The organism is Methylobrevis pamukkalensis, assembly GCF_001720135.1.
Taxonomy (GTDB): domain Bacteria; phylum Pseudomonadota; class Alphaproteobacteria; order Rhizobiales; family Pleomorphomonadaceae; genus Methylobrevis; species Methylobrevis pamukkalensis.
The window spans coordinates 1-57,671 of the sequence record NZ_MCRJ01000005.1; the positions used below are offsets into that span (position 1 = coordinate 1).

The 57,671-nt window shown below is 69.0% G+C and carries 42 protein-coding genes and 6 pseudogenes; 28 read left to right on the plus strand and 20 right to left on the minus strand.

What is annotated here, in order from left to right; translation table 11 throughout:
• Positions 1-62: 62 nt before the first annotated feature.
• Both A6302_RS01745 and A6302_RS01750 read right to left on the minus strand, forming a co-directional pair.
• Positions 63-944, minus strand: coding sequence for a methylated-DNA--[protein]-cysteine S-methyltransferase (locus A6302_RS01745; RefSeq protein WP_069305631.1), 882 nt, complete (start codon positions 942-944; stop codon positions 63-65).
• 218 nt (positions 945-1,162) lie between these two features.
• Positions 1,163-1,663 carry a DUF2244 domain-containing protein gene (locus A6302_RS01750; RefSeq protein ID WP_069305600.1) on the minus strand — a complete coding sequence of 167 codons (501 nt, stop codon included), beginning with the start codon at positions 1,661-1,663 and terminating at the stop codon, positions 1,163-1,165.
• A gap of 22 nt (positions 1,664-1,685) precedes the next feature.
• Between A6302_RS01750 and nth the strand changes: the two genes are divergently transcribed.
• The 3 genes from nth (at position 1,686) to mutS (ending at position 8,298) form a co-directional block, all read left to right on the plus strand.
• A complete protein-coding gene (gene nth / locus A6302_RS01755; RefSeq protein WP_069305601.1) occupies positions 1,686-2,426 on the plus strand; it encodes an endonuclease III in 741 nt (246 codons plus the stop codon).
• A 142-nt stretch (positions 2,427-2,568) separates the two neighbouring features.
• Positions 2,569-5,376 (plus strand): bifunctional diguanylate cyclase/phosphodiesterase, encoded by a 2,808-nt coding sequence (locus tag A6302_RS01760; protein WP_069305602.1) that lies wholly within the window; start codon positions 2,569-2,571, stop codon positions 5,374-5,376.
• Positions 5,377-5,520: 144 nt separating this feature from the next.
• Positions 5,521-8,298, plus strand: coding sequence for a DNA mismatch repair protein MutS (mutS, locus tag A6302_RS01765; protein WP_425349101.1), 2,778 nt, complete (start codon positions 5,521-5,523; stop codon positions 8,296-8,298).
• A gap of 95 nt (positions 8,299-8,393) precedes the next feature.
• On the opposite strand, the gene A6302_RS01770 is transcribed toward mutS, so the two are convergent.
• Positions 8,394-8,789 carry a DUF1236 domain-containing protein gene (locus A6302_RS01770; RefSeq protein WP_069305603.1) on the minus strand — a complete coding sequence of 132 codons (396 nt, stop codon included), beginning with the start codon at positions 8,787-8,789 and terminating at the stop codon, positions 8,394-8,396.
• A gap of 404 nt (positions 8,790-9,193) precedes the next feature.
• On the opposite strand from A6302_RS01770, the gene A6302_RS01775 reads away from it, so the two are divergent.
• The 7 genes and pseudogenes from A6302_RS01775 to A6302_RS01800 all read left to right on the plus strand — a co-directional run bounded on the left by A6302_RS01775 (position 9,194) and on the right by A6302_RS01800 (position 17,176).
• Entirely contained in the window at positions 9,194-11,989 is a 2,796-nt protein-coding gene (locus A6302_RS01775; RefSeq protein WP_069305604.1) for a [protein-PII] uridylyltransferase, read from the plus strand.
• 280 nt (positions 11,990-12,269) lie between these two features.
• On the plus strand, positions 12,270-13,601 hold the full coding sequence (gene murJ, locus A6302_RS01780) for a murein biosynthesis integral membrane protein MurJ (protein ID WP_342586189.1): 1,332 nt from the start codon (positions 12,270-12,272) through the stop codon (positions 13,599-13,601).
• Positions 13,601-13,858, plus strand: a complete 258-nt coding sequence (locus A6302_RS26415) for a hypothetical protein (protein ID WP_342586190.1) — start codon at positions 13,601-13,603, stop codon at positions 13,856-13,858. Before murJ ends, A6302_RS26415 begins: the two co-directional genes overlap by 1 nt.
• A 62-nt stretch (positions 13,859-13,920) precedes the next feature.
• Positions 13,921-14,969 (plus strand): annotated as a pseudogene (gene trpS / locus A6302_RS01785) (tryptophan--tRNA ligase).
• 70 nt (positions 14,970-15,039) lie between these two features.
• A complete protein-coding gene (locus A6302_RS01790; protein WP_069305633.1) occupies positions 15,040-15,534 on the plus strand; it encodes a universal stress protein in 495 nt (164 codons plus the stop codon).
• Positions 15,535-15,734: 200 nt separating this feature from the next.
• Positions 15,735-16,292 carry a NifU family protein gene (locus tag A6302_RS01795; RefSeq protein WP_069305605.1) on the plus strand — a complete coding sequence of 186 codons (558 nt, stop codon included), beginning with the start codon at positions 15,735-15,737 and terminating at the stop codon, positions 16,290-16,292.
• Positions 16,293-16,561: 269 nt separating this feature from the next.
• Entirely contained in the window at positions 16,562-17,176 is a 615-nt protein-coding gene (locus tag A6302_RS01800; RefSeq protein ID WP_069305606.1) for a malonic semialdehyde reductase, read from the plus strand.
• A 289-nt stretch (positions 17,177-17,465) separates the two neighbouring features.
• Here the strand turns inward: A6302_RS01800 and A6302_RS01805 are convergent, their stop codons facing one another.
• Both A6302_RS01805 and A6302_RS01810 read right to left on the minus strand, forming a co-directional pair.
• Complete coding sequence (locus A6302_RS01805) at positions 17,466-18,059, minus strand: formyltransferase family protein (protein WP_069305607.1); 594 nt, start codon at positions 18,057-18,059, stop codon at positions 17,466-17,468.
• A 168-nt stretch (positions 18,060-18,227) separates the two neighbouring features.
• Positions 18,228-18,584, minus strand: a complete 357-nt coding sequence (locus tag A6302_RS01810; RefSeq protein ID WP_245293860.1) for a winged helix-turn-helix domain-containing protein — start codon at positions 18,582-18,584, stop codon at positions 18,228-18,230.
• Between the two features lie 296 nt (positions 18,585-18,880).
• Here A6302_RS01810 and adh point away from each other — a divergent pair.
• The 3 genes and pseudogenes from adh to A6302_RS01825 all read left to right on the plus strand — a co-directional run bounded on the left by adh (position 18,881) and on the right by A6302_RS01825 (position 21,842).
• Positions 18,881-20,333, plus strand: a pseudogene (gene adh, locus A6302_RS01815) (aldehyde dehydrogenase).
• Positions 20,334-20,580: 247 nt separating this feature from the next.
• On the plus strand, positions 20,581-20,958 hold the full coding sequence (locus tag A6302_RS01820) for a DUF779 domain-containing protein (protein WP_069305608.1): 378 nt from the start codon (positions 20,581-20,583) through the stop codon (positions 20,956-20,958).
• 182 nt (positions 20,959-21,140) lie between these two features.
• Positions 21,141-21,842 (plus strand): response regulator transcription factor, encoded by a 702-nt coding sequence (locus A6302_RS01825; RefSeq protein ID WP_069305609.1) that lies wholly within the window; start codon positions 21,141-21,143, stop codon positions 21,840-21,842.
• 37 nt (positions 21,843-21,879) lie between these two features.
• On the opposite strand, the gene A6302_RS01830 is transcribed toward A6302_RS01825, so the two are convergent.
• Positions 21,880-22,533, minus strand: coding sequence for a glutathione S-transferase (locus tag A6302_RS01830; protein WP_069305610.1), 654 nt, complete (start codon positions 22,531-22,533; stop codon positions 21,880-21,882).
• Between the two features lie 112 nt (positions 22,534-22,645).
• Here A6302_RS01830 and A6302_RS01835 point away from each other — a divergent pair, with 112 nt between their 5' ends.
• Positions 22,646-23,860 (plus strand): polyhydroxyalkanoate depolymerase, encoded by a 1,215-nt coding sequence (locus A6302_RS01835; protein WP_069305611.1) that lies wholly within the window; start codon positions 22,646-22,648, stop codon positions 23,858-23,860.
• Between the two features lie 229 nt (positions 23,861-24,089).
• Here the strand turns inward: A6302_RS01835 and A6302_RS25965 are convergent, their stop codons facing one another.
• The 3 genes from A6302_RS25965 to A6302_RS01845 are packed head-to-tail and all read right to left on the minus strand — an operon-like array spanning position 24,090 to position 26,668.
• The gene (locus A6302_RS25965; RefSeq protein WP_425349102.1) at positions 24,090-24,440 is read right to left on the minus strand and encodes a response regulator; all 351 of its coding nucleotides are present in this window, start codon (positions 24,438-24,440) and stop codon (positions 24,090-24,092) included.
• A complete protein-coding gene (locus A6302_RS01840; RefSeq protein WP_425349103.1) occupies positions 24,440-25,498 on the minus strand; it encodes a sensor histidine kinase in 1,059 nt (352 codons plus the stop codon). Before A6302_RS01840 ends, A6302_RS25965 begins: the two co-directional genes overlap by 1 nt.
• Positions 25,499-25,501: 3 nt before the next feature.
• On the minus strand, positions 25,502-26,668 hold the full coding sequence (locus A6302_RS01845) for an FIST N-terminal domain-containing protein (protein WP_069305612.1): 1,167 nt from the start codon (positions 26,666-26,668) through the stop codon (positions 25,502-25,504).
• Between the two features lie 306 nt (positions 26,669-26,974).
• Here A6302_RS01845 and A6302_RS01850 point away from each other — a divergent pair, with 306 nt between their 5' ends.
• The 6 genes and pseudogenes from A6302_RS01850 (at position 26,975) to eutC (ending at position 34,408) form a co-directional block, all read left to right on the plus strand.
• Positions 26,975-27,679, plus strand: coding sequence for an SRPBCC family protein (locus tag A6302_RS01850; RefSeq protein ID WP_069305613.1), 705 nt, complete (start codon positions 26,975-26,977; stop codon positions 27,677-27,679).
• 160 nt (positions 27,680-27,839) lie between these two features.
• Positions 27,840-28,328, plus strand: coding sequence for a (2Fe-2S)-binding protein (locus A6302_RS01855; RefSeq protein ID WP_069305614.1), 489 nt, complete (start codon positions 27,840-27,842; stop codon positions 28,326-28,328).
• A 39-nt stretch (positions 28,329-28,367) separates the two neighbouring features.
• Positions 28,368-30,721 (plus strand): annotated as a pseudogene (locus A6302_RS01860) (xanthine dehydrogenase family protein molybdopterin-binding subunit).
• Positions 30,722-30,942: 221 nt separating this feature from the next.
• Positions 30,943-31,746, plus strand: coding sequence for an FAD binding domain-containing protein (locus A6302_RS01865; protein ID WP_069305615.1), 804 nt, complete (start codon positions 30,943-30,945; stop codon positions 31,744-31,746).
• 432 nt (positions 31,747-32,178) lie between these two features.
• Entirely contained in the window at positions 32,179-33,567 is a 1,389-nt protein-coding gene (locus A6302_RS01870) for an ethanolamine ammonia-lyase subunit EutB (RefSeq protein WP_069305616.1), read from the plus strand.
• Positions 33,564-34,408 (plus strand): annotated as a pseudogene (eutC, locus tag A6302_RS01875) (ethanolamine ammonia-lyase subunit EutC). Before A6302_RS01870 ends, eutC begins: the two are co-directional and overlap by 4 nt.
• 14 nt (positions 34,409-34,422) lie before the next feature.
• Here eutC and A6302_RS01880 read toward each other — a convergent pair.
• The 5 genes from A6302_RS01880 to A6302_RS01895 all read right to left on the minus strand — a co-directional run bounded on the left by A6302_RS01880 (position 34,423) and on the right by A6302_RS01895 (position 37,692).
• A complete protein-coding gene (locus tag A6302_RS01880; protein ID WP_069305617.1) occupies positions 34,423-34,827 on the minus strand; it encodes a host attachment family protein in 405 nt (134 codons plus the stop codon).
• A gap of 120 nt (positions 34,828-34,947) precedes the next feature.
• Complete coding sequence (locus A6302_RS22595; RefSeq protein ID WP_169833471.1) at positions 34,948-35,100, minus strand: hypothetical protein; 153 nt, start codon at positions 35,098-35,100, stop codon at positions 34,948-34,950.
• Entirely contained in the window at positions 35,067-36,290 is a 1,224-nt protein-coding gene (locus A6302_RS23910; protein ID WP_280938801.1) for a methyl-accepting chemotaxis protein, read from the minus strand. The genes A6302_RS22595 and A6302_RS23910 overlap by 34 nt, the downstream gene beginning before the upstream one ends.
• Positions 36,206-36,658 (minus strand): hypothetical protein, encoded by a 453-nt coding sequence (locus A6302_RS25085; RefSeq protein WP_069305619.1) that lies wholly within the window; start codon positions 36,656-36,658, stop codon positions 36,206-36,208. The genes A6302_RS23910 and A6302_RS25085 overlap by 85 nt, the downstream gene beginning before the upstream one ends.
• A gap of 278 nt (positions 36,659-36,936) precedes the next feature.
• Positions 36,937-37,692, minus strand: coding sequence for an SDR family NAD(P)-dependent oxidoreductase (locus tag A6302_RS01895; protein ID WP_069305620.1), 756 nt, complete (start codon positions 37,690-37,692; stop codon positions 36,937-36,939).
• Positions 37,693-37,921: 229 nt separating this feature from the next.
• Between A6302_RS01895 and A6302_RS01900 the strand changes: the two genes are divergently transcribed.
• On the plus strand, positions 37,922-39,058 hold the full coding sequence (locus A6302_RS01900) for a mechanosensitive ion channel family protein (RefSeq protein ID WP_069305621.1): 1,137 nt from the start codon (positions 37,922-37,924) through the stop codon (positions 39,056-39,058).
• 46 nt (positions 39,059-39,104) lie between these two features.
• Here the strand turns inward: A6302_RS01900 and A6302_RS01905 are convergent, their stop codons facing one another.
• The 4 genes and pseudogenes from A6302_RS01905 to A6302_RS01920 all read right to left on the minus strand — a co-directional run bounded on the left by A6302_RS01905 (position 39,105) and on the right by A6302_RS01920 (position 47,647).
• On the minus strand, positions 39,105-41,294 hold the full coding sequence (locus A6302_RS01905) for a PBP1A family penicillin-binding protein (protein ID WP_069305622.1): 2,190 nt from the start codon (positions 41,292-41,294) through the stop codon (positions 39,105-39,107).
• Positions 41,295-41,457: 163 nt separating this feature from the next.
• On the minus strand, positions 41,458-43,125 hold the full coding sequence (locus A6302_RS01910; protein ID WP_069305623.1) for a methyl-accepting chemotaxis protein: 1,668 nt from the start codon (positions 43,123-43,125) through the stop codon (positions 41,458-41,460).
• 214 nt (positions 43,126-43,339) lie between these two features.
• A complete protein-coding gene (locus A6302_RS01915) occupies positions 43,340-44,257 on the minus strand; it encodes a response regulator transcription factor (protein WP_069305624.1) in 918 nt (305 codons plus the stop codon).
• Positions 44,250-47,647, minus strand: a pseudogene (locus tag A6302_RS01920) (hybrid sensor histidine kinase/response regulator). The gene A6302_RS01915 and the pseudogene A6302_RS01920 overlap by 8 nt, the downstream one beginning before the upstream one ends.
• Positions 47,648-47,801: 154 nt before the next feature.
• Between A6302_RS01920 and A6302_RS01925 the strand changes: the two are divergent.
• On the plus strand, positions 47,802-48,032 hold the full coding sequence (locus tag A6302_RS01925; RefSeq protein ID WP_069305625.1) for a hypothetical protein: 231 nt from the start codon (positions 47,802-47,804) through the stop codon (positions 48,030-48,032).
• Positions 48,033-48,169: 137 nt separating this feature from the next.
• Here the strand turns inward: A6302_RS01925 and A6302_RS01930 are convergent, their stop codons facing one another.
• Positions 48,170-49,171, minus strand: a complete 1,002-nt coding sequence (locus A6302_RS01930) for a GlxA family transcriptional regulator (RefSeq protein ID WP_069305626.1) — start codon at positions 49,169-49,171, stop codon at positions 48,170-48,172.
• A 121-nt stretch (positions 49,172-49,292) separates the two neighbouring features.
• On the opposite strand from A6302_RS01930, the pseudogene A6302_RS01935 reads away from it, so the two are divergent.
• Positions 49,293-50,121: pseudogene (locus A6302_RS01935) on the plus strand (alpha/beta fold hydrolase).
• A gap of 30 nt (positions 50,122-50,151) precedes the next feature.
• Here A6302_RS01935 and A6302_RS01940 read toward each other — a convergent pair.
• A complete protein-coding gene (locus A6302_RS01940) occupies positions 50,152-51,114 on the minus strand; it encodes a sensor histidine kinase (RefSeq protein WP_069305635.1) in 963 nt (320 codons plus the stop codon).
• Positions 51,115-51,432: 318 nt separating this feature from the next.
• On the opposite strand from A6302_RS01940, the gene urtA reads away from it, so the two are divergent.
• The 5 genes from urtA (at position 51,433) to urtE (ending at position 57,390) form a co-directional block, all read left to right on the plus strand.
• Positions 51,433-52,689: an urea ABC transporter substrate-binding protein gene (gene urtA / locus A6302_RS01945; RefSeq protein WP_141703365.1), complete on the plus strand. Its 1,257-nt coding sequence runs from the start codon at positions 51,433-51,435 to the stop codon at positions 52,687-52,689.
• Between the two features lie 403 nt (positions 52,690-53,092).
• On the plus strand, positions 53,093-54,724 hold the full coding sequence (gene urtB, locus A6302_RS01950; protein WP_210183242.1) for an urea ABC transporter permease subunit UrtB: 1,632 nt from the start codon (positions 53,093-53,095) through the stop codon (positions 54,722-54,724).
• The gene (gene urtC, locus A6302_RS01955; RefSeq protein ID WP_069305628.1) at positions 54,721-55,875 is read left to right on the plus strand and encodes an urea ABC transporter permease subunit UrtC; all 1,155 of its coding nucleotides are present in this window, start codon (positions 54,721-54,723) and stop codon (positions 55,873-55,875) included. Before urtB ends, urtC begins: the two co-directional genes overlap by 4 nt.
• A gap of 6 nt (positions 55,876-55,881) precedes the next feature.
• Positions 55,882-56,634 (plus strand): urea ABC transporter ATP-binding protein UrtD, encoded by a 753-nt coding sequence (gene urtD, locus A6302_RS01960; RefSeq protein ID WP_069305629.1) that lies wholly within the window; start codon positions 55,882-55,884, stop codon positions 56,632-56,634.
• A gap of 60 nt (positions 56,635-56,694) precedes the next feature.
• Positions 56,695-57,390 carry an urea ABC transporter ATP-binding subunit UrtE gene (gene urtE, locus A6302_RS01965; protein ID WP_069305630.1) on the plus strand — a complete coding sequence of 232 codons (696 nt, stop codon included), beginning with the start codon at positions 56,695-56,697 and terminating at the stop codon, positions 57,388-57,390.
• The last annotated feature ends 281 nt before the right edge of the window (positions 57,391-57,671 follow it).

Consider the following 57,671-nt stretch of genomic DNA (forward strand, 5'->3'; position numbering starts at 1 on the left):
GAGGGACAGGGAGAGGGGGAACCTTGCGGCAGGCCGCAGCCTCGCGAAACTTCCCCCCCCCCTCACTTCGCCTTGTCGCCATCCGTCACGCCGGTCTCCCAGCCGAGGATCGCGCGCTTGCGCGTCAGGCCCCAGTGGTAGCCGCAGAGATCACCCGTGCGGCCGAGCACGCGGTGGCAGGGCACGACGAAGGACAGCGGATTTCGGCCGACCGCCGAGCCCACGGCCCGGGCCGCCGCCGGCTTGCCGATGTGGCGGGCGATGTCGGAATAGGTGGTCGCCTTGCCGAGCGGAATGCGCAGCAGCGTCTCCCACACCCGCACCTCGAAGTCGGTGCCGATGAACACCACCCGCAGCGGCCGGTCCTTCGCCCAGGCATGGGGATCGAAGATGCGCGCCACATAGGGCGCGGTCAGCACCGGATCTTCCACATAGGCCGCCGCCGGCCAGCGCTGCCGCATGTCGGCGAGCGCGGCCGCCTCCTCGCCCGCGTCGGCGAAGGCAAGGCCGGCGAGGCCCCGCTCGGTCGCCATCAGCAGCACCGAGCCGAAGGGCGACGGGTGGAAACCGTAGGAGATCGTGACGCCGGCGCCGCGCGCCTTGTAGGCCCCCGGCGACATCGCCTCGTGGGTGACGAACAGGTCGTGCAGCCGGCCGGGGCCGGAAAGACCCACCTCCAGCGCGGTGTCGAGGATGCTGGCCGACTGGTCGAGCAGGCGCCGGGCGTGGTCGAGGGTCAGCGCCTGCAGGAACGCCTTGGGGCTGAGCCCGGCCCATCGGGTGAACACCTTGTGGAGATGGGCCGCCGGCGCGCCGACCGCCGCGGCGATCGTCTCCAGCTCGGGCTGGCCCTGCCAGTTCTCGTTCAGCCAGCGGATCGTGTCGCGCACCAGCCGGTAGTCGTCGGCGGCAATCAGCAGCTCGCGGGGCGTTCCGGCATTCATCAGGAGGCCGCTCGTCTTGGGCAGGATCAGGTCGGGTGCACCGGCAGAAGCGCCCACGGGGCGCAGCAGGTCGGGCTCGATGCGAAGGGGCAGGGCAGCGGCGTCCATGGGGCTCTCCTCTCGGTCTGGCGAGGATAGCCGCGGCAGGCGAAACCGCCACCCGATTTCCGATGCGGTGCGTTTGGGACCTTCCTCTGTTGTGGAGCGGCTTGAAAAGGTCAGCGACGCACGGTCCCGAGTGCCCGTCCGAACGCCTCCGCAAAGCTCTCGCGGTCGTCGGGGTTGAGGAAGGCGCCGATCTCGAGGCCTTGGCCGTGGGAGATCACATCGAGCCGCTTCAGACCCTCGTCCTCCAGCCGCAGCATGTCGAGCCGCACCCAGTAGGGATTGAAGCGATAGACCTGTTCGTCGCCGCGGCGGCCGACGCGGCGGATGAGGAGTTCGGTCGGCGACAGGCGGATTTCCTCATACTGGCGGGCGTCGGCAAAATTGCGCCGGAAGGCGAACCAGAGGATGGCCACGTCGAGGCCGAAGAAGCCCGCGATCGGCCAGGCGCCCTTCACCACCGAGAACAGGCCGAGCGCGAAGCTGACCGCGCCCACGGCCGCCATCAGCGCCAGAAACCCCTGCGGGCTCAGCGAGCGGTGCGGCGTCAGCCGGGCCGCGAAAAAGATGTCGACAGGATCGGACGCCGCGCCGCCGGGACTGGGTGTTTCCATGGCACTTGAGTATAGAGGGGGGATGAGCGACGAAAAGCGCCCGCCAGGTAAAAAATCGCCCCCCGCCAAGGCCGCCATCGCCCGCAAACCGGCGCGCGCCCGCCGGGCGAAGGGGCCCGTCTACAGCCCGGCCGAGGTGGCGGCGATCTTCGAGCGGTTCCGGCAGGCCGATCCCGAGCCGAAGGGCGAGCTGGAACACGTCAACGCCTTCACCCTGCTGGTGGCCGTGGTGCTCTCCGCGCAGGCGACGGACGCGGGCGTCAACAAGGCGACGCGGGCGCTGTTTGCCGCGGCCGACACGCCGGAGAAGATGGTCGCGCTCGGCGAGGACGCCGTCCGCGAGCATATCAAGACCATCGGGCTCTTCCGCAACAAGGCGAAGAATGTCATCGCCCTCTCCGAGATGCTGGTCCGCGAGCACGGCGGCGAGGTGCCGCGCGCACGCGATGCGCTGGAGGCGCTGCCCGGCGTCGGCCGCAAGACCGCCAACGTCGTGCTCAACATCGCTTTCGGCGAGCCGACCTTCGCGGTCGACACCCACATCTTCCGGATCGGCAACCGGCTCGTCCTTGCGCCCGGCAAGACACCGCTGGAGGTGGAAACCGCCTTCCTGCGGATCATTCCGGCCGGCTACCTCCAGCATGCCCATCACTGGCTGATCCTGCACGGGCGCTATGTCTGCAAGGCGCGCCGGCCCGAATGCGAGCACTGTCTGATCGCCGACCTGTGCAAGAGCCCGGAGAAGACTGTTCCCGCCGGCTGAAACGACGCGCCCGGGGCGAGGCGTCTGGCGTCGGCACACGCCAAGGATGAAGTGCGTGCGTATCTGATCACATTGAAGTTACTGCAACTTCTTCGCAAGAAATCGTGGCTACGGTCCGGGCTCGCCTCCGGGGAAAGCTGCGATGTTGCGTGTCCTGTCCTGCCTTGTGATCAACCACGATCTCCGGCTTGTCATCCTTGCAGGCCTTGTCTGCTTCATCAGCAGCTTTGCCGCCGTCAGCTTTCTCAACCGCGCGATGCGCGCCACCGGCGGCGCCAAGGCGCTGTGGATCGCGAGCGGCGGCGTCTGCGGCGGCTTCGGAATCTGGGCGACGCATTTCATCGCCATGCTGGCCTATCGCCCGGGCTTCGATCTCGGCTTCGAGCTCAATCTCACGGTCCTGTCGCTCGCCGCCGCGATCCTGATGGTCTCGGTCGGCCTCGGCGCGGCCGCGATGGTGCGCGACGGACAGGTGGCGATCCTCGGCGGCGCCATCGCCGGCCTCGGCATCGCGCTCATGCATTTCCTCGGCATGCGCGCGGTGATGATCCCCGCCGACATCACCTGGCAGACCGATCTGGTCGTCGCCTCCATCGTGCTCGGCATGCTGCTGGACGGCGCGGCCTTCTACGTGGTCAGCCGCCGCGAGCGGATGCGCGAGACGCTTCTGGGCGCCGGCCTGCTGACCCTCGGCATCGTCTGCCTGCATTTCACGGCGATGGGCGCGGTGGTCGTCCATCCCGACCCGACCCGGGCGACCATGGAGCTCGGCATCTCGTCGTCGATGCTGGCGCTGGTGATCGCCGCCGCCGCGCTGCTGATCCTCGTCTTCTGCCTCGGCGTGGCGATCGTCGGCCGGCGGGCCCAGGACCGGGCCGACGAGAAGGACCTCAACTTTCGCCTGCTGGTGGAGGGCATGACCGACTACGCGCTCTATCTCCTGGACGAGACGGGCCATATCACCAACTGGAACGCCGGCGCCGAGCGCACCAAGGGCTATCGTCCGGAGGAGGCGATCGGCCGGCATTTCGGCATGTTCTACACCGAGGCGGACCGGCAGGCCGGACTGCCGCAGCGCGCGCTGCAAACGGCCCTTGCGGAGGGCAAGTTCGAGTCCGAGGGCATCCGGGTTCGCAAGGACGGCAGCACCTTCTGGGCGCATGTGGTGATCGACCCGATCCGGCGCCCCGACGGCAGCCTGCTCGGCTTTGCCAAGATCACCCGCGACATCTCCCGCAAGAAGGCCGATGCCGACGCGGTCGCCGAGGCGCGCCGCAATCTCGACGTCGCCCTTGGCAACATGTCCCAGGGGCTTTGCCTGTTCGATGCCGATGAGCGGCTGGTGCTGTGGAACCCGCGTTTCGAGGAGGTGTTCGGCCTGCCTGCCGACGCGGTCGAACGCGGCCTGACGATGGCCGACCTGGTCATGCGGGTCGGCGCGGTCCTTCCCGGCCAGCCCGATACGCCGGAGGCTGCCCTCGAGGCCTACGAGCGGCACCGCCGGGTCATCCGCGCCGGTGGCGGCGCCATGATCGAGACCCTGCCCGATGGCAGCATCCTGTCGATCGTTCACACCGTGCATTCGGGCGGCGGCTTCGTCTCCACCTTCGAGGACATCACCGAGCGCAGCCGCAGCGAGGCGCGCATCGTGCACATGGCCCGTCACGACGGCCTGACCGGCCTGCCCAACCGCGACCATTTCAACGAACGGCTCGACGACGAGCTGGAGGCAGCGGCCCGGCTCGGCCTGCGTGTTGCCGTGGTCGGCATCGATCTCAACGACTTCAAGGAAATCAACGACCAGCGCGGTCACGCCACCGGCGACGAGGTGCTGAAGATCGTCGCGGCGCGTCTGGCGGGCGATCTGCAGGAGGGCGAGTTCGTGGCCCGTTTCGGCGGCGACGAATTCGTCGCGCTCAAGCGCTTTTCCCACGACGAGGACCTGCACGGCTTCCTCGCCCGACTGGAGGTCTCGCTCTGCACCCGGATCGAGATCGACGGCTTCGAGATCGTCTCGGGGGCAAGCGCCGGCGTCGCCGTCTATCCCGAGGATGCCGTCGGCCGCGATCAGCTCGTCAACAACGCCGACCTTGCGATGTACCGCGCCAAGGCCACCATCGGCCGCTTCGTCTGCTTCTACGAGGCCCGCATGGACGAGGCCGCGCGTCATCGCCGCGCCCTCGCCCGCGATCTGTGGAAGGCCATCGAACTCGGCCAGTTCGGCCTGTTCTACCAGATCCAGAAGTCGGTCGGGACCGGCGAGACCACCGGCTACGAGGTGCTTCTGCGCTGGCGCCATCCCGAACGCGGGATGGTGTCGCCGGCCGAGTTCATTCCGATCGCCGAGGAATGCGGCGCGATCGTTCCGCTCGGCGAATGGGTGCTGCGCGAGGCGTGCCGGCAGGCCGCGTCCTGGGCGCAGCCCTGGCGCATCGCGGTCAACCTGTCGCCGGTGCAGCTCGGCCATGCCGATCTCGTCGCCGTCGTGCACGGCATCCTGGTCGAGACCGGCCTGCAGCCGGCGCGTCTGGAACTGGAGATCACCGAATCGGCGATCATCGGCGACAAGGTCCGCGCGCTCCACATCCTGCGCCAGATCAAGGCGCTCGGCGTCACCATCGCCATCGACGACTTCGGCACCGGCTATTCCTCGCTGGACACCCTGCGCTCCTTCCCCTTCGACAAGATCAAGCTCGACCGCAGCTTCATGACCGAGATCGAGACCAACCGGCAGTCGAAGGCGATCATCCGCGCGATCCTCGCGCTCGGCCGCAGCCTCGAGGTTCCGGTGCTGGCCGAGGGCGTCGAGACCCGGTCGCAGCTCGACCTCCTTCGCCATGAGGGCTGCGACGAGGCGCAGGGCTATCTGCTCGGTCGCCCGGCGCCGCTCGAGTGCAGCGGACCGGCGGCAGAGCCCGCCGACCTGCCGATCGTCGCCATCGCGGTCTGAACCCGGCATCGCCGGGCCGCGACATCTGGGGATGACGTGCCCCGCCCGGCCGGGGCGGCGTGATCGCCCGTCGTGAAGCTGCTAGGCTTTGCGCCCCATGAGCACCACGCCTTTCCGCCTTCTCCCGCGCCGGCGATCCGCCCGATGACGCGCCCGTTCGTTCCCGATGCGGATGCCGGGGCCGGCGACGCGCCGCTGGTCGTGCCCGGGACCGCCGCGATGCCCGAGGCTGTCGATCCCGGCCGGATCACGCCGGTCATGGAGCAGTTCATCGAGATCAAGGCCGCCAATCCGGACAGCCTGCTGTTCTTCCGGATGGGCGACTTCTACGAGATGTTCTTCGACGACGCGGAGGTGGCCAGCCGCGCACTCGGCATCACGCTGACGAAGCGCGGCAAGCATCTCGGCCAGGACATCCCGATGTGCGGCGTGCCGGTCCATGCCGCCGACGACTATCTCCAGCGCCTGATCATGCTCGGCCACCGCGTTGCCGTCTGCGAACAGACCGAGGATCCGGCGGAGGCGCGCAAGCGCGGCTCCAAGTCCGTGGTCCGCCGCGACGTCGTGCGCCTCGTCACCCCCGGCACCATCACCGAGGACACGCTGCTCGACGCCCGGCGGGCGAATTTCCTCGCCGCCGTCGCCCGGGCCAAGGGCGGGGCCGAGGGCGGCGACGACCGTTTCGCGCTCGCCTGGGTTGACATGTCGACCGGCGTGTTCCGGGTGTCGGAGGTCGAGGGCGACGCGCTCTCGTCGGCGATCGCCCGCATCGAGCCGCGCGAGCTGCTGGTGCCGGACGTGCTGTTTTCCGAGGACGGCCTCCGGGCGATCTGGCGCCAGTCGGGCGCGGCCGCAGTCCCCGTGCCGCGGGCCTTCTTCGACGGGGCCACTGCCGCGACCCGGGTCGCGGCCTTCTACGGCGTTGCCAGCCTCGACGCCTACGGCCAGTTCTCCCGCCTCGAACTGCAGGCGGCCGCCGCCGTGGTCGGCTATCTCGACCGCACCCAGATCGGCCAGCGTCCGCCGCTCGATCCGCCGCGGCGCGAGGGCTCGGGCGGCACCATGGCGATCGATGCCGCCACCCGTGCCAATCTCGAACTGGTCCGTACCCTCGGCGGCGACCGGCGCGGCAGCCTTTTGTCCGCCATCGACCGAACGGTGACCGGCGCCGGGGCGCGTCTCCTTGCCGAGCGGCTCGCCGCCCCGCTGACCGATCCCGAGGAGATCCGCCGCCGCCAGGACGCGGTGGCGCTGTTTCTGGGTGACGCGACCCTGCGCGCCGACATCGCCCGCCGCCTTGCCGCCGTGCCGGACATGGCCCGCGCGCTCTCCCGCCTCGTGCTTGGCCGCGGCGGCCCGCGCGACCTGATGGCAGTGGCCGGCGGGCTGTCGGCGGCCGCCGGCATCTTCGGGCGCCTCGTCGAGATCGCCGATCCGGGGGCGGAGGTGGCTGCCGCCCTCGCCAGCCTTGCCGCGGCGCCGCACGATCTCGGCGCCGAACTCGTCGCCGCCCTCGACGACGAGCTGCCGCTGCTGAAACGCGACGGTGGCTTCGTGCGGGCCGGCTGCCGGGCCGATCTCGACGAGTCCCGCGCGCTGCGCGACGAGAGCCGCAAGGTGATCGCCTCGCTGCAGCAGGGCTATGTCGAGAAGACCGACATCCGTGCCCTCAAGATCCGCCACAACAACGTGCTCGGCTATTTCGTCGAGGTCGGCCCGAACCATGCGCCGGCGCTGCTGGCTCCGCCGCTGTCGGCGCTGTTCATCCACCGCCAGACGCTCGCCAACGCCGTGCGCTTCTCCACCTTCGAACTCGGCGAACTGGAGGGCCGGATCGCGCGGGCCGGGGAGCAGTCGCTCGCCATCGAGCTGGAGGTGTTCGACCGGCTGCTGGCGAAGGTGATCGCCGCCGGCGACGCGATCAAGCGCGCCGCCGCGGCGCTGGCCGTGCTCGACGTCGCCGCCGCGCTGGCGACGCTGGCCGATGCCGCCGGCCATGTGCGCCCGAAGGTCGACGCCAGCCTGGCCTTCCGCATCGAGGGCGGCCGGCATCCGGTGGTGGAAAAGGTGCTGGCCGAGGAGGGACAGGCCTTCGTGCCGAACGATGCCGATCTCGGTCCAGAGCAGGGTGTCGGCGAGGGCGGGCGGATCTGGCTGGTCACCGGCCCCAACATGGCCGGCAAGTCGACCTTCCTGCGCCAGAATGCGCTGATCGCCGTCATGGCGCAGATGGGTGCCTTCGTGCCGGCGGCTTTCGCCCATATCGGCGTCGTCGACCGCCTGTTCAGCCGTGTCGGCGCGGCCGACGATCTTGCCCGGGGTCGTTCCACCTTCATGGTCGAGATGATCGAGACCGCGGCGATCCTCAACCAGGCCGGGCCGCGCGCTCTCGTCATCCTCGACGAGATCGGCCGCGGCACCGCCACCTTCGACGGCCTGTCGATTGCCTGGGCCACCATCGAGCACCTGCATGCGGTGAACCGCGCGCGGGCGCTGTTTGCCACCCACTATCATGAGCTGACGGCGCTGTCGGAGCGGCTGGAGCGGGTGATGAACGCCACCGTCAAGGTGCGCGAATGGAAGGGCGACGTCGTCTTCCTGCACGAGATCGTGCCGGGTGCCGCCGACCGCTCCTATGGCATCCAGGTGGCCAAACTCGCCGGCCTGCCGGCGGCGGTGGTCGAGCGGGCAAGGGCGGTTCTCACCGAACTGGAAAAATCCGGCGGCCACGCGCCCGCGTCGCTGATCGATGACCTGCCGCTGTTCACGGCGGCCCGGCGGCGGGTCGCGCCGGTGGAGGCGGAGGCGGTGCCGCGCCTGTTCGAACTGCTCGACGCCATCAACCCGGACGATCTCACCCCGCGCGCCGCGCTGGAGGCGCTCTATGCGCTGAAGGCCGAGCGGATAAAGTCGGGGTCCTGACAGGCCGACAGCGAAACGCCGCCGCGGAAGGATGTCCACGGCGGCGCAAGGCGTCGATTCCGATGTCGGGCCTGTGCCCGAGGGGCATGATCCGGTCAGTTGACGACCTGGATCACCGTCCGGGTCTGCGGGTCGACGATGACGCGCTGGTTGTTGACCACCGTGTAGACATACTGCGGCTGGTCGGGAATCGGATACAGCACCACGTTCTGCGGCAGCGGCTGGCCGACGGCCACCGGCTCGGTGACCATCACGGTCGGCTGTTCCTGCTGCACGACATACTGCTGGACGGGCTCGGGCGGGGCGACGATCGTGCCGACGGCGGCACCGACCACGCCGCCGACGGCGGCGCCCACCGGGCCACCGACGATCGCTCCGGTCACCGCGCCGCCCGCGGCGCCGTTGACGGTGCCTTCCTGCGCATTGGCAGCGGTCATGCTGGCGGTCGCGAGAAAGCCGGTGGCAAGAATGGCAACAACAGTGCGTTTCATCTTGAGAACTCCTTGTCTCATGAACGATGAGAGAAGAATGTTCTTCAGGAGGACTTGTTCCTTCTGCCCCGATATGGCCTGATTGCCGTGGCGATTTTGGGGTTTTTGACGCGGAAACGGAAACAATACATCGAAATCGGGGGCAACGGGACCGCCGGGCTGCCCGATCGGCAGGTCGCCGGTCGATCCGCGGCAGGGCAGGGGGCCGGACGCTCCGGCGCTGGACCTTCCCGCCGGGACGCCCTATAACCCGCGGCGGCGGTACGACGACGTTAATGGTTGGTTGCTATACCGTTCGACCGGGACCTTTCCGGCGGTTTTCCCACGAAGGCCTTGAGAGGACTGCTCCCGACCCTTCGTTTCTCCGGACTGGCGGCGGGCCGCGCCGCGAACCTGGGCCGCCGATGTCAAGAACCGCCGATTCCGAGAGCCTCTTCGATGAAACCGCCGTCCGTGCCGAGATCGACGCGGCCTGGGCGGGCACCGCGACGCCGGACAAGGCCCGTGCGCAGGTGCTGGCGATCCTGAAGCGGGTCAATGCCGAGGCGCGCGAGGAAGCGCGGCGCCGGCTGGCGGTCGACCGCAAGGGCAACGACTGCGCCCGCCGCCTGTCGCATCTCACCGACCGGCTGATCCGGATCATCTACGATTTCGCCGCCCAGAAGATCTACAAGGTCGACAATCCCTCGTCCGGCGAGCACATGTCGGTGATCGCGGTCGGCGGCTATGGCCGCGGCCTGCTGGCGCCGGGCTCCGACATCGATCTCCTGTTCCTGCTGCCCTACAAGCAGACCCCGTGGGGCGAGAGCGTCGTCGAGTTCATCCTCTACATGCTGTGGGATCTCGGCCTGAAGGTCGGCCATTCGACCCGGCGGGTGGACGAGTGCATCCGCCTGTCGAAGGAGGACATGACGATCCGCACCTCGATCCTTGAGGCGCGGCGGATCTTCGGTCACGAGGGCCTGTTCTCCGAGCTCGTCCGCCGCTTCAAGCAGGAGGTGGTGGCCGGCAGCGCCCAGGAATTCATCCAGGCCAAGCTCACCGAGCGCGACGAGCGCCACAAGCGGCAGGGTCAGTCCCGCTATCTGGTCGAGCCGAACGTCAAGGAGAGCAAAGGCGGCCTGCGCGACCTGCACACCCTGTTCTGGATCGCCAAATATTTCTACGAGGTCGACAGCGGCGAGGAACTGGTCGGGCACGGCGTGTTCTCGCGCGCCGAATACACCCGCCTGCGCAAGTGCGACGACTTCCTGTGGGCGGTGCGCTGCAATCTCCACTTCGTCACGCGCAAGGCCGAGGACCGGCTGACCTTCGACGTCCAGCGCGAGATCGCCCGCCTGCTCGGCTATCAGGAGCGCTCCGGCCTCACCGACGTCGAGCGCTTCATGAAGCACTATTTCCTCGTCGCCAAGGACATCGGCGACCTGACGCGGATCTTCTGCTCGGCGCTGGAGGTGCGGCAGGCGAAGTCCGAGCCGATGCTCGACCGCGTGCTCGGCCGCCTGTCGATCAAGCGCAAGAAGAAGATGAGCCCGGTCGGCGACGGCTTCCTCGTCGAGAACAACCGCCTGCTCTATGCCGATGATCGCGTCTTCGATCGCGATCCGGTCAATCTCCTGCGCGTGTTCCACATCTCCGACGCGCGCGATCTCGCCTTCCATCCCGAGACGCTCAAGCTGATCACCCGCTCGCTGCGGCTGGTCGGCGCGGAACTGCGCGAGAACGAGGAGGCGAACCGCCTGTTCCTCGAGATCCTCACCTCGCCGCGCCGGCCCGAGAGCGTGCTGCGGGTGATGAACGAGGTCGGCCTGCTCGGCCGTTTCGTGCCGGAGTTCGGCAAGGTCGTGGCGATGATGCAGTTCAACATGTACCACCACTACACGGTGGACGAGCACACGCTGCGCTGCATCGGCATCCTGTCGGACCTGGAAAACGGCCGCGAGGAACAGCGGCATCCGCTGGCGACCGAGGTGCTGCGCGCCGGCGCGGTCAACCGCAAGGTGCTGTATTTCGCACTGTTCCTGCACGACATCGCCAAGGGCCGCCCGGAGGACCATTCGGTCGCCGGCGCCCGTATTGCCCGCCGGCTCGGCCCGCGCTTCGGCTTCTCGGCCGCCGAGACCGAGCTGATCGCCTGGCTGGTCGAGCAGCATCTCACCATGTCGATGACCGCCCAGTCGCGCGATCTCGCCGACCGCAAGACGATCCGCGATTTTGCCAGCGTGGTGCAGACCATCGAGCGGCTGAAGCTGCTGGTGATCCTCACCATCGCCGACATCCGCGGCGTCGGCCCGGGGGTGTGGACCGGCTGGAAGGGCCAGCTGCTGCGCACGCTCTACTACGAGACCGAGCCCTATCTCCTCGGCGGCCACTCGCAGATCTCGCGCGAGCGCCGGGTGGAAAGCGCGCGGCAGGAGCTGCGCGGCGCCCTGTCCGACTGGAGCGAGGCCGAGCGCGACCGCTACGTCGCCCGCCATTATCCGCCCTACATGCTGCGGGTCGACCTCGAAGCCAAGCTCGCCCACGCCGCGCTGATCCGCAAGGTCGACCAGGAGGGACGGCGGCTGGCCACGGGCTACGCGCTGCGCGCCTTCGAGGGCGTGACCGAGGTGACCGTGGTCGCGCCCGACCATCCGCGCCTGCTGTCGACGATCGCCGGCGCCTGCACGGTGGCCGGCGGCAACATCGTCGACGCCCAGATCTTCACCACCACCGACGGCATGGCGCTCGACACCATCGTCGTCTCGCGGGAACTCGCCGATGATGCCGACGAGATGCGCCGCGCCGGCCGCATCACGGCGCTGATCGAGGCGACGCTGGAGGGCCGCGAGCAGCTGCCGGAGATCGTCGCCCGCAAGGTCGCCGGCCGCCGGTCGACCAAGGCCTTCGCGCTCGAGACCCAGGTGACGCTCGACAACACCCTGTCGGAGTATTTCTCGGTGATCGAGGTGTCCGGCCTCGACCGGCCGGGCCTCCTCTACGATCTCACCGGCGCGATCTCGGACCTCAACCTCAACATCGCCTCGGCCCATATCGCCACCTTCGGCGAGCGGGCGGTGGACGTCTTCTACGTGACCGACCTGATGGGCCACAAGATCCTCTCCACCAGCCGCCACGGCACGATCCGCCGCCGCCTGACCCAGGCCTTCGACGGCACCCGCGCCGGCGAGGCAAAGCCGGCGAAGAAGGCCGTGGCGTGAGCGGCGCGGTCTTGTCCTCGATCTCGGGCAGGACTGAGTCGGGGCCGAGTCTGCCGCCTTTACCCCCCTCCCTGTCCCTCCCCCACAAGGGGGGAGGGGACGCAGGACGCGCCGCCTTCTGCCGATCGGACTTTCGCCGCGACGCACGGTCGATGGGACGCACCTCCTCGCGCCCATCGTCCCCTCCTCCCCTGTGGGGGAGAGACAGGGAGAGGGGTGAGCGGCCCGGCACCGCCCCGGCCACGGACCCGAGACGGGCAACCCCGGAGCGCCCCGCGCCATGAACCTCCTGAAGAACTTTGCCACCGTCGGCGTCGCCACGCTGGTCTCGCGGGTGCTGGGCTTTGCCCGTGACGTGTTCATGGCGACGATGATCGGCTCGGGCCCGATCGCCGACGCCTTCTTCGTCGCCTTCCGCCTGCCCAACCTGTTCCGCCGCCTGTTCGCCGAAGGCGCCTTCAACGCCGCCTTCGTGCCGCTGTTCGCCCGCGCGGTCGAGGAGGGCGGCGCGCCGCGCGCCCGCGCCTTTGCCGAGGAAATCCTCGCGGCGCTGCTGTTCACGCTGATCCTCGTCACCGCGCTGGCCGAACTGGCGATGCCGGTGCTGGTCTACGCGCTGGCGCCCGGCTTTGCCGACGATCCGGCCAAGTTCGGCCTGTCGGTGGACATGACGCGGATCATGTTTCCCTATCTTCTCTGCATGTCGCTGACGGCGATGGCCTCCGGCATGCTGAACTCCATGGGCCGCTTCGCGCTCGCCGGCTTCGTGCCGTCGCTGCTCAATGTCGTGCTGGTCGGCGCGCTTGCCTGGATCTGGCTGGACGGAACGGCGGGCACCGCCGAGGCGGCCTTCGTGCTGTCCTGGGCCGTCTGTGCCGCCGGCTTCATCCAGCTCGGCGCGCTGGTGATCGGCCTTCGGGCGATCGGCTTCTCCCTGCGCCCGCGCCGGCCGCGGATGACGCCGGGGGTCAAGCGACTGCTCGTCCTCGGCGTGCCCGGCGTGATTGCCGGCGGCATCACCCAGATCAACATCGTCGTCGGCACCATCATCGCCTCCACGCAGGCGAGCGCCGTCAGCTATCTCTACTACGCAGACCGGCTCTACCAGCTGCCGCTCGGCGTCGTCGGCGTGGCGATCGGCGTCGTGCTCCTGCCCGACATCACCCGCCAGCTGCGCTCGGCAACCCCCGAGACCGCGATCCACACCCAGAACCGGGCGCTGGAATTCTCCATGGCGCTGACCCTGCCGGCGGCCGTCGCGCTGATGGTGGTGCCGGTCGAGGTCATCCGCGTCCTGTTCGAGCGCGGCGCCTTCACCGCGGCCGACAGCGCCGCCACCGGCGCGGCGCTCGCCGCCTATGCGGCAGGCCTGCCGGCCTTCGTCGCGATCAAGGTGTTCCAGCCCGGCTATTTCGCCCGCGAGGACACGAAGACCCCGACGATCCACGCCGGCATCTCGATGGTGGTCAACGTCGGCCTCGCGCTGGCGCTGTTCCCGGCCTTCGCCCATGTGGGCATCGCGGCCGCCACCTCGGTGGCGCCTGGGTCAACGCGCTGCTGCTCGCCGCCGGTCTGCTGCGGCGCGGCCAGATCGCCCCGGACCGCCTGCTGATGAAGCGCCTGCCGCTGCTGCTGCTCGCCAGCCTGCTGATGGGGGCGGGGCTCTGGTTCGGCGCCGGCCTGCTGGCGCCGTGGCTGACGCCCTCGGCCGGGCTGCTGGCCTCCGCCGCCGCGCTGCTGGCGCTGGTCACGGGGGGCATGCTGCTGTTCGCCGTCTTCGCTGCCCTTACCGGGGCGATCGACTTCCGGCGCTACGGCGGCATGGTCCTCGCGCGCGCCGCCCGGCGAAAAACCCCCGGCGGGCCTTGATCCGGCTCCCGTGTATCGCCATAACCGGCCGACTTTCCGCCCCGCTTCCCAAGGGTCCGCACATGGCCTTCAAGCCTCTGGTCTTTTCCGGCGTCCAGCCACCGGCAACCTGCACCTCGGCAACTATCTCGGGGCGATCAAGCGCTTCGTCGAGATGCAGGCGACCCATGACTGCATCTACTGCGTGGTGGACCTGCACGCGATCACGGTCTGGCAGGACCCGAACGTGCTGAAGACCCAGATCCGCGAGGTCACGGCCGCGTTTCTCGCCGCCGGCATCGATCCGGCGGCGCATATCGTCTTCAACCAGAGCCAGGTCTCGGCCCATGCGGAACTTGCGTGGATCTTCAACTGCGTGGCGCGGATGGGCTGGCTCAACCGCATGACCCAGTTCAAGGAAAAGGCCGGCAAGGACCGCGAGAACGCCTCGGTCGGCCTGTTCTCCTATCCCAACCTGATGTCGGCCGACATCCTCGCCTATCGCGCCACCCATGTGCCGGTCGGCGAGGACCAGAAGCAGCATCTGGAACTGGCCCGCGACACGGCGGCGAAGTTCAACCACGACTTTGCCGCGCGCATTGCCGAGCTCGGCCTTGGCGAAGGCGACGATGGCTTCTTCCCGCAGCCCGAACCGCTGATCCAGGGTCCGGCGACGCGGGTGATGAGCCTGCGCGACGGCGCCAAGAAGATGTCGAAGTCGGACCCGTCCGACAATTCGCGCATCAACCTCACCGACGACGCCGACACGATCAGCCAGAAGATCCGCCGGGCCAAGACCGATTCCGAGCCGCTGCCCTCCGAGATCGAGGGCCTGAAGGCGCGGCCCGAGGCGGACAACCTCGTCGGCATCTATGCCGCGCTCGCCGGCCGGACCAAGGCCGAGGTGCTGAGCGAATTCGGCGGCGCACTGTTCTCGGCCTTCAAGCCGGCGCTCGCCGATCTTGCGGTCGAGAGCCTTGCCCCGGTCGCCGGCCGCATGCGCGACCTTCTCGCCGATCCCGCCCACATCGACGCGGTGCTGGCCGACGGGTCGGCGCGCGCCCGCGCCATCGCCCTGCCGGTGCTCGACAACGTCAAGGACATCGTCGGCCTGCTCCGCAGCGCGCGGTGACACGCAGGTGTGAGCGCCTGCGGCGTTTCACGGGTTGCCGGATCGGCGGCCCGGTGGCAGCATGCCGGCCATGGTGACGAGACGCCTCTCGCGCGAAGAGGGCCACAAGCGCAAGTTCCTGACCGTGATCGACGGCTCGCCCGAATGCGGACGGGCCGTGGCCTACGCGGCTGGCCGCGCGGCCCGCAGCAACGGCGTGGTCGTGCTGCTGTTCGTGATCGAGCCCGGCGAGTTCCAGCACTGGCTCGGCGTCGAGGAGATCATGCGCGCCGAGGCCCGCGAGGAGGCCGAGGCGCGGCTGGCGACCTATGCCGAGGAGGCGCGCCTGCGCTTCGGGGTCGACCCGGAATGCGTGATCCGCGAGGGCCGACTCGCCGAGGAGATCAACGCGGTGATCGACGGCGACGGCGACATCGCGATTCTCGTGCTGGCCGCCTCCACCGAGACCGACGGTCCCGGGCCGCTGATTTCCTCGCTCGCCGGCAAGAGTGGCACCACCTTCCACATCCCGGTGACGATCATTCCCGGCACCATGTCGGACGACGACATTCTCGGTGTGACCTGACATCGGCCCGGAGAAGGGCCGTTCGCCGCTGAATTGCGCGGCATTTCGTTCGTCCCCTCTGCGTGACCGTCACTGCGGCCCGGTCCCGCCGGAGCGGGCGCGGGAGAATCCTCGATTTCCGACTTGATCCGCACGGCCCGCAGGTCCAAGTATAGATTATAGGAATTCCAAGGAGCGGCGGACCTTCCGCCGGAGACAACATGTTCATTCAGACCGAAGCGACGCCGAACCCCGCGACGCTCAAGTTCCTGCCGGGCAAGGTGGTATGGGCCGACGGCCCGCTCGAATACACCACCCAGGAGGCGGCCTCGCGCTCGCCGCTGGCCCAGGCCATCTTCGCCGTGCCCGGCGTCACCTCCGTGTTCTTCGGCTACGACTTCGTGACCGTGACCAAGGACGACAGCGACTGGGCGCACCTGAAGCCGGCGATTCTCGGTGCGATCATGGAGCATTTCGTCTCCGGCCTGCCCGTGGTGCTGGCCGACGAGCCGGTGGTCGCCAGCGCCGAGGACTTCGACGAGGCCGACGCCGAGACGGTCGCCACCATCAAGGAACTGCTGGAGACGCGCGTGCGCCCGGCGGTGGCCCAGGATGGCGGCGACATCACCTTCCGTTCGTTCAAGGACGGCATCGTCTACCTCAACATGCGCGGCGCCTGCGCCGGCTGCCCGTCGTCGACCGCCACCCTGCGCCACGGCATCCAGAATCTGCTGCGCCATTTCCTGCCGGAAGTGGAAGAGGTCCGCGCCGTCAGCTGAGCCGGACGGTTTGTATCTCTGGCGATACCAGATCGATCACGACATCGTGTTTGTCTCGCCTTCAGTGAACAATGTGTCAGCCCCGCGGTAGCTCGTCTTCCGCGGGGCTTTCGTTATCTATGCTGCGTTGCATGAGCGCCGCATGGTGCCATGCACCGGATGCCCGGCTGGCGCCTCTCTGCGCGCCGCCGGAGAGCGTTCCGGGTTTGAATTCCGGCGTGACCGTCCGCAGACCGGACGGCGTATCGCCGGCAGCATGGAGATTTCCGATGGACGCCCTTGTCGCCCGAACCCGCCCCGCGCTCGATGCCGGCGCGCTCGACGTGCTCTTCCGCGAAGCCCGCACCCACAACGCCTGGCTGGACAAGCCGGTCGCCCGCGAGACGCTGGAGGACGCCGCCCGCCTCGCCGGCTTCGGGCCGACCGCCGTCAACGCGCTGCCCGGCCGTTTCGTCTTCGTGACGACGAAGGCGGCGAAGGAAAAGCTGCGGCCGCTGCTCTCGCCCGGCAACGTCGACAAGACCATGTCGGCGCCGGTGACGGTGATCGCCGCCTATGACATGGAATTCTACGAGAAGCTGCCGAAGACCTTCCCCCACGCCGACGCCCGGTCGTGGTTCGCCGGCACGCCGGAGGCCAACATCCGCAACACGGCGCACTATTCGGCCGCGCTGCAGACCGGCTACCTCATCCTCGCCGCCCGCGCGCTCGGCCTCGACGCCGGCCCGATGGCGGGCTTCGACGCGGCCAAGGTCGACGAGGCCTTCCTGTCCGGCACCAGCTGGAAGTCGTCGCTGCTGATCAACCTCGGCTACGGCGACCATGGCAAGCTGCACCCCCGCAGCCCGCGCCTCGACCTCGAGGAATTCGTGCAGTTCGTGTGAGTTGGCGGTCTGGGGTGACATGAGCGGGTGCTGAGCTTGTGGCTCCACCCCTCACCCTGGCCCCGCCGGCCTCGGGTCACCTGCCCCTCGGCGTTCGACCTTCGGTCTCACCCCCCGAGGGGAGAGGGGACGATGAAGGCGAGGGTTTTGTCCCTCGCAGGTCTGTCGCCGAAACGAGACGTCGCTTTTCGACAAGCGTTTGAATCCGGCGTGCCCTCTCCCCGTCGGGGAGAGGGACAGGGTGAGGGGGCGCCGCACGGCACGACCTCTCGAAAATCCGCAAACCCCCTCAGAGATCCTTCTTCCGCGCCGTCGTCGCGAATTCCTCTTCCTGGGCCTTCGACGGCAACTCCCCGGTGGCGACCGCGTGGCGGACCACCCTCGCCATCAGGCTGAGGCCGAGCGGGGCCAGAGCCCGTTCCCAGAGCTCGCGGGCGGTTTCGCCCGTCTTGACGAAGCACCAGTCCTGCATGGCGATCGCGCCGGCGTCCATCCGTTCGGCAAGGTGATAGATCGTGCCGCCGGCAATGGCGTCGCCGGACTTGATCGTCCATTCCACCGCCGCGATGCCGCGGTGGCGCGGCAGCAGCGACGGATGGTAGCCGATGCCGCCGAGGCGGGATCTCGCCAGCGCCTCCGCCGTCACGCGGGCGTGGCTGTGGGCGGTGACGATCAGGTCGGTGCCGTCGGGAATCATCTCGGCCGGCACTTCCATCGGGTCGGCCTGAACGGAGACCGGCAGTCCGGCGTCCGTCGCGGCGGCGGCGAGACGGTCCTCCGCGTCGGGGACGACGACGCTGAGGATCTCCACCCCCGGCTCGGCCCGGAGCACCTCAAGGGCGGTGGCACCGAAATAGCGGGACCCGACGATGGTGATCTTCATGCTCTCTCCTGGCGTCTCTTGGCCTCCGCACGGGTGGCGGAGTGTCTTCGCCGGAGCCTAGCCGAGGCGGTCCGCCCGGTAAACCGGCGGCAGACTACGGACCTGCCGGCTTGCACTTTGGTCGGACCCGGAGGGGCGCAGACCCGCGCCGGCGCTATATCGTCTTCGTCATAGCGACGCGTCGCCATCGTCGCCGGGGCCACCTGTCGGCAACTCCGCGGCAAGGGCGTCGAGATGCTGGCGCGTCAGGTCGCCGGCGGCCCGTTCGATCGCCCGGTAGCGGGCGACGACCACGAGGCCGGCCGGGGTCAGGCTTGCGCCGCCGCCGCGCCGCCCGCCGACCTTGGAATCGACGAGTGGCTTTCCGAACAAGGCGTTGATCTCCTCCACCAGCTGCCAGGCCCGCCGATAGGACATGTCCATCGCCCGTCCGGCGGCCGAGATCGAGCCATGGGCGGCGATCGCTTCCATCAGCGCGATCTTGCCGGGACCGAGCCGGCGCCCGGGGGCAAGTTCGATCCGCAGATGCAGGCGAGGGGTATCCGGCGCGGCGCTCAGCGGGGCCTCCTGGGCAGAGCGGACAGGCAGGCGGCGGCCGCGGGACGATCCGCCGCTCCCTACCAAGGTCCAATGGTCATACGCGATGTCTCGAATTGAATACAGCGCCAGTCACCCAGGGAACAGCCACCCGGGGACGGCCACCAGAGAGGGTCGCGCCATCAACGACGCGCCGCCAGGGACGAGGAGGAGCACGCCATGCTGCACCAGGAGATCGAGAAGCTGAAGGCCCGTGAGTCTGGCGCACGCGCTACGACAACTTCATCGGCGGACAGTGGGTCGCCCCGCTCGACGGCGAGTATTTCGACAACGTCAGCCCGGTGACGGGCAAGACGGTCTGCGAGGTCGCCCGATCGAAGGCCGCCGACATCGAGCTCGCCCTCGACGCCGCCCACAAGGCGAAGGACGCCTGGGGCCGCACCTCGCCGGCCGAACGGGCGCTGATGCTCAACCGCATCGCCGACCGGATCGAGGAGAATCTCGCGATCATCGCCATGGCCGAGACCATCGACAACGGCAAGCCGATCCGCGAGACCACGGCCGCCGACATGCCGCTGACCGTCGATCACTTCCGCTATTTCGCCGGCTGCATCCGCGCCCAGGAAGGCTCCGTCGGCGAGATCGACCACGACACGGTCGCCTATCACTTCCACGAGCCTCTCGGCGTGGTCGGCCAGATCATCCCGTGGAACTTCCCGATCCTGATGGCCGCCTGGAAGCTCGCGCCTGCGCTCGCCGCCGGCAACTGCGTGGTGCTGAAGCCGGCGAGCAGACGCCGATGGGCATCATGGTGCTCGTCGACCTGATCAAGGACATCCTGCCGCCGGGCGTGCTCAACGTGGTCAACGGCTTCGGCATCGAGGCCGGCAAGCCGCTCGCCACCAACAAGCGCATCGCCAAGATCGCCTTCACCGGCGAGACCTCCACCGGCCGGCTGATCATGCAGTATGCCGCCGAGAACATCATTCCCGTGACGCTGGAGCTCGGCGGCAAGTCGCCGAACATCTTCTTTGCCGACGTGATGGCCGACGACGACGACTTCTTCGACAAGTCGCTGGAGGCTTTGCCATGTTCGCCCTCAACCAGGGCGAGGTGTGCACCTGCCCCAGCCGCGCGCTGGTGCAGAAGTCGATCTACGACCGCTTCATGGAAAAGGCGATCGACCGCGTCGAGAAGATCCGCCAGGGCCATCCGCTCGACCCCTCGACCATGATCGGCGCGCAGGCCTCGATCGACCAGCTCGAGAAGATCCTCTCCTACATCGAGATCGGCAAGGCCGAGGGCGCCAAGGTGCTGACCGGCGGCAGCCGCACGGTCCTGCCGGGCGAGCTGGAAGGCGGCTACTACGTCAAGCCGACCGTTCTGGAAGGCCACAACCGCATGCGGGTGTTCCAGGAGGAGATCTTCGGCCCGGTGGTGTCCGTCACCACCTTCGAGACCGAGGACGAGGCGCTGGCGATCGCCAACGACACGCTCTACGGCCTCGGCGCCGGCGTGTGGACCCGCGACGGCAGCCGCGCCTACCGCTTCGGCCGGGCGATCCAGGCCGGCCGCGTCTGGACCAACTGCTACCACGCCTACCCGGCCCACGCGGCCTTCGGCGGCTACAAGCAGTCGGGCATCGGCCGCGAGAACCACAAGATGATGCTCGACCACTACCAGCAGACCAAGAACCTGCTGGTGAGCTACAGCCCGAAGGCGCTGGGCTTCTTCTGAGCGGGGCGGGGGGAGCGGCGCTTCAGGGCGTGGCTCCCCCCTCTCCCTGTCCCTCCCCCTCCAGGGGGGAGGGGACGATGAAGGAGAGGCTGCGCATCTCTCCGACGTATCGCCGAAACGATCATCTGCTTCTTGTCCGGCCCATCCTCCTGCGTCCCCTCCCCCATGGAGGGGGAGGGACAGGGAGGGGGGAGCCACGGGCGCGGACGCCGTTGCCCGCCCCTCACTGAAAACCGAGGAATCCCCCATGACCCCCCGCGTCGTCGCCACCGAGGCCGCCGTCGCCCTCGTCGAGCGGCTGAAGGCAAGGCACGGCCCGCTGATGTTCCACCAGTCGGGCGGCTGCTGCGACGGGTCGGCGCCGATGTGCTATGCGGCCGGCGAGTTCCGCACCGGCGGCAGCGATGTGCATCTTGGCGACATCGCCGGCTGTCCGTTCTGGATGGGCGCGGCCCAGTTCGACTACTGGAAGCACACCCAGCTGATCATCGACGTGACCCCGGGGCGCGGCGCCGGCTTCTCGCTGGAGGCGCCCGAAGGCGTGCGCTTCCTCACCCGCAGCCGGCTCTTCACCGACGAGGAGGGTGCGGAACTGGCCGCCGCGCCGCCCGCCTCCGGCGGCTGACGCCGGCCTTCCAGGGGGGCATTCCCGGGGCCATTCCCCGGGGGCAGGGTCCGGGTCCGTAGTCGTCCCCATGGGAGCGCGCGGAGGATTGCATGGCGCGGAGCCGCGCCTTGGCCTAGGTTCAGGGAACAACGGGTGCCTCGCGGGCAGAGACCGGCGCCGGCCCCGGCGGGAGACTGCCCATGTCCGATTCGTCCCACTCGCCCTCGCCATCGGGGGAAACGACCACCTTCCTGATCGTCGACGATCACCCGCTGTTCCGCGAGGCGCTGCAGAGCGTGATCCGCTGCGACTTCCCGTCGGCCACGATCGCCGAGGCGGGTTCGATCGATCTTGCCTGCGCGAAGCTCGGCGACGGTCTCGACGTCGATCTCGCCCTCGTCGACCTGTCGATGCCCGACACCCACGGCTTCGACGGCCTGCTGCGCCTGCGCACCGCCTTTCCGCGCCTGCCGCTGGCGGTGGTCTCGGCGATGGAGGATCCGCGGATCGTCCGCGAGGCGCTGTCCTACGGCATCGCCGGCTTCATCCCGAAATCCTCACGCCGCGAGGAACTGGCCCGCGCCATCGGCGACATCATGTCCGGCCTCGTCTACGTGCCGGCCGGCACCGAGACGGCCGGCGAGCCGGCGGACCGGGCGCGCGCGGACATCGTCGCCCGCATGAAGACCCTCACCCCGCAGCAGATCCGCGTGCTGCAGATGCTGCGGCAGGGGCTGCTCAACAAGCAGATCGCCTACGAGCTCACCGTTGGCGAGACCACGGTCAAGGCCCACGTTTCGGAGATCCTGCGCAAGCTCGGCGTCTACAGCCGCACCCAGGCGGTGATCGAGGCCGGCAAGATCGATTTTGCGGAGGTTCTCGCCGAAGAGGCGAAGAACTGAAGACGGAGGATCGCCGGGTCATTGCCCTCCCGGACGTTCAGAACTCCACTTCCAGCTCGACGATCTCGTCGGGCTCGGCGAGCGCGCCCTCGGTCCATTCCTCCATCAGCGGCCAGGCGAAGATCCGCTCGCAATAGGCGGCAAGCTCCGGGTCGAGGTCCACCGCATAGGTGCGAAAGCGGGTGCAGACCGGCGCATACATCGCGTCCGCCATCGACAGCTCGCCGAACAGATAGGGGCCGCCGTAGGTCGCGAGGCATTCGCGCCAGATCGCCTTGACGCGCTCCACATCCGGCCGGGCGCCGGAGAAGATCTTGAACGCCTTGTGGCGGGCCTTGAGGTTCATCGGCAGCGCCGAGCGCAGGTTGGCAAAGCCGGCGTGGATCTCGCCGCAGATCGCCCGGCAATGGGCGCGCGCCGCCCGGTCCTTCGGCAGAAGGCCGGATTTCGGGGCGATCTCGGCGAGATATTCGGCGATCGCCCAGGTGTCCCAGACGGTGACGCTGTTGTGGGTCAGCCGCGGCACCAGCACCGAGGGCGAGAGCAGCAGCAGCTCCTGCCGGGCGTCGGGGGCGTCGAGGTCGATCGGGGCGACGTCGAAGTCGAGCCCCGCCATGCGGCACAGCAGCCAGCCGCGCAGCGACCAGGAGGAATAGTTCTTCGAGGAAATGGTCAGTGTTGCCCGTGCCATCGCGCGTCAGCCCTTCCGCGTTTCGATGCGTCCTTCGATCCTCTCGCACTGCGGCAGGAATTGCACTAGCTTTTACGCGAGGCGGCAAGGCGACCACAGGGCGGGCCCGGGGATGCTCTACGAGACCTACCAGTTCCATGACGATCTGATGCTGCCGCTCCGGCTGTTCGCCCGCACCTTCGGCGGCCTGATGCAGGCTCCGTCCTTCGGCGGATCGATGCCGCTGACGCGCCGCTGGCAGGCGGCGCTGGAGATGATCTCCCGCTTCGAGCTGACCCACACGCGGCCGTCCTTCGACATCGCCAAGGTGGCCGTCGGCAACCGCGAAGTCGACGTCACCACCGAGGTCGTGCTCGACCTGCCCTTCGGCAAGCTGCTGCGCTTTGCCAAGGACATCGACAGCCCGCAGCCGAAGCTGCTGGTGGTCGCCCCGCTGTCCGGCCATTTCGCCACGCTGCTCCGCGGCACCGTGGAGACGCTGTCGCGCGACCACGACGTCTACATCACCGACTGGGCCAACGCCCGCGACGTGCCGCTCGCCGCCGGCCCGTTCGGCGTCGACGACTATGTCGCCTACATCATCCGCTTTCTGGAAGAGATCGGCCCCGGCGCCCACGCGCTCGCCGTCTGCCAGCCCTGCGTCCAGACGCTCGCGGCCGTGGCGGTGATGTCGGAGGACCGCAATCCGGCCACCCCGCGCTCGATGACGCTGATGGCCGGCCCGGTCGATCCGCGCGAGAGCCCGACCGCGGTCAACGAGTTCGCGGTGGCCAAATCCCTCGAATGGTTCCAGACCTCGGTGATCGGCAAGGTGCCGGGCCGCTATGCGGGCGCCGGGCGCAAGGTCTATCCGGGCTTCCTCCAGCTCGTCGCCTTCATCGCCATGAACATGGACCGCCACCGCACCGCCCACGAGAAGCTCTATCGCCACCTCTCGCGCGGCGAGGCGGCCGAGGCCGAGAAGATCAAGACCTTCTACGACGAGTATTTCGCGGTGCTCGACCTCACCGAGGAATTCTACCTCGAGACCATCGACCGCGTGTTCCACAAGGCGGAACTCGCCACCGGCGAGTTCACCTTCCGCGGCCGCAAGGTGGACCCCGCCGCGATCCGCAACACCGCCCTGCTCACCGTGGAAGGCGGGCGCGACGACATCTGCGCCCTCGGCCAGACCTCTGCCGCCCACGACCTCTGCCGCTCGCTCCGCCCCCACCTGAAGCGCCACCACCTCCAGGCCAACGTCGGCCACTACGGCGTGTTCAACGGCCGGAAATGGGAGCGGGAGATCTACCCGGTGGTGCGGAACATGGTTTTGGCGATGGAGTGATTTGGAGGGGGCGTGGCGACTGCGGAACCAGCCCCCTCATCCGGCCCTGCGGGCCACCTTCTCCCCCAGGGGGAGAAGGGTAATCCGGGGCGTCATCCGTGCCCCGGTGACGTGTGCACCGTATTGGGGACTCGCCGCTTGTTGCCCTTCTCCCCATCGGGGAGAAGGTGGCCCGAAGGGCCGGATGAGGGGCCCGGGCGCCGGCCAAACCCCGCAAACCCCACCCATCTCACCCCAGCATGTGCGCGAGCAACGCCCGCAATTCCGCCGGGCGGACCGGCTTGTGCAGCAGTTCGGCCTCGGCCTCGCGCACCGCTGCGGCCACCTCGAGGCTGTGGTCGGCGGTGACGACGATCGCCGGCACCGGGCGGCCGGCGAGCTGGCGGAGGTCGGCGATGGCGTCGAGGCCGGTGCGGCCGTCGTCGAGGTGATAATCGGCGAGGATCACGTCGGTGCCGCCGGCAACGCGGGCAAGGGCGATCGCCTCGGCGGGCGAGCGGGCGGCGGTGACCGTGCAGGACCAGCGCCGGAGCAGGGCGGTGGAGGCGGCAAGGATCGCCGCGTCGTTGTCGATCACCATCACCCGCGCCCCGTCGAGGCCGAAGGCCGGCGGACGATCGCGCGCGCGCGTCCGCTTTCGGCGGCCACGGGCTCGGTCAGCGGCAGGCGGATGCGGAAGCGCGTGCCGTGGCCGACCACGGAGCGGAAGGCGACGCCGTGGTCGAGGGCGGCGGCCATGCGCCGCACGATGGCAAGCCCGAGGCCGAGGCCGGCGGCATCTCCGGTGGCGCTGCCGGCGCCGCGGCGGAATTCCTCGAACACGCTGGCATGCTCGGCCTCCGGAATGCCGATGCCGGTGTCGGCCACCTCGACGTCGATCATCCCGGGCCCTGCATGGCGCACGCCGACGATGACGCCGCCGGCCCGGGTGTAGCGCAGGGCATTGGAGATGAGATTCTGCAGGATCCGCCGCAGCATCACCGGATCGGACAGGACGGCCAGCTGCGTCGGCCGGATGCGGAAGGCGAGGTTCTTCTGCGCGGCGATGCGCTGGAAGTCGGAGGCGAGCGCCGCGAAGACGTCCGCCAGCGGCACCGTCTTCACCTCCGGCCGGGTGACACCGGCGTCGAGTTTCGAGATGTCGAGCAGGGTCTTCAGCAGGTCCTCGATCGACGTCAGCGCCCGGTCCACCTGGTCGGCGACGGCCTCGGCCTCCGGGCTGGTCTGCATCTCGATCAGCGCCGAGGTGGACAGCCGCGCCGCCGACAGCGGCTGCAGCAGGTCGTGGCTGGCGGCGGCCAGAAAGCGGGTCTTGTAGGCGTTGGCCTGCTCGGCCTGTTCCTTGGCCAGCCGCAGCGCCTCGTTGGTCGCCTCCAGCCGGTGCAGCACGGCGGTCAGTTCCTCGGTGCGGGACTTGACCTGCAGTTCGAGGCTGATCGCGGTCTGGAACAGCGAATAGGCGTTGCCGTGGACATCCATCGACCGCTCGACCCGGTCCATCAGCGCGGCGTTGATCCGCTCCAGCTTGTGGACGCGGCGGATCAGCGCCGCCTCGGCGTCGTCGATCTCGGTCACGCTCTCGGGCGGGCGCACCACGGGCGGGCGCGGCCGGACCAGGAAGTCCCGGTCGTCGGGCACCGCTCAGCCCTTCCCGCTGCCGAGGGCGACGCCGGTGAAGGTCTGGTTGAGATGCATCGTCCGATACTGCTCGCCGTAGGTGTTGAAGCCGTAGACGTGGTGGCGACGGTAGAGCGCGGCGACGTCCTGCAGCACCTGGCGGTTCTGCGCGTCGAGCCGCCGCAGGATGCAGTCGAAGCCGAGCACGAAATCGACGCTGCCGAGCTCCGCTTCGATCTGCTCGAAGGCGCGGCTCGTGCTCGCCACGAGGTCCACGGGCTTAGCTAGCGTCAGCACGACGCCGTCGTCTATTGCACAAAAGAAGGTGAGCGAGCCGTCGGGATTGGTGTTGCGCAGCGAGCGGCAGAAATACTCGCCGCCGACCCGCACCACCATCGGATGCGAGGCAAAGCCGAAGGGGGTGAGCGTCGCCGGGTCGAGGCCGACCACGTCGGCATATTCGAAGGCCGCCACCTCGGCGTTGAGCTCGTGGACGATGCGCCGCTCCGGTTCGGAGCGGGTCACCACCAGCTTGGTGGCGGTCGGCTCGAAATTCTCGGTCTTGAACACCCGGAACGGATGCTCGGTGTGGACGAGGATCAGCAGCGCGGCGTCCCGGTGCACCGTTCCCTCGTGCAGCAGCGTGGTGCCGTGGAAGGTCAGGTCGTCGCCGGCCGAGCCGCCGACCAGCGGGATCTCGCCGAGCGCCCAGTCGATCGCCGAGACCACGGCCTCCTCGCGGTTGCACAGGCCGTCGATGAAGCTCAGCGCAAAGGTCCGGCCGATCGCCGCGTCCGGGCGGCGACGGACGAGGCTGGCGCGCAGCTGCGCCACCGCCGCCGAGCCCTGGTCGACGCCGAGCCGGCTCACCGCCTCGATCACCGTGGAGACGATGGTGAAGCCCGCCCGCGGGAAGGCGATCGCCACGGCGCCGTGGTCGCTGATGCCGAGGTCGGAAATCTCGCCGGCGCTGGAGCAGCCGGCGATGCGCACGTCCGGCAGCCGGGCGGCAAGGGCCGTGCAGAAGGCCTCGGGGTCGAGGCGCGGCGAGAAGAACACCAGCAGGAATTCGGTGTCCGCCGGATCGATCGCGGCGGCGATCGCGCTCACGGCCTCGTCGGTCGTGGCGTCGGCGATGGCGGCCGTGCGGATGCCGCAGGCAAATGTGTCCCGGATCGGACGGTCGTCCACGCGGCTTGTCCTCCCATTGCGGCGCGGCCGGATCGCGGGTTGCCCGGCCTTCGCTGCCAATCCTTTCACTGCCAGACCCATGCCCGGTCGGCATCCTTTCCCTTTGCCGGCACTATGCCGGCTCGTGGCCACCGCCGGCAAGAGCGGCAAAACGCGTGGCCTGCGCTTGGCAAGCCCTGCGAAAGTACTATGGCCGCGTCCCGGCCGCGATCCCTATCGTTCGCAGTTGACGGTTGCGCCGACGCTTGAAACATTCCAGAGAAGAAGCACCTCGCACGAAGGTGCCGCGAAGGGAGGAGCCTGCTCATGGACATGACGGGAGAATACCGGATCCCGGCATCCCGCGATGCCGTCTGGGCGGCGCTCAACGATCCGGACACCCTCAAGGCCTGCATTCCCGGCTGCGAGAGCCTCGAGCGCGACGGGGAGGCCCTGGTCGCCGCGGTCGTTGCCAAGATCGGCCCGGTCAAGGCCAAGTTCGCCGGCAAGGTCACCTTCGAGGACGTCGATCCGCCGAACGGCTACACGATCTCCGGTGAAGGCAGCGGTGGCGTGGCCGGCTTTGCCAAGGGCGGGGCCGCCGTGCGGCTTGCCGAGGATGGCGCGGACACGATCCTCACCTACACCGCCAAGGCGCAGGTCGGCGGCAAGCTCGCCCAGCTCGGCTCGCGGCTGATCGACAGCACCGCCCGCAAGATGGCGGACGATTTCTTCGGCGCCTTTTCGGCCAAGGTCGGCGGCGATGCGGCGGTTGCCGCCGAGGCTGCTCCGATCGCGGCCGCCCCGGTCTCGGCCGATCCGGTGATGGCAACTCCGGTGACGGGCGTGCCGGTCACCCCCGCCGACGAGACGCCGGTGGAACATGCGATCCATGTGGTCGCCGACGCCGAGAAGCGCGCCGAGGAGGCGGTCGAGACCGCCGCCATCAGGTCCGGACCTGCGGGTCCGATGATGTGGGGCCTGATCGCCCTCGGCGTCGTGGTCGTGCTGCTGCTCGTGACCCAGCTCTGACATCCGGTTCGCTGTGCGGGGCGTCCGGAATGTGCGTGATACATAAAACGATTTAGATCCATGCCGGCCCGCAGGCGGCCCGCATGGAGACGAGGCCGGAAGCGGCGGAAAGCCGCTCCGGGCGAGGCGTGGACAACATCCATCCGAAGGGGAGAAGGCCATGGTATCGGTTTCCTTGACAGTGAACGGCAAGGCGGTGACGCGGGAGGTCGAGGACCGGACGCTGCTCGTCGGCTTCCTGCGCGAGACGCTCGGCCTCACCGGCACCCATGTCGGCTGCGACACCTCGCAGTGCGGCGCCTGCGTCGTCCATGTCGACGGCGTCGCCGTGAAGTCCTGCACCATGCTCGCCGCGCAGGCGGACGGCTGCGCGGTGCTGACGATCGAGGGCCTTGCCCAGGGCGACCAGTTGCACCCGGTGCAGGCGGCCTTCCGCGAGCATCACGGCCTGCAGTGCGGCTTCTGCACCCCCGGCATGATCATGGCGGCGGTGGACATCATCCGCCGCCACGGCCCGGGCATCGACGAGACGACGATCCGTCACGAGCTGGAAGGCAACATCTGCCGCTGCACCGGCTACCACAACATCGTCAAGGCGGTGAAGGCCGCGGCCGAACAGTCCGGCGGCATGGCCGAGGCGGCCGAATAAGCGACGGACGTCCCCATCACGGGTCTTTGGGAGGAGATCATGGGAGTTGAAGGCATCGGCGCGCGCGTGCTTCGCAAGGAGGACAAGCGCTTCATCACCGGCAAGGGTCGCTACACCGACGACATCGAGCTGAAGGACACCACCTACGCCGCCTTCGTGCGCTCGCCGCACGCGCATGCGCGCATCGTGTCGATCGACATCTCGGAAGCAAAAGCCGCGCCCGGCGTGGTCGACGTGCTGACCGGCGCCGATCTCGCCGGCGACCGCATCGGCGGCCTGATCTGCGGCTGGATGATCCATTCCACCGACGGCTCGCCGATGAAGGCCGGCGCGCATCCGGCCATCGCCCACGACATCGTCCGCCATGTCGGCGACCAGGTCGCCGTGGTCATCGCCGAGACCCGGGCCCAGGCCCGCGACGCCGCCGAACTCGTGGCCGTCGACTACGAGATCCTGCCCGCCGTCGTCGATCCGGCCAAGGCCCAGGACGCCGGCGCCCCGCAGATCCATCCGGAAGCCGAGGGCAACCTGATCTACGACTGGAGCATCGGCGACAAGGCGGCGACCGACGCGGCCTTCGCGGCGGCTGCACGCGTCGTGGCGATGGACGTCGTCAACAACCGGCTGGTGGCCAACCCGATGGAGCCGCGCGTCGCGATCGGCTCCTACGATTCGGCCGAGGAGCACTACACGCTCTACAACACCTCGCAGAACCCCCATGTCGCCCGGCTCGTGCTGTCGGCCTTCGTCGGCATCGCGCCCGAGCACAAGCTGCGCGTGGTCGCCCCGGATGTGGGCGGCGGCTTCGGCTCCAAGATCTTCATCTACCCGGAAGAGACCGTCTGCCTCTGGGCGTCGAAGAAGATCGGCGGCCGGCCGGTGAAGTGGACGTCCGACCGCGCCGAGGCCTTCCTGACGGACTGCCACGGCCGCGACCACGTCACCCATGCGGAGATGGCCTTCGACGCCGACAACCGCATCACCGGCTTTCGCGTGCACACGATCGCCAACCTCGGCGCCTACATGTCGACCTTCTCGTCGTCGGTGCCGACCTATCTCTACGCGACGCTGCTCTCCGGCCAGTATGCGATCCCGGCGATCCACGCCGAGGTCGAGGCGGTCTACACCAACACGGTGCCGGTCGACGCCTATCGCGGCGCCGGCCGTCCGGAGGCGACCTATCTGGTCGAGCGGATGATGGAGACCGCCGCGCGCGAGCTCGGCGAGGACCCGGCGGAACTGCGGCGCAAGAACTTCATCCGCTCGTTCCCGCACCAGACGCCGGTCATCATGTGCTACGACGCCGGCGACTACGACAAGACCATGGCGACGGCGCTCGCCGCGGCCGACTATGCCGGTTTCCCGGCGCGCAAGGCCGAGGCCAGGGCGCGCGGCAAGCTGCGCGGCATCGGCCTCTCCTGCTACATCGAGGCCTGCGGCATCGCCCCGTCCCAGGCGGTCGGCTCGCTCGGCTGCGGCGTCGGCCTGTGGGAATCGGCCGAGGTGCGGGTGAACCCGGTCGGTACCATCGAGGTGCTCACCGGCTCGCACAGCCACGGCCAGGGCCACGAGACCACCTTCGCCCAGCTCGTCAGCGAGCGGCTCGGCGTCGGCGTCGACACGGTGCAGATCGTCCACGGCGACACCGACAAGGTGCAGTTCGGCATGGGCACCTACGGCTCGCGCTCCGGCGCGGTCGCATGTCGGCGATTGCCAAGGCGATCGACAAGGTCGAGGTCAAGGTCCGCAAGATCGCGGCCCACCTGATGGAGGCCGCCGAGGGCGACATCGTCATCGAGGGCGGCGAGGTGAAGGTGGCGGGCACGGACAAGACCATGCCCTTCGCCCACGTGGCGCTGGCCGCCTACACCGGCCACAACCTGCCGGGCGGCATGGAACCGGGCCTGAAGGAAAGCGCCTTCTACGACCCGACCAACTTCACCTTCCCCGCCGGCACCTATGTCTGCGAGGTCGAGGTCGATCCGGAGACCGGCAAGACCACGATCGAGCGCTTCGTCGCGGCCGACGACTTCGGCAACATCATCAACCCGATGATCGTCGAGGGCCAGGTCCACGGCGGGCTGGCGCAGGGCATCGGCCAAGCGCTGCTGGAAGGCGTCTCCTACGACCAGGAGAGCGGCCAGCTGCTCACCGGCTCCTACATGGACTACTGCATGCCGCGCGCCGACGACGTGCCCTCCTACGAGATCTTCCACGAGTGCACGCCGTGTCCGGGCAATCCGCTCGGCATGAAGGGCTGCGGCGAGGCCGGCGCCATCGGCTCGCCGCCGGCGGTGATCAACGCCATCACCGACGCCATCGGCGTGCGCGACATCGCCATGCCGGCGACTCCGGCGAGGGTGTGGCACGCCCTGCAGGGCGCGGCCGCCTGAGACCCGAGGCGGCCGGGAGATCGGCCGCCCGGCGATGCGAGGCGCAGACCCTTCTCCCCTCGGGAGAAGGTGCCCCGAAGGGGCGGATGAGGGGGCTGCGGCGCTGGTGCTCTCCCCCTCGTCCAGCCTCTGGCCCTCTCTCCCGCGAGGCGAGAAGGGTTCCGCCGCTGCCGCCGTCGCCGACCATGCCATGCACACCATCATCCCATGGGGAGACCGCCATGTATGAAACCAGCTACAAGCGCCCGGCCAGCCTCGCCGAGGCCGCGGCGATCATCGCCGCCGATGACGAGGCCAAGTTCCTTGCCGGGGGGCAGACCCTGCTCCCGACCATGAAGCAGCGGCTCGCCGCGCCGTCGCAACTGGTCGACATCGCCCGCCTTGCCGAGCTCAAGGGCATCTCGGTGTCGTCCGAGGCGGTGACCATCGGCGCGGCCATGACCCATTATTCCATCGCCTCGTCGCCCGAGGTGCAGGGCGCGATCCCGACGCTGGCCAAGCTCGCCTCCGGCATCGGCGACCCGCAGGTGCGCCATCGCGGCACGCTCGGCGGTTCGCTCGCCAACAACGATCCGTCCGCCGACTATCCGGCCGCCGTGCTGGCGCTTGGCGCGACGCTGGTGACCGACCGGCGCGAGATCGCGGCGGACGACTATTTCCAGGGCATGTTCACGACCGCGCTGGAAGAGGGCGAGATCCTCGTCCGCGTCGTCTTCCCGATTCCGCGCAAGGCCGGCTATTCCAAGTTCCTCAACCCGGCCTCGCGCTACGCCATGGCCGGCGTCTTCGTGGCGACGCTGGCGGACGGCGCGGTACGTGTCGCCGTCACCGGTGCCGGCCAGGGCGGCGTGTTCCGCGCGACCGCGATGGAGGAGGCGCTGGGCGACAACTGGAGCGCGGACGCCGTCGCCGGCATCAAGGTCGACCCCAGCGACATGCTCTCCGACATCCACGGCGACGCCGCCTACCGGGCAAACCTCGTCAGCGTGATGGCCAAGCGCGCGGTTGTCGCGGCAGCGGGGTGAGGTGAAGGGGGGAGGGGCGGCCCGTTATGCCGCTTCCCCCTCTCCCTGTCCCTCCCCCTCCAGGGGGGAGGGGACGCAAGGAGATGGCGCTTTCGCCCCTCCAGCGTCTCGGTTCGGCGCGACGTTCATAAGGGACGGCATCCTCCCCTTCCTCGTCCCCTCCCCCCTGGAGGGGGAGGGACAGGGAGAGGGGGAGCCACACGCACGACGCCAGACGTAGCCAGATCATCACCCCATCCATCCCCCGCCCACATTCTCACCCTGCCGAAAACATGGGCTGGACCGTCGCCGCCCGTGCCTGTAATTTTTGTTACAACGATCCCGCCGGCCCGCATCGGCCGTGCAGAGCGATCGACCGATCGGGAGGACGCTGACCATCGAGATGACCGGCCGCCGGCCGGTCCGCGCCCTTTCGACCGACGAGCCTCAACGATGACCTACCGCAGCAGCGCCGGCCGCCAGACCTGGGTGTTCTCCGACCTGCGGGAGCTGATGGCCAAGGCGACGCCGCCGCGCTCGGGCGACATGCTGGCCGGCATTGCCGCCGGGTCGGCCGAGGAGAATGTCGCCGCGAAGATGTGCCTTGCCGACGTGCCGCTGAAGGCCTTCCTCACCGAGGCGCTGGTGCCTTACGAGACCGACGAGGTCACGCGCCTCATCATCGACAGCCACGACGACCGCGCCTTTGCGCCGGTGTCGCATCTGACGGTCGGCGCCTTCCGCGACTTTCTCCTCTCGGAGACCACGACCACCGAAGTGCTGACGGCGCTCGGCCCGGGGCTCACGCCGGAAATGGTCGCCGCCGTCTCCAAGCTGATGCGCAACCAGGATCTGATCCTGGTGGCGAAGAAGTGCCGGATCGTGACGCGGTTCCGCAACACCATCGGCCTGCCCGGCACCATGGCGGTGCGGCTGCAGCCCAACCACCCGACCGACGACCGCGCCGGGGTTGCCGCCTCCGTGGTCGACGGGCTGATGTATGGCTGCGGCGACGCGGTGATCGGCATCAACCCGGCCTCCGATTCGGTGGAGACCATGGGCGACCTCGCCCGCCTGTTCGACGAGATCATCGGCCGCTTCGACATCCCGACCCAGTCCTGCGTGCTCACCCATGTCACCACCTCGGTCAGGCTGATCGAGAAGGGCGCGCCGATCGATCTCGTGTTCCAGTCGATCGCCGGCACCGAGGGCGCCAACCGCTCCTTCGGCATCGATCTCGCCGTCTTGAAGGAGGGCCGCGAGGCGGCGCTGTCGCTCAAACGCGGCACGCTCGGCGACAACGTGATGTATTTCGAGACGGGGCAGGGCTCGGCGCTGTCGGCCAATGCCCATCATGGCGTCGACCAGCAGACGCTGGAGGCGCGGGCCTATGCGGTGGCGCGGGCCTACGCGCCGCTGCTGGTCAACACGGTGGTCGGCTTCATCGGCCCCGAATATCTCTACGACGGCAAGCAGATCATCCGCGCCGGGCTGGAGGACCACTTCTGCGGCAAGCTGCTCGGCCTGCCGATCGGCTGCGACGTCTGCTACACCAACCACGCCGAGGCCGACCAGGACGACATGGACACGCTGCTGACCCTGCTCGCGGCGGCCGGCGTCACCTTCGTGATCGGCGTGCCGGGCGCCGACGACGTGATGCTGAACTACCAGTCGACCTCGTTCCACGACCAGCTCTACGTGCGCGAGGTGATGGGGCTGAAACGGGCGCCGGAGTTCGAGGAGTGGCTGTTCCGCTCGGGTCTCTCCACCCGCGACGGCCGGATCCGCGCCCGGCCCTCGCAGCTCTCCCTCCTCTCCGCGCCGATGGACCTTGCCGGATGACCGACCTCGACGCGACCCCAGCTCTCGATGAGACGCCAATTCTCGACGCGACGACTGACCTTGACGCCGTCTGGCGCCGCCTTGCCAGCCTCACCCCCGCCCGCATCGGCCTTGGCCGTTCCGGCGCCGGCCTGCCGACCGCCGAGGTGCTGCGCTTCTCGCTGGCCCATGCCCAGGCGCGCGACGCGGTGCTGACGCCCTTCGACGCGAAGGCCTTCGTCGCCGAACTGACCGCGCTCGGCCTGCCGTCGGTGGAGGTGTCGAGCGCCGCGCCGGTGCGCGACGTCTACCTGCGCCGCCCCGATCTCGGCCGCCGGCTCGACGAGACGGGCGCGGCCCGGCTCGACGCGCGGCCGGAAAAGGGCGCCGATCTCGCGGTGGTCGTTGCCGACGGCCTGTCGTCGACGGCGATCGCCGCCAACGCCGCCGCCTTCCTCGCCGAACTGCTGCCACGCCTCGGCCGGCTCGGCCTGTCGCTGGCGCCCGTGGTGGTGGCGAGCGGCGGCCGGGTTGCCCTCGGCGACGAGGTGGGCGAGCGCCTCGCCGCGAAGATGGTGCTGGTGCTGATCGGCGAGCGGCCGGGCCTGTCCTCGCCAGACAGCCTCGGCGCTATCTCACCTATGGCCCGAAGGTCGGGCGCAGCGATGCGGAGCGCAACTGCATCTCCAACATCCGCAACGGCGGCCTCGCGCCCGCCGCCGCCGCCTTCAAGCTCGCCTGGCTGATCGAGGCGGCCTTCGCCCGGCGCCTGACCGGGGTGGATCTCAAGGACGAGAGCCCGGCGATGCTCGGGGTCGAGGCGCGGACGCTTCTCGCCGGTGACGAGGGCGTCCCCTCGTGATCGGAGATCCGCTCTCAGGCGCGCCGGAGGGCGGCCTCGATCTCGCCGACGCTGCGATCGACCAGATCCTTGGCAAGGTCCCCCACCACCCGTGACGCCAGCACGCCATGGAAATGCCGCCGCAACTCGCCGAGGGTTCTCGGATCGGCGATCACGAACAGCCGCTCGATGTGGCCGCCGAGCGCCTGCCGGTTGAGATGGTCGGCGGCGGCGGCGGCAAAACCGTCCTCGCCAAGCCTAGCGTCGTCGGGATTGGCCGACGAACTTCTGTGGCGGGCGCCCGATCCCCGCGTGTCGCCCTCGATCTGCGGAACCTCCAGCGGCTCCAGGTCGATGTCCGGCTCGTGTGCCCTGTTGCGGAAGAGAAGCAGCGTCCGGCCGTCCGCCACTGCCACCGTCGTCCCGTTCGGCAGGATCATGGTCCGTCCTCCTTTTCTGACCGACACATCCTGCGGCCTTCGGGAGGGCGGCGCCTTGATCCCTGTCAAGCCTGGCGCCCGGCAGGGGTCACGATCGGTCGGGGAGGGGCACGCCGGCGCTCACGCCCTCAGCGCCACCAGCGCCTCCTCCGTCATCGCCACAAGCTCGGCCTCGCCCAACAGGCCGGCGCCTTCGTCGCGGTAGGAGATCCGGCCGTCGAGGACTTCGCCCTGCCAGGTCATCTCGATGCGGCGGCGTTCCGGGGTCGCCATGAACTGGCGCAGGAAGCGGTTGACCTCGGACAGGAGGCGGGCCGAGGCCGGGTCGCGGCGACGGCGACCGTGTAGTAGTAGGGCCGCTCGGAGAGATTGCCGGGCACCACCTCGAAGCGGCCGCGCCAGCGGCTTTCCGGATGGGTCGCCGCCCAGTGGAAGATCGGCCGGTCGACCATGAAGGCGTCGACGAGGCCGTCGGCGAGCGCGTCGTGGATGCGGCCCTGATCGTTGAAGGCAATGAGATTGCCGAGCCGCACCCGGCCGCCGGGCCTGGCCGAATTCTCGCTCCAGCGCAGGCCGAGCTTTTCCAGCACCACCACCGCGCCCGGATCGTTGATGATGCCCACCGTCTTGCCGGCAAGATCGCGCGGCGAGGTCAGCCACGTGTCGCCCGGGCGGCGATACATGGCAAACGGCAGCCATGTGTAGGTCTCCGAATAGGCGATCTCGTGATAGCCCGGATCCGGCGGCAGCGCGCTCCACACCAGATCGGCCGGCGCCTCGCCGGGCTTGCGGCCGGTGTGGAGCAGCTGGGTCAGTTCGCTCCACGGATGCTCGACGAACTCGCAGGCGACCCCGAGGAAGGCGGCAAAGGCCCGCGCATAGTCGGCATCGAGCCCCATCAGCGGTCCGCCGGGTGTCTTGCGGAAAGAGAGGCCCACGAACTGCGGCTCGACCGCGACCCGCAGCCGCCCGCGCCGGCGGATGTCGTCCAGGCGATCGAAACCCGCGCCGAGGGGAATGGCTGCCCGCCGTGCCACCGTCTCCAGAGCACCCGACAGTTGCTGCGGCCCGGTGTCCAGCGCCTCGTCCAGCGCCTCGCGCAGGGCGCGGCTGTGGTCGGTGCCCCAGCCGATCCGGTCCTCGATCTGGGCAGCGGAGGTGGCGCTCGCCGTCAGCATCTCGTCGAGCACCGCCTGGTAGCGGTCGATCTCGGCGATCTTGCCGCGAACGGTCTCCATGGTGGCGGCAAGCCCGGTGAAGTCGGCGTCGATCTCTTCGCCGAAGGCGTCCATCTGCAGGCGCAGGGCGTCCTGGGTGCGCGACAGCGCGTCGACGATGCCGGAAAAGTCGAGGCTCTTCGCCGTCTCGTTGGCGTTGGTCATCGTCCGGTCGGCAAGCCGGCCGACCTCGTGGGCGACGACCGCAAAGCCCCGCCCGGCCTCGCCGGCCCGCGCCGCCTCGATCCGGGCGTGAGCGACAGGATCCGCGTTTCCTGGGCAATCGCCATGATCGACTTCAGCACGTCGCGGGCGGTGCCGGCGGTGGCCTCGATCTCGGCCTTCAGCGCGTCGAGCGAGGCGCGGGTCATGTCGTCGATGCCGGCGATCCGCGTGCGGGTCTCGGCCGTGATCCGCGTCATCTCGCGGCCCGAGCGGTCGAGGTCGGCCATGGTCGCCGAGAACTCCTCGCAGAGCAGGCCCGACCGGCCCTTGATCTCGGCGAGCGAGCGGCGGAGATCGGTGAAATTGCGCAGCGCGAAGACACCGAGGTCGACGGACTGTTTCACGAGGCGCGAGACATCGCGCACGAAAGGCAACGGGGAGAACTGCATCGGGGCCTCGGCCGTCGTCAGGAGAACGGATCACCGGAACTGATGCGACGACTTTCCGGCTGTGCCGGTAAACAGAGGGTGAGCAACCCAAAGTAAGGGAACTAAACGATTTGATGACCGATCCGGCCCGGTTCGACGGCCGATCGTCTGGCCGCATTTTCGGCAATCGATTGAAATTTCATCAATTGCGCCGGATCGGACGAGGGCGGCCGCCCATGCCGGTCATATGCAGGCTGCAACCATCGGCAGTCCCGGCGGGTGGCCCGGTCCTGGCGGGCTCAGACGTGCTGGCCGCCGTTGACCTGGATCTCGGCGCCGGTGACGTAGCTCGAATGCTCCGAGCAGAGATAGTAGATGAGGTCGGCCACCTCGCCGGTGGTGCCGAGCCGGCGCAGCGGGATGTCCTTGATCATGTGCTCGGTGCCGGGCGAGAGGATCGCGGTGTCGATCTCGCCGGGAGCGATCGCGTTGACCCGGATGCCCATCGGGCCGAAGTCGGCGGCCATCTCGCGGGTCAGGGAGGCGAGCGCCGCCTTGGAGGTGGCATAGGCGGTGCCGGCGAAGGGATGGACGCGCTCGCCGGCGATCGAGGTGACGTTGACGATCGATCCGCCCGCGGCCTTCAGTTCGTTCATCAGCCCGCGTGCCAGCATGATCGGCGCAAAGAAGTTGACCTGGAACACGGTGCGCCAGATGTGCATCGCCGTCGAGACGCTGTCGAGCCGGCTGCCGCCGTCGCCCTTCGGGCTGATGCCGGCGTTGTTGACCAGCGCATGCAGGCGGCTGCCGTTGGCCTCGAGGCGGCGGCGCATCTCGCCCACCGCGAGCCCGAGGTTGTCGGGATCGGACAGGTCGACCTGAATGTGATCCTCCGGCCCCATCGGCCAGGGGCAGCGGTCCGAGAAGGGATGGCGCGAGCAGGTGATCACCCGCCAGCCCGCCGCCGAGAACCGCTTGACGGTCGCATGGCCGATCCCGCGGCTGGCGCCCGTCAGCACCAGCGTCTTGCGCTCGACATTGTCTTCGCTCGCCATCGAATGCCCGGTTTCCTGAGTGAGGGTCTCACAGATAAGGCATTTCGGCCGGTCGCGGAAGGCGTGGCATGGCCATTGCGGTGCAGCATGATGAGGGAACGGCGGGAACCTCCCGCGCCGCCATCGCTTTGTGCATGGCGAGGAGTGGAAAGATCTTCCGTCCGGCATGGCCGGAAAAGGAGGGCACGGCGGAGGAGGCGCCGGATACGGGATGACTGGAGAGATCTGAATGGAAAGACTGGATGTCGAACAGGCCGTCGAGGCCGTCGAGAACGCCCTCTGGTGGCTGCCGCCGTGGGCGGTCGCGCTGCTGCTGTTCGCCTTCGCGGTGCTGGTGGCGGTGTTCGTCCACCGCATCGTGTTCCGCGCGCTGACGCGGCTGGCCGCCGACCGGGACCTGTTCTGGCGCTCGCTGGTGGCGCGGACCGAAGGGCCGGTGCGGCTGGCGATGGTGGTCGTGGTGCTGACGCCCGCCGTGTCGGTCGCGCCGCTGACCAACGCCCAGATCGAGGTGCTGCGCCACGGCCTGCAGCTCCTGACCATCGGCCTGCTCGGCTGGGTGGCGCAGACCGCGCTGCACATCTGGACCACGGTCTACCTGCGCCGCTTCAAGCTCGATGCCGACGACAACCTGCTGGCGCGCAAGCACGTTACCCAGTCGCGCATCCTGCAGCGGGTCGGCAACCTGATGATCTTCATCGTCGCGCTGGCGGCGATCCTGATGACCTTCGAGAATGTGCGGCAGTATGGCGTCAGTCTGCTCGCCTCGGCGGGCGCCGCCGGCCTCGTCGTCGGTCTGGCGCTGCAGCCGGTGCTGAAGAACCTCTTTGCCGGCATCCAGCTCGCGGTCACCCAGCCGATCCGCATCGACGACGCGCTGCTGGTGGAGGGCGAGTGGGGCAACGTCGAGGAGATCACCTCGACCTATGTGGTGATGCGGCTGTGGGACCTGCGCCGGCTGATCCTGCCGCTCAGCTACTTCATCGAGCAGCCGTTCCAGAACTGGACGCGGGAGGGCGCCGCACTGCTCGGCACGGTGATGCTCTATGTCGACCATTCCGCGCCGGTCGGCGAGATCCGCAAGCAGGTCACCGCCATCGCCCGGACCTCGCCGCTCTGGGACGGCAAGGTCGCCCACGTGCAGGTGACCGACTTCCGCGAGCATGTGATGGAGATCCGCATCCTGGTCAGCGCCTCGAGCGCGCCGAAGACCTTCGACATCCGTTGCGACATGCGCGAGCAGCTGATCGCCTGGCTGCAGGCGACCCACCCGGCCGCCCTGCCGCGCCTGCGCGGGCAGATGATCGCGGTGGACGCGTCTTCATCTGCGCGGGCGCCGCAGATGATCCCGGCCATGGCGGAGTGAGGAACGCGCCGGTTGAACATCGAGCCGGCGGCGAGGGGGCTCGCGCTTACCGCTCGCAGAGACGGCGTGCGCCGCGATAGGGCTGGTAGCTGCAATCGGAGGCGCGGAAGGACCGGTAGAACCGGGAGCAGACATCGATGTTGCACATCGCGCCGTCCGCGGCGACCTGCGTTGCGGCGGCAGGCCGCTCGGCCGGCGGGATGTCCATCTCGACCTCGGCGGCGCGCTCCATGAAGCGGCGCCAGATCTCGGCGGGCAGTCCGCCCCCGGTCACCTCGCGCATCGGCGTCTCGTCGTCGTTGCCGACCCAGACACCGACCACCAGCGGCTCGGTGAAGCCGACGAACCAGGCGTCACGGTGATTCTGGCTGGTGCCGGTCTTGCCGGCCGCAAAGCCGCCGAGCCGAGCTTCGCGGCCGGTCCCGCGTTCCACCACGGTGCGCAGCATGCCGACGAGGTCGTTCTGGTAGGGGGTGAGATCCACCGCCGGCTGCTTCGGGCTGCCAAGCTGCGTGGAGCGTCCTTGCCCACCTCGATAGGACAGCAGCCCATAGGGCTCGATGGGGGCGACGCCGGCGCGCACCGAGGCATAGGCGCCGGTGAGATCCAGCAGCGACATGCCGGCGGTGCCGAGCGCGAGGCTGGCGGTTTCCGGCAGGTCGGCATCGATGCCCAGTTCGCGCGCCGCGGCCACGACCTTGTCGCGACCGACATGCTCGGCAAGGCGGACCGTGGCGGCGTTGAGCGAGCGGGCAAAAGCCTCGGCGAGCGAGACCCGGCCGCGATGCTGGCCGTCGTAATTCTCAGGCTCCCAGCCCTCGACCTCGATCGGTCGGTCGCTGATCCGGTCGCGCGGGTGCAGGCCCGCCTTGAGGGCCGCGTAATAGACGAACAGCTTGAACGCGGAGCCCGGCTGGCGTTTGGCGCTGGTGGCCCGGTTGAACGCGTTTGCCGCGTGGTCGGCGCCGCCCACCAGCGCCACCACCGCGCCATCGGGGCGCATCGCCACCAGTGCCCCCTCGGTGGCGCCCGCCGCGGCGCCTTCGCGGGCCAGCGTCTCGGTCACGACCTCTTCTGCCAGCGCCTGAAGATCCGGATCCATCGTGGTGCGAAAGCGCACCGTGCCCCTGTCGGCACCGGCCAGCTTCAGAGCGTCCGGCCCCACCCAGTCGGAGAACCAGCGCCCGGCCTGGCCGGGCCGTTCGGCGGGCTGGAGCCGGTCGATGTCAGCGTGCACGGCACGGGCGTCGTTCGCGGACAGCCTGCCGTTGTCGACCATGGCGCCCACGACCACATGCGCCCGGCGGCGCGCGCCGTCGATGTCCGCGAGCGGATTGCGCACGGACGGCGCATGGATGATCCCGGCCAGCATCGCCGCCTCGGCCGGAGTGAGATCGGCGACGTCCTTGGCAAAATAGACCTCGGCGGCCGCCGGCATGCCGGTGGCGCCGGACCCGAGATAGATGGCATTGAGATAGCGGGTGAGGATCTCGTCCTTGTCGAGCTTGTGTTCCAGCCAGAGCGTCAGAACCAGCTCCTGGAACTTGCGCTTCCAGGTCCGGCCGGTCTCGAGATAGCTGACCTTGACCAGCTGCTGGGTGAGGGTGCTGCCGCCCTGCACCACCCGTCCGGCGGCAAGATTGGCAAGCGAGGCGCGGCCGATGCCGAACACGTCGATCCCGAAATGATCGTAGAAGCGGCGGTCCTCCACGCTCAGCACGGCATCGACGAGAATCGGCGGAAACGCGCTGCGCGGTGCGTGGGCGGCCCGGTACTCGGCGGGACGTATCAGCGGCGCACCGCCCTGATCTTCCAGAACGACCACCGTGTCGCGGAGATCGACCGAGATGTCGTCCCACGCCACGTCGCTGAGTGCCGCCGAGGCAAAGGCGACCGGTGCCAGCACGACAACGCCTGCGACCATGGCAACAAGGCCGCGGCGGCGGCGCAAGGCCGGAAGATTCCGGCGTTTCGAGGCAAGTCCCGGGCGCGGGCCTGCGGACAGCCGGGGACGAAAGGCGAGCGCGGTTGCGATCTTCTCCCGCCCGGCGAAATTTCGGCGCAGCGTGCCAAGGGCGTCACGGGCATCTCCCGCCAGTGCCCCCAGCAGCGCGCGGGCGGCGGCCCGGCTGTCGCGGAATGTCGGCCCGCCTTGCGTCGGGGGGCGCGCGTCGGCCTCGGCCGCGCCGGCTGACGTCTCGTCGGCGTCGCCCGCCGTTCCTGTGTGTGGCCGCATGGCTCCCGTCCCGCTTCATGCCTTGCGCGGGTGGAAAGTGCGCCAACGGGGATTTGGTTCCACGACACGGGCCGCTTTCCGATCCCCTGCGCCCCGTTTGCGGGTTCGGGGAATCGGAAGGCGGCCCGGCTGTGCGGCCGAGGCGCGTGCGGCGCGCGGCGGCTCAGGCGGCGCGGATCGTGGCGAAGAAGCCCTGCACCCGCGCGTTCAGGATCTCGGCCTGACGGGCGAGTTCCTGCGAGGACGAGAGCACCTGAACCGCGCCGGCGCCGGTGTGGGTGGCCGCGGCGGTGACGGCCGAGACGCTGGTGGACACCTGCCGGGTGCCGGCCGCGGCCTCGGTGATGTTGCGGGCGATCTCCTGGGTCGCCGATCCCTGCTGGCCGACGGCCGAGGAGATGGCGAGCGCCGTCTCGGAAATGCTGCCGATCACGCTGCCGATGTTGCGGATGGCGGCGGCAACGTCGCCGGTCGCGGCCTGCATCTCCTGGATCTGGGTGCTGATCTCGCCGGTGGCGCGCGCGGTCTGGGTGGCGAGGCTCTTCACCTCGCTGGCGACCACGGCAAAGCCCCGGCCGGCCTCGCCGGCCCGCGCGGCCTCGATCGTGGCATTGAGCGCGAGAAGATTGGTCTGCTCGGCGATCGTGTTGATCAGCTGCACCACGTTGCCGATCCGGTCGGCCGACACCACCAGCGTCTGCGCCCGCGATTCGGTTTCCGCCGCCGAGCCTTGCGCCCGCGTGGCGATCTCCATCGAGGTGCGCACGAGGCCGTCGATCTCGTGGATCGAGGCGGAGAGCTCTTCGGAGGCCGTGGCGACGGTATGGACGTTGGCGGCGGCTTCCTCGGAGGCGGCGGCGACGGCGGTCGCGCCCTGCGCGCTTTGCTCGGCGGTCGCCGACAGGGACGAGGCGGTTGCCTCCAGTTCGCTCGCCGCGGCGGCGACGGTCTCCAGAACCTTGCCGACATCGCCGTCGAAGTCGGCGATCAGCCGCTCGACGGCGCCGGCGCGCCGCTCCCGGGCCGCCCGTTCCGTCGCCTGTCCGGCTTCCAGCCGCTCTCGCTCGATCGCGTTCGCCCGGAACACGGCGACCGCCTGCGCCATGGCGCCGATCTCGTCGCGCCGGTCGAGGCCGGGGATGTCCGCCGACGTGTCGCCCTCGGCGAGGCGGGCCATGGCGCTGCGCAGGCTGCCGATCGGTCGCACGACCTGGAACAGGACGACCCAGCTGGCGAAGCCGACGATGGCGACCGCCGCCACGGCGAGCACGCCCATCTCGATGTCGGCAGTCATCATCATGTCCTGCGATCGCTGGAATTCCGCCCGGGCAACATCAATCTGCAGGGTGACCAGCTTGCTGAGATGATCGCCGATCGGGTCGATCGCCGGGTAGAGGCGGACCGCGGCGAGGGTCTCGATGCCGAGACGGTCATTGGTCGCCAGCATCTCCCTGAGGTCGTCGATCATCGGCGCCGCCTGCGCCATGGCCTGCGCGGTCTCCTCGGCAAGCAGCTTCTCCTCCGGGACGAGATAGGTCGACATGTAGGCCCGCCACGTCTCGTCGATGGTCGCCATGGCCTTGGCGAGAGACTCCTCGCCCTGGGCCACGGTGAATTCCTCGGACCGGATCTTGTGGGTGGCATCGACGATCTCGACCGCGTAGGCGTCGGCCACAGCCTTGAGCTGCGCCAGCGGGATGACCCGGTCGGCGACGATGGTGCTCGTGCCTTCGGCCATGCGTTGCATGGACCAGAAGCCGACAAGAGCGGTGGCAAGAAGGCAGGTGGCAAGCAGCGAGAGGCTCGCGATCAGGCGGGTTTTGAGCGACATGAAGCACCTCGGCGGGAAAGTGCGGTGATACTGCGCAGCTGGTTCCCGAGCGGTAAAACCACTCCCTGAATCACGAGGCATTCTACTAAAGTCGGAGAACTGGCCTTCGAAGAGACAGTAAAAAACAGGTCGACATCGTCATGACGTCTTCGCGCCTCTCCGGCAGGTGATGCGATGGCATACCCATGGCGAGTGAATCTGCACCCGTCTGCATTTACTCTCTTGTCAATACACCCATCGCCAGCGCCGCCGCCGACGCGCGGTTCTCGATGCCGAGCTTGGAGTAGATCTGTTCGAGGTGCTTGTTCACCGTGCGGGGGCTGAGACCGAGGATCTCGCCGATGTCGCGGTTGGACTTGCCGTGGGCCACCCAGAGCAGCACCTCGGCCTCGCGGGCGGTGACCTGGAAATGGCGGCGCAGGCGCTCCTCCGGCCCGGCGGCGTCCTCGACCGTGAGCCGGAACAGGTATTCGTCCTCGCCGCCCTTGCCGATGAAGGCGATCGCCAGCCGCTGGCCGTCCGGTGCGGCGATGCGCGCCACAACGGGCCCGGCGTCGGGCGCGCCGACGCGCAGCCAGTCGAGGATCGGTTCGGGCATCAGCGACTTGCCGTCCTCGCGGGCAAGCACCGTGCTGAGCAGGCGGTTGGCCTGCGGCGTCGACCAGGCGAGCTGGCCGCGCCCGTCGGCGGCCATCAGGTAGCGCCCGGCGCTGTCGAGCGCGGCGCGCGCGCTCATGGCGCTGCGGGCGTTCGCAAGATGGACCCGGATGCGCGCGAACAGTTCGTCGAGCGCGATCGGCTTGGTCACATAGTCGACGCCGCCGGCTTCCAGACCGCGGACGATATGCTCGGTCTCGGTCAGGCCGGTCATGAAGATCACCGGCACATGGGCGAGCGCGCTGGACCCCTTCAGCCGCCGGCAGGTCTCGAAGCCGTCGATCCCCGGCATGACCGCGTCCATCAGGATGATGTCCGGCGTCATCCGCTCGACGAGCGCCAGCGCCTGCGCGCCGCCGGTCGCCACCAGCACGGTCGAGCCGGCATCCTCCAGCGCGTCGGTGAGGAAGCTCAGGGTCTCGGGCGAATCGTCGACCACGAGGACGGTGTCGCGGATCCTGTGCGGCTCAGCCATCGCGGGAGGCCTCCGCGCCGGCGGTGTCCAGGGTCGCCATGTAGCGGTCGAAGTCGAAGGCGCGCAGCGCCGCGCGCAGGTCCTCGATCACCGGGGCGAGAGCCGGGTCGGCGTCGAGCACCGCAAGTCGCACCTCGATGCCGCGCACGTAGCCGATGCCGCCGAGCCGCAGCAGCTCCAGCCGGTCGGCCTCCGGAAGCTGTGCCGCCTGCGGCGCTCGGCGTCCGGCTCCTGTGCCGCGTCCTCGCCCTCCTCGATCCAGTCGAGCTTGAGGTGCTGGCCGATGCGGTCGAGCAGGGTGGCAAGGTCGAAGGGCTTGGGCAGGAGGTCGTCGTGGACCGCGTCCACGTCGGCGATGCCGCCGGGGCCGAGCTGGCCGTCGCCGAGGTTGGCCGAGACCATGATGATCGTCGCCTTGTCGTGGCCGGAGCGGCGCAGCGCGCGGGCGAGATCCCAGCCCGACATGCCGGGCATGGAGATGTCGAGCAGGAACAGGTCCGGCCGCGCCGCCGTCACCAGGTCGAGGCACTCGGCGCCGCTGCGGGCCGTGAGCAGGGCAAAGCCGAGGGGTTTGAGGATCTCCGTCATCAGCTCGCGGTGATCCTCGTCGTCGTCGACGACGACGAGCGCGCGCGAGCGCCGCGGTAACCGGCGATGCGGCGCTCGGCGACGGCCTTGCCCGGCTCGCGCACGGCGGCGAGCATCAGCCGCACCCGGAACACGCTGCCCTTGCCGGGGGTGGAGGTGACGGTGATGTCGCCGCCCATCAGGTCGGCGAGCAGCTTGGTGATCGTCAGCCCCAGCCCGAGCCCGGCCGGGGCGATGCCCTCCTTCGGGGTGATCCGCTCGAAGGGATCGAAGATCCGGGCCATGTCCTCGGCCTCGATGCCGATGCCGCTGTCCTCCACCGCCAGCGTGGCGACCTGGTTGCGATAGCCGACCCGCAGCGTGACCGTGCCGGCTTCGGTGAACTTGATGCCGTTGGTGATCAGGTTGATCAGGATCTGGCGCAGGCGCTTCTCGTCGGTGCGCACCACGGCCGGCAGGTGGTCGGGCCGCACGAAGCGGAAGGCGAGGCCCTTGGCCTCGGCCTGCAGGCGGAACATGTCGACGATCTGGTCGAGGAAGTCGCCGATCCGCACCTCGTTGCGCTGCAGCTGCAGCCGTCCGGCCTCGATGCGCGAGACGTCGAGCAGGCCGTCGATCAGGCCGGAGAGATGCTCGGCGCTGCGCTTGATCACCTTGACGCCGGCCTGGCGCGGCTCGGGGATCGCCGGATCGCGCTCGAGGATCTGGGCGTAGCCGAGCACGGCGTTGAGCGGCGTGCGCAATTCGTGGGAGAGGCCCACCACATAGCGGCTCTTGGCGCGGTTGGCGGCCTCGGCCGCCTCCTTGGCCTTCTGGAGCTGGGCGTCGGTGCGCTTGTGCGCCTCGATCTCGCGCAGCAGCAACGTGTTCTGCCGGGCCGATTCCTCCTGCGCCACCCGGCGGCTCTCGTGGGCGAGCACGAAGAACCAGGCGGTGATGCCGGAGACGATCAGCAGCGTGAAGAAGGCGCCCCACAACGCCGGCCCGATGATCTGGACGTTGACCGTGCCGCCGTCGGTCGCCTGCAGGTAGATGAAGGCGAGGATGATGGCGATGACGCCAGTGAGCAGGGTGAGGATGCGAGATAGGTGCCGAGCCGGCTGTGACCCTCCGCCACCAGCCAGCGCGGCGCCACCGCATCGACCGCAGCGTCGATCTGCGCCTCCAGCCGGGCGCCGGGCTTGCAGAGATCATGGCAGCGGGCGTCGAGCGAGCAGCACAGCGAGCAGATCGGCGCGGAATAGGCCGGGCAGAAGGCCATGTCCTCCGGCTCGAAGGCATGCTGGCAGACCCGGCACTCGATGGTCGCGCGCAGCTTCCAGTTCGCCCGCGGCTTGCGCGCCAGATAGTAGCGCCCGCCCGTTGCCCAGGCGATGGCGGGCGCGGCGACCATCGACACGGCGAGCGCCACGAAGGGGGCGAGCGCCTCGGCGACCGCCCCGAACCAGCCGGCATAGGCGCAGAGCGCCAGGAGGGTCGCCAGCGTCATCGCCCCGACGCGACCGGGTTGACGTCGTAGAGATGGGCGCGCTTGAACTCGATGCCCGGCGGCGACAGCCCGAGCGGCTTGTTGATCGCAAGATCGGCGGTGAGCGTGCCGAGCCAGGCCACCGCGACGATGGCGAACAGGCCGAGCGTCGCCTCCAGCGTCTCGTAGATGCCGAGTTCCATCAGGAGGAGGGCGATGGCGACGTTGAACACCAGCCAGACCACCCGGCCGGGATGGGAATGGGTGAGGCGGGAGAAGAAGTTCGACCAGGCGAGCGACCCGGCATAGGCGTTCATCACGTTGATCTTGAGCTGGGAGACCACCACCAGCACCGCGGTGACGCCGAGCACGACCAGTTCGTTGGGGAACACGTAGTCGAAGGCGACCTTGTACATGTAGGCCGGCTCCGAGGCGTGGTCCTGCGCGACGCCGTGGCTGACGGCGAGCACGGCGAGGAACGAGCCGAACAGCAGCTTCGGCGTGCCGAGGATCACCCAGCCCGGCCCGGCGGCCAGCAGCGCCCGGTACCAGGCGAATTCCGCCTTGCCCTCGCGCGCCGGCAGGAAGCGCAGGATGTCGACCTGCTCGCCGATCTGCGGCATCAGCGCGAGGATCACCGAGGCGGCTGCGCCGAAGCGCAGGATGTCGAACTCCGTGCCCGTACTGCCCTGGGCGATGTCGTGGATGCCGGCAAATCCGAGCCAGGCCTGCACGCTCGGCCAGTCGTGCCACAGGATGAAGCCGACGGGCAGGATGTTGAGGAAGATCCACAGCGGCTGGGTGGCGATCTGGAACCGGCTGATCCAGGTGATGCCGTGGGTGACCAGCGGGATGACCGCGACCGACGAGAGGATGTAGCCGAGCCAGAGCGGCACGCCGAAGCAGAGCTCCAGCGCCGAGGACATGATCGACGCCTCGATGGCGAACAGGATGAAGGTGAAGCTGGCGTAGATCAGCGACGTCATCGTCGAGCCGATGTAGCCGAAGCCGCCGCCGCGGGTGAGAAGATCGATGTCGACGCCGTAGCGCGCGGCATAGCGGCTGATCGGCAGGCCGGTGAGGAACAGGATCACCGCGACGACGAGGATCGCCGACACCGCGTTGGTGAAGCCGTAGGCCAGCGTGATCGCGCCGCCGATCGCTTCCAGCGCGAGGAAGGAGATCGCGCCGATCGCGGTCTGGGCCACGCGCGGCGCCGACCAGCGCCGGGCGCTCTTCGCGGTGAAGCGAAGCGCGTAGTCCTCCAGCGTCTGGTTCGCGACCCACCTGTTGTATTCCCGCCGGACGGGAAGAATCCGCTGCCTGCCTGCCATCGACCCAACCGCTCCCCCTGCCTCACAGGCATGCAAGAATTCTGCCGGTATGGCTAGGGGCAGAGATGATCCTGTTGGAACAAGCGTTACATCCGAAATATTGAAGGCTTTGCATCGTGCAACCGGACGGCACTGTTTCAAAGGAGAGGCCCCGATGTCGAACCGACCGGATGTAGGGCTTGGCCCACGACTTCTCGCGATCGAGACAACCCTGCGCGCTCTGGTCGATCAGGCGAGTTCGTCCGATCCGGCGCTGCGTGACCGTATCAGGGCTGCGGCTGAGGCTTACCTGGCCACCATTCCCCAAATGTCAGAACTCGAGCGCGAGTTCACCGAGCGGTCGAGGGAATTCGTCGAGTCCATGTTGAGGCCACCGACTGTCTGACCTTCTGCCATCTGCTCCCCGGCGAAGCCGAAGCCTGGTCTCCTTGACCCAGGCGGTCTCCACCCGCAGCGGACCACCGCGTGGGTGTCCGGCGTCGGATCTTGACCATTCGGGGCAATTCGGCTGTGGCGCTCCTCTCAGGCCTCGCGGTCCGCCTCCGATGCCATGATGCCGAAGCGGCGGCGATATTCGGCAGGTCCAAGCCCCGTGACCCGGTGGAACAGCTTGCGGAAGGCCGAGGGATCGCCGTAGCCGACGTCGAAGGCGATCTGCTCCACCGGGCGACGGGTCAGTTCCAGCGCCTCGCGCGCCCGGGCCATGCGGATCTGCTGGGCGTAGTCGGTCGGGCGCAGGCCGGTCGCCTTGCGGAAGCGGCGCAGGAAGGTGCGCTCCTCCATGCCGGCCCGGCCGGCGAGCAGGGCGATGGCATGGGTCTTCGCCCCCGTTGCCTGCAGGAAGTGCTGGACCTTCAGGATCTCCGTGTCGCCGTGGTCGAGGCGCGGGATGAAGTGGCTGTAGGCGCGCTGGTTGCGGCGCGGCGGGTCGATCAGCAGGAAGCGCGCGGTCGCCAGCATCACCGCCGGGCCGAGCAGGCGCTCCACCAGCGTCAGGCCGAGATCGGTCCAGGCGAGGATGCCGCCGGCGGTGATGATGTCGCCGTCGTCGATCACCATCCGGCCGGTGTCGACGCGGATTCCGGGAAAGCGCTGGGCGAAGCTGTCGGCAAAGGCCCAGTGCGTGGTGGCCGCGCGGCCCTCCAGAAGGCCGGTCTCGCCGAGGACGAAGGCGCCGGCGCAGACCGAGCACAACGTCGTGCCCCCGGCATGCAGCTCGGCGAACCAGCCTGCAAACTCCGGCATCTGTCGCATCCGGTCCGGCATGACGAGGCTCGGCGGCGCGATCACGTGGCTCGGGGCATGCGCGCGGCCGGGGTGGCTGTCGTGGACGCAGACGATGGCCCCGTCTTCCGCCTGCCGCCAGTGGGTGACGCGGATCACCGGCGGCGCGCCGGCGTCGGCATGTTCGGCGGCGAGGTCGCCGGCGATGCGGAACAGGTCGGTCAGCCCGTAGATCGCCGCCAGCTGGCACTCGGGATAGATCGCCAGTCCGATCTCGGTCACGATCCGCGGTGTCGTCATCCTGTCAGTTTCATCCTGTTCAATGTCATTTCCGCCAAGTTTCACCACGCGGCGGGCGGGCTATCAAGTGTTCATCGGGGACACGCACTGGAGCGGTCCGGATCAGCAAGGAGCAAACACCATGGCGACGATCACCACCCGCGACGGCACCGAGATCTTCTACAAGGACTGGGGCCCCGCGACGCGCAGCCGATCGTGTTCCACCACGGCTGGCCGCTGAGCGCCGACGACTGGGACAACCAGATGCTGTTCTTCCTCGGCGAGGGCTACCGCGTCATCGCCCATGACCGCCGCGCCATGGCCGCTCCACCCAGACGGCGACCGGCAACGAGATGGACACCTATGCCGCCGACGTCGCGGAACTTGCCGCCGCCCTCGACCTGAAGGATGCGATCCACGTCGGCCATTCCACCGGCGGCGGCGAGGTGGCCCACTATGTGGCCCGGGCCGAGGCCGGCCGGGTTGCCAAGGCGGTGCTGATCGGCGCGGTGCCGCCGGTCATGGTCAAGTCGGACAAGAACCCCGGCGGCCTGCCGCTCGAGGTGTTCGACGGCTTCCGCGCCGCCCTTGTCGCCAACCGCGCCCAGTTCTACCGCGACATCCCGGCCGGCCCCTTCTTCGGCTTCAACCGCGAGGGCGCGGCGGTGTCGCAGGGCGCGATCGACAACTGGTGGCGGCAGGGCATGATGGGCGGCGCCAAGGCGCAGTATGACTGCATCAAGGCCTTCTCGGAGACCGACTTCACCGCCGACCTCGAGGCGATCGACCTGCCGGTGCTGGTGATGCACGGCGAGGACGACCAGATCGTCCCGATCGCCGATTCGGCGCTGCTGGCGATCGATCTGCTGAAGAACGGCACGCTGAAGACCTACGAAGGCCTGCCGCACGGCATGTGCACCACCCATCCGGACGTGATCAACGCCGACCTGCTGGCCTTCTTCCGCAGCTGATCCGGCTGCAGCCACTCCCGCCGCAGCCCCTCAGGCCGCGGCGGGAAAGCGCAGGTCCACGCGGGTTCCGATCCCGCCATCGCCGGACGAGAAGGCGATGACCCCGCCGATCTGCTGGGTGAGCGCCTGCACCAGCCGCAGGCCGAGGCTGCGCCCGGCCGCAGGATCGAAGCCGGGGGCAAGGCCGATGCCGTCGTCCACCACGGTGAGGACGGCATCGGTGCCGTCGCGCCGCAGGGTCACCGTGATCGCCAGGGGGCGGCCGGATCCGCCGTGCTCGACGGAGTTGGACACGAGTTCGAGCACGACGAGGCCGATCGGGGTGACCACGTCCGGCGAGAGGGGAAGGTTGCCGAGGTCGGCCGTCAGCGTGACGTGGCTCGCACCGGCGGCGGCCAGCGTGTCGCGGGCGAGTTCCTCGATCAGGGCGGCCGCTTCGCCCTCCGCCCGTCCGTAGAGGTCGCGCTGGATCTTGCCGATCAGCTTGACCCGGCTGGCGGCCTCGCCGATCGCCTGACGGGCGGCCTCGTCACGGACGCCGCTCTTCTGGAGCGACAGCAGCGAGGACAGCATCTGCAGATTGTTGGAGATCCGGTGCTGCGCCTCGTGCAGCAGCGTGCGGTTCTCCTCGGCAAGCCGGGCCGAGAGGGCGCGCTCGCGGCGCAGCCGGTCCTGGGCCACCTGCATGAAATGGATGATGGCGAGATCGACCGCGGTCACGCTGGCGAAGAAGACGAGGGCGACGACCGTGCCCCGCGTCGCCTCCGGTCCGTGCGGCATGAAGAACTGCCAGGCGGCCGCGGTGGACAGCAGCGCGGCGACGATGCCGGGCCAGAGGCCGTAGAAGAAGGCCGTCAGGATCACGGCCGGAAAGAAGGTGAGGAAGGGAAAACCGGGCGGCAGCAGCGAATCGGCCAGATAGCGGCACAGCGCCGCGGCGACGACCGATCCGACGGCAACCAGCATCCCGAGCCGCGGCGCGCGCGTCGTCATCTCGTCTGCCTGCGCCACACCTGCCCCCTGATCACGACACTGCACTGTCTGATACCCGTGACAGATTCCATGCACAAGTTCACGCACGGGGCCGCGTCCGTCCATCCACGTAGAAACCCGTAGGCATGATCTGGTGTCGGCGCTGCACGGGCCCGCCGCGAAGCCCCTACGTCAATCGACGTATATGCCGCGCCGCAACATCCGTCCCAATCTCCCCGTCAAGCGGCCGGATACCGCGCCGCCCGAATTCAAAGACAGGGGAGCACGTTCATGTCGTCGATTTCCACCTTCGGTCGCCGCGGCCTCGTTGCCGCAGCCATGGCCGCCACGGCGCTGATGAGCGCGGGCAGCCTCGCGCACGCCCAGGAAGAGACCATCAAGGTCGGCATCCTTCACTCGCTCTCGGGCACCATGGCCATCTCCGAGACGACCCTCAAGGACGTGATGCTGATGCTCATCGAGGAGCAGAACGCCAAGGGCGGCCTGCTCGGCAAGAAGCTCGAGGCGGTCGTGGTCGATCCGGCCTCGGACTGGCCGCTGTTCGCCGAAAAGGCCCGCGAGCTGATCAGCCAGAACAAGGTCGCCGCCGTGTTCGGCTGCTGGACCTCGGTGTCGCGCAAGTCCGTGCTGCCGGTGTTCGAGGAACTGAACTCGATCCTGTTCTACCCGGTCCAGTACGAGGGCGAGGAGAGCCAGCGCAACGTGTTCTACACGGGTGCCGCGCCGAACCAGCAGGCGATCCCGGCCGTCGACTACCTCGCCGAGCAGGAAGGCGTGGAGCGCTGGGTGCTCGCGGGCACCGACTACGTCTACCCGCGCACCACCAACAAGGTGCTCGAGGCCTATCTGAAGGGCAAGGGCGTCGCCGCCGAAGACATCATGATCAACTACACGCCGTTCGGTCATTCCGACTGGCAGACGATCGTCTCCGACATCAAGGCCTTCGGCTCGGCCGGCAAGAAGACCGCCGTGGTCTCCACCATCAACGGCGACGCCAACGTTCCCTTCTACAAGGAACTCGGCAACCAGGGCATCAAGGCCGAGGATATCCCGGTCGTGGCCTTCTCGGTCGGTGAGGAAGAGCTGGCCGGCATCGACACCGCTCCGCTCGTGGGTCACCTTGCCGCCTGGAACTACTTCCAGTCGGTCGACACCGAGATCAACGCCGAGTTCATCGATGCCTGGAAGAAGTTCACCGGCAACGACAAGCGCGTGACCAACGACCCGATGGAAGCCCATTACATCGGCTTCAACATGTGGGTGAAAGCCGTCGAGGCCGCCGGCACCGTCGACACCGATCCGGTGATCGACGCCATGATCGGCGTCTCCGTGCCGAACCTGACGGGCGGCTACTCCTCGATGGGCCCGAACCACCACATCACCAAGCCGGTGCTGATCGGCGAGATCCAGGACGACGGCCAGTTCGAGATCGTCTCGCAGACCCCGGGCCTCGTGCTCGGCGACGAGTGGTCCGACTACCTCGAAGGCTCCAAGGACCTGATCTCCGATTGGCGCAAGCCGATGTCCTGCGGCAACTTCAACGTTGTCTCCGGCAAGTGCGGCGGCGCCGGCTGAGGCGTCCCGCCTTCTGAAACAGCGGGCCGGCGGTCACACCGCCGGCCTCGCCACAGGCGGATGGCCGGATGCGCTCCGGCCTGTCTGCCCGCGGACCCTGGCCCGCCCGACGATGACGGGCCTTGCCGCCGGCTGGCGGCCGCCGGACCGCGCAGGCTGGTCCGGAACTTGAATGCCTCGCGCCGGAAGTGCGCTTCGCGCCGCGCAGGCGGATCATCCAACTGCTCCGAAGACGCCGGCCCGCCGGCGCCCGTTGCCGCACCGCTGCCTGCCGGGGCGTCGGCGCGCCCGGGGGGCAGCAGCCTCGTCCCGCTCCGGCCTCCCGGCGCGTGACGGCCGGAACGGCAGCCGCCTCTGAAGCGGTCTGCCTTCGACGTCGCCAATCTTGGAAAGGACGAGGGCCATGTCGCTCGCCAGGACGTCTTTCACCCACATCGTGGTGCTCGTCGCGCTCGTCGTGGCGATCCTCGCCGCCGGCCTCGGGCTGGCCCGGGCGCAGACCGATCTGAAACCGCTGGTCGACGCGCTCGGCACGGGCGATTTCGACAGCACGGAAGAGGCGATCAACGGGCTTGCCGCCAGCGGCGATCCGCGCGTTGCCGACATCCTCCGGGCGCTGGAGGGCCGCGAGCTCTACCTGCGCAAGGATGACCAGACGGTCGTCCGCTCCGACGGCAAGGGCCGGGAACCGGAGATCTTCGATCCGCTCAGCGGTGCCTCGCTCGGCACGGTCAAGAAGCCGGTCCTCGATCGCATCAGCGTCAACAACAAGATCCGCCGTGCCGTCCAGGCCGCCGTCGGCACGCTGACCCTGCGCAGCCCCGACGCGGACGTGCGCCGCTCGGCGGCGCTGGCCGTGCTCAAGACCCGCGAGCCGGCGACCATTCCGGCGCTCGACAGCGCCATCGCGGCCGAGACCGACGAGGCGATCCGCACGCTGATGGTCGGCGCCCGCGGCGCCGCCGTGCTCAATTCCGACGCGCCCGATGCGGACAAGCTCACCGCCATCGAGGAGGTCCAGGGCCTCGACGCCCGCGACGCCATGCAGATCCTCACCCAGTATGCGGGTGCGCCGGGCGAGGTCGGGCCGGCGGCGCAGGCCGCGATGGACGACGTGAAGTTCACGCTCGACGCCTGGTCGGCCGCCCAGAACGTCTGGTTCGGCGTCTCGCTCGGCTCGGTGCTGCTGCTGGCCGCCATCGGCCTTGCCATCACCTTCGGCGTCATGGGGGTCATCAACATGGCCCACGGCGAGATGGTGATGATCGGCGCCTATGTCACCTTCGCGGTGCAGGAGCTGATCCGCACCTCGATGCCGGGCCTGTTCGACTATTCGCTGCTGATCGCCCTGCCGCTCGCCTTCCTCGTCGCCGGCGCCATGGGCGTCGCCATCGAGCGCGGCATCATCCGCTTCCTCTACGGCCGGCCGCTGGAAACCCTGCTCGCCACCTGGGGCCTGTCGCTGATCCTGCAGCAACTGATCCGCTCGATCTTCGGCGCCCAGAACCGGCAGGTCGGCAATCCGTCGTGGATGTCGGGCTCCTTCGACATCGGCCTGATGTCGATCACCTGGTCGCGGCTGTGGATCGTCGTCTTCGCCATCTGCGTGTTCTTCGCCCTGATGGCGGTGCTCAAGAAGACGCCCTTCGGCCTGCAGACCCGCGCCGTCACCGCGAACCGGCCGATGGCGAGCGCCATGGGCATCCGCACGCCGTGGATCGACGCCATGACCTTCGGCCTCGGCTCGGGCATCGCCGGCATCGCCGGGGTGGCCCTCAGCCAGATCGAGAACGTCAGCCCCAACCTCGGCCAGGGCTACATCATCGACAGCTTCATGGTCGTGGTGTTCGGCGGCGTCGGCAATCTCTGGGGCACGCTGGTCGGCGCGCTCACCCTCGGCGTCGCCAACAAGTTCCTCGAGCCCTACGCCGGCGCCGTGCTCGGCAAGATCCTGGTGCTCGTGTTCATCATTCTCTTCATCCAGAAGCGGCCGCGCGGACTGTTCGCGCTCAAGGGAAGGGCGATCGAAGCATGATCACGCAATTCCTCCTCGGTGGCCTCGACCGGCGCGTCAACGTCGTCCTCGCCCTCATCCTCGCCGTCGCCGTGGTGGTGCCCGTGCTCCACCTCGCCCTGCCGCCGGACAACCCGTTCCACGTGCCCAACTACGCCATGGCGCTGTTCGGCAAGTATCTCTGCTACGCGCTGCTGGCGCTGTCGCTGGATCTGGTCTGGGGCTACTGCGGCATCCTCTCGCTCGGCCACGGCGCCTTCTTCGCCCTCGGCGGCTACGCGATGGGCATGTATCTGATGCGCCAGATCGGCCCGCGCGGCGTCTACGGCGACCCGATCCTGCCCGACTTCATGGTGTTCCTGAACTACAAGGAACTGCCCTGGTTCTGGTACGGCTTCGACATGTTCTGGTTTGCCGCGCTGATGGTGGTGCTGGTGCCCGGCGCGCTCGCCTTCGTCTTCGGCTGGTTCGCCTTCCGCTCCCGCGTCACGGGCGTGTACCTGTCGATCATCACCCAGGCGATGACCTATGCCCTGCTGCTGGCCTTCTTCCGCAACGACATGGGTCTTGGCGGCAACAACGGCCTGACCGACTTCAAGGACATCCTCGGCTTCCCGGTGCAGGCCCCCGGCACCCGGGCGGCATTGTTCGCGGCAACGGCTCTCGCTCTCGCGCTCTGCTTCTGGATCTGCTCGGCGGTGACCCGCTCCAAGCTCGGCAAGGTGCTGGTCGCGGTCCGCGATGCCGAAAGCCGGACGCGCTTCATCGGCTACCGGGTGGAGAACTACAAGCTGTTCGTCTGGGTGTTGTCGGCGATGATGGCCGGCGTCGCCGGGGCGCTCTACGTGCCGCAGATCGGCATCATCAACCCCTCCGAATTCGACCCGGCCAACTCCATCGAGGCGGTGATCTGGGTGGCGGTCGGCGGGCGCGGCACGCTGCTCGGCCCGATCGTCGGGGCGATCCTCGTCAACTTCGGCAAGACCTGGTTCACCAGCGCGCTGCCCGAGCTCTGGCTGTTCGCCCTCGGCGCCCTGTTCGTGGTGGTCACCCTGTTCCTGCCGAAGGGCGTCGTCGGGACGGTCCGCCAGTTCTGGCGGGAGCGGTCCGAGCGCAAGGCGGTGGCGGTGGCCCCGATCAAGCCCAATCCCGAACCCGAACCGGCGGAGTGACCGATCATGAAGGAAATCGCCGAGGGCTCGCTGCTCTATCTCGACAACGTCCACCGCGCCTTCGACGGCTTCAAGGCGATCAACGGGCTCTCGCTCGTGCTCGCCCCCGGCGAGATGCGGGCGATCATCGGCCCGAACGGCGCCGGCAAGACGACGATGATGGACATCATCACCGGCAAGACCAAGCCGGACACCGGTGACGTCATCTTCGAGGGCAAGGTGGATCTGACCCGCCACGACGAGGCCGAGATCGCCAACATGGGCATCGGCCGCAAGTTCCAGAAGCCGACCGTGTTCGAAAGCCACACGGTCGCCGACAATCTGGAGCTCGCGCTCCGGGCCAGGCGCGGCCCGTTTGCGACGCTGCTGCACCAGACGACGAAGGCGGAGTTCGACCGGATCGACGAGATCCTCGAGACCATCCGCCTCACCGCCCGGCGCGACTGGCTGGCCGCCAATCTCTCCCACGGCCAGAAGCAGTGGCTGGAGATCGGCATGCTGCTGGCGCAGGAGCCGCGGCTGCTGCTGGTCGACGAGCCCGTCGCCGGCATGACCGACGACGAGACCGCCGAGACCGCCGCCCTCTTGCGCCGGATTGCGAAGACCCAGTCGGTGGTGGTGGTCGAACACGACATGACCTTCGTGCGCGAGCTCGGCGTCAAGGTGACCGTGCTGCACGAGGGTTCCGTGCTGGCGGAAGGCTCGCTCGACGCGGTGTCGAGCAATCCCAAGGTCATCGAGGTCTATCTCGGGCGCTGACGTGACAGGCGGCGCGGGCGGCCGGGTCCGCCGCGTCCCTCTCCGATCAAGGACGATGCCATGCTCCAGGTCGAAAACATCAATCTCCACTACGGCGCCGCGCAGGCGCTGAAACAGGTTTCGCTGACCGCCGAGGTCGGCAAGGTCACCTGCGTGCTCGGCCGCAACGGCGTCGGCAAGACGTCGCTGCTGCGCTCGATCGTCGGACTCAAGGGCATTTCCGCCGGGTCGATCGAGTGGGAGGGCCAGGAAATCTCGAAGCTCGCCCCCCACGACCGCGCCCGCCGCGGCATCGCCATCGTGCCGCAGGGCCGCGAGATCTTCCCGCTGCTGACCGTCAAGGAAAACCTCGAGACCGGCTATGCGCCGATCGCCCGCAAGGAGCGCTACGTGCCCGAGACGGTGTTCGACCTGTTTCCGGTGCTGAAATCCATGCTGAAGCGGCGCGGCGGCGACCTCTCCGGCGGCCAGCAGCAGCAGCTCGCCATCGGCCGCGCGCTGGTGACGCGCCCGCGTCTTCTGGTCCTCGACGAGCCGACCGAGGGCATCCAGCCGTCGATCATCAAGGACATCGGCCGGGCGATCGAGTTCCTGCGCGCCCAGGGCACCATGGCGATCGTTCTGGTCGAGCAGTATTTCGAGTTTGCCCGCGATCTTGCCGACCATTTCGCGGTGATGGACCGCGGCGAGGTGGTTCTGTCCGGCGCCAAGGCCGACATGGACGAGCAGGAGGTGCGGCGCTGGATGACGGTGTGAGCTGTCATCGGGTGCGGCAGGGCGGCGGCAAGCGAGGGGGTTGCCTCTCAGGGCCCGCCGTCGTCCGCGTTTGTTTCTGCCGTGTCACACGGCCGTCGTCGGCGGCGGCTATGTGACACCTCATTCAGGGCCCTGCGGCCCGCTGCATGTTCCTTTTCCGCTTGCCTCGCGACAACAACAGTTTGATGGCCCGGTGTCCCGCAAGGGAGGCCGGGCCTCCTTCGTTGGTGGCGGGCAGTTCCGCAAACGGGCCCGGCCGCAGATGACAGAAGGCCGGGCAT

What these genes read in the sequence shown, in the direction of transcription:
- urtD (WP_069305629.1), top strand. Translation starts at nt 55,882, where the DNA reads ATGAAGGAAATCGCCGAGGGCTCGCTGCTCTATCTCGACAACGTCCAC.
- A6302_RS01800 (WP_069305606.1), top strand. Translation starts at nt 16,562, where the DNA reads ATGGACGCCCTTGTCGCCCGAACCCGCCCCGCGCTCGATGCCGGCGCG.
- A6302_RS01775 (WP_069305604.1), top strand. Translation starts at nt 9,194, where the DNA reads ATGTCAAGAACCGCCGATTCCGAGAGCCTCTTCGATGAAACCGCCGTC.
- A6302_RS01870 (WP_069305616.1), top strand. Translation starts at nt 32,179, where the DNA reads ATGACCTACCGCAGCAGCGCCGGCCGCCAGACCTGGGTGTTCTCCGAC.
- A6302_RS01905 (WP_069305622.1), bottom strand. Translation starts at nt 41,294, where the DNA reads ATGCGGCCACACACAGGAACGGCGGGCGACGCCGACGAGACGTCAGCC.
- A6302_RS01895 (WP_069305620.1), bottom strand. Translation starts at nt 37,692, where the DNA reads ATGGCGAGCGAAGACAATGTCGAGCGCAAGACGCTGGTGCTGACGGGC.
- A6302_RS01790 (WP_069305633.1), top strand. Translation starts at nt 15,040, where the DNA reads ATGGTGACGAGACGCCTCTCGCGCGAAGAGGGCCACAAGCGCAAGTTC.
- A6302_RS01880 (WP_069305617.1), bottom strand. Translation starts at nt 34,827, where the DNA reads ATGATCCTGCCGAACGGGACGACGGTGGCAGTGGCGGACGGCCGGACG.
- A6302_RS01915 (WP_069305624.1), bottom strand. Translation starts at nt 44,257, where the DNA reads ATGGCTGAGCCGCACAGGATCCGCGACACCGTCCTCGTGGTCGACGAT.
- A6302_RS01855 (WP_069305614.1), top strand. Translation starts at nt 27,840, where the DNA reads ATGGTATCGGTTTCCTTGACAGTGAACGGCAAGGCGGTGACGCGGGAG.
- A6302_RS01865 (WP_069305615.1), top strand. Translation starts at nt 30,943, where the DNA reads ATGTATGAAACCAGCTACAAGCGCCCGGCCAGCCTCGCCGAGGCCGCG.
- A6302_RS25965 (WP_425349102.1), bottom strand. Translation starts at nt 24,440, where the DNA reads ATGGTGATCGACAACGACGCGGCGATCCTTGCCGCCTCCACCGCCCTG.
- urtB (WP_210183242.1), top strand. Translation starts at nt 53,093, where the DNA reads ATGTCGCTCGCCAGGACGTCTTTCACCCACATCGTGGTGCTCGTCGCG.
- mutS (WP_425349101.1), top strand. Translation starts at nt 5,521, where the DNA reads ATGACGCGCCCGTTCGTTCCCGATGCGGATGCCGGGGCCGGCGACGCG.
- A6302_RS01910 (WP_069305623.1), bottom strand. Translation starts at nt 43,125, where the DNA reads ATGTCGCTCAAAACCCGCCTGATCGCGAGCCTCTCGCTGCTTGCCACC.
- murJ (WP_342586189.1), top strand. Translation starts at nt 12,270, where the DNA reads ATGAACCTCCTGAAGAACTTTGCCACCGTCGGCGTCGCCACGCTGGTC.
- A6302_RS01745 (WP_069305631.1), bottom strand. Translation starts at nt 944, where the DNA reads ATGAATGCCGGAACGCCCCGCGAGCTGCTGATTGCCGCCGACGACTAC.
- A6302_RS01830 (WP_069305610.1), bottom strand. Translation starts at nt 22,533, where the DNA reads ATGGCACGGGCAACACTGACCATTTCCTCGAAGAACTATTCCTCCTGG.
- nth (WP_069305601.1), top strand. Translation starts at nt 1,686, where the DNA reads ATGAGCGACGAAAAGCGCCCGCCAGGTAAAAAATCGCCCCCCGCCAAG.
- A6302_RS01770 (WP_069305603.1), bottom strand. Translation starts at nt 8,789, where the DNA reads ATGAAACGCACTGTTGTTGCCATTCTTGCCACCGGCTTTCTCGCGACC.
- A6302_RS01835 (WP_069305611.1), top strand. Translation starts at nt 22,646, where the DNA reads ATGCTCTACGAGACCTACCAGTTCCATGACGATCTGATGCTGCCGCTC.
- urtC (WP_069305628.1), top strand. Translation starts at nt 54,721, where the DNA reads ATGATCACGCAATTCCTCCTCGGTGGCCTCGACCGGCGCGTCAACGTC.
- A6302_RS01940 (WP_069305635.1), bottom strand. Translation starts at nt 51,114, where the DNA reads ATGACGACGCGCGCGCCGCGGCTCGGGATGCTGGTTGCCGTCGGATCG.
- A6302_RS01825 (WP_069305609.1), top strand. Translation starts at nt 21,141, where the DNA reads ATGTCCGATTCGTCCCACTCGCCCTCGCCATCGGGGGAAACGACCACC.
- A6302_RS01795 (WP_069305605.1), top strand. Translation starts at nt 15,735, where the DNA reads ATGTTCATTCAGACCGAAGCGACGCCGAACCCCGCGACGCTCAAGTTC.
- A6302_RS01900 (WP_069305621.1), top strand. Translation starts at nt 37,922, where the DNA reads ATGGAAAGACTGGATGTCGAACAGGCCGTCGAGGCCGTCGAGAACGCC.
- urtE (WP_069305630.1), top strand. Translation starts at nt 56,695, where the DNA reads ATGCTCCAGGTCGAAAACATCAATCTCCACTACGGCGCCGCGCAGGCG.
- A6302_RS01805 (WP_069305607.1), bottom strand. Translation starts at nt 18,059, where the DNA reads ATGAAGATCACCATCGTCGGGTCCCGCTATTTCGGTGCCACCGCCCTT.
- A6302_RS01820 (WP_069305608.1), top strand. Translation starts at nt 20,581, where the DNA reads ATGACCCCCCGCGTCGTCGCCACCGAGGCCGCCGTCGCCCTCGTCGAG.
- A6302_RS01850 (WP_069305613.1), top strand. Translation starts at nt 26,975, where the DNA reads ATGGACATGACGGGAGAATACCGGATCCCGGCATCCCGCGATGCCGTC.
- A6302_RS01760 (WP_069305602.1), top strand. Translation starts at nt 2,569, where the DNA reads ATGTTGCGTGTCCTGTCCTGCCTTGTGATCAACCACGATCTCCGGCTT.
- A6302_RS01750 (WP_069305600.1), bottom strand. Translation starts at nt 1,663, where the DNA reads ATGGAAACACCCAGTCCCGGCGGCGCGGCGTCCGATCCTGTCGACATC.
- A6302_RS25085 (WP_069305619.1), bottom strand. Translation starts at nt 36,658, where the DNA reads ATGCAGTTCTCCCCGTTGCCTTTCGTGCGCGATGTCTCGCGCCTCGTG.
- urtA (WP_141703365.1), top strand. Translation starts at nt 51,433, where the DNA reads ATGGCCGCCACGGCGCTGATGAGCGCGGGCAGCCTCGCGCACGCCCAG.
- A6302_RS01925 (WP_069305625.1), top strand. Translation starts at nt 47,802, where the DNA reads ATGTCGAACCGACCGGATGTAGGGCTTGGCCCACGACTTCTCGCGATC.
- A6302_RS26415 (WP_342586190.1), top strand. Translation starts at nt 13,601, where the DNA reads ATGAAGCGCCTGCCGCTGCTGCTGCTCGCCAGCCTGCTGATGGGGGCG.
- A6302_RS01930 (WP_069305626.1), bottom strand. Translation starts at nt 49,171, where the DNA reads ATGACGACACCGCGGATCGTGACCGAGATCGGACTGGCGATCTATCCC.
- A6302_RS22595 (WP_169833471.1), bottom strand. Translation starts at nt 35,100, where the DNA reads ATGGCGACCCCGGAACGCCGCCGCATCGAGATGACCTGGCAGGGCGAA.